Raw genomic sequence first — 56,135 nt, 5'->3', positions numbered from 1 at the left:
GCTTGATGAGCTCCACCGTCATCTGTTCGGTCTCCCGGCTGGCGGTGCCGTTGCCGATGGCGATATGGGCCACCCCGTGCTTACGGATGAGCCCGGCCAGTATTTCAATGGCCTCCTGCTTTTTCTTCTCGCTGAAGGTGGGATAGACCACCGCCGTGTCCAGCACCTTGCCGGTGCCGTCCACCACCGCCACTTTGCAGCCGTTGCGGTAGCCCGGGTCCAGGCCCATGGTGACAAAGCCCTTTACCGGCGGCTGCATCAGCAGGGGCTTGAGGTTGAGGCCGAACATCTTGATAGCCCCCTCGTCGGCCTGCTCGGTGAGGAGATTGCGCATTTCCCGCTCCACCGAGGGCCAGATCAGCCGGTCATAGGCATCCTCGGCGGCGGCGCGTACAAAGGCCATGGCGGGGGCGCCGGGGCGGAGCACCTGCCGCCGGACGGGGATCAGGGCGGCTTCCCGGTCCATATCCACCCCTACTTTCAGCACCTCTTCCCGCTCGCCCCGGTTGATGGCCAGCACCTGATGGCCCTGGACCCGGTTCAGAGGGGCTTTGAAGTCGTAATACAGCCGGTACACCGTGTCCTCCGGCTCCTTGGCCGCGGCGGCGGACACCAGACAGCCCTTTTTCCACACCAGCTCCCGCAGCAGCTTGCGGATATTGGCGTCGTCGGAGATCTGCTCGGCAATGATATCGCTGGCCCCCTGGAGGGCGGCTTCCGTCGTCTCCACCCCCTTCTCGGGGTCGATGTAGTCCTGGGCGGCCTGTTCCGGGGCGGGGTCGTCCATGGCCTGGGCAAAGAGCAGGTCGGCCAGGGGCTCCAGTCCCTTTTCCTTTGCCATGGTGGCCCGGGTGCGCCGCTTCTGCTTGTAAGGACGGTACAGGTCCTCCACCTCCGCCAGGGTGGCAGCTGCGTCAATGGCGGCGGACAGCTCCTCGGTCAGCTTGCCCTGGTTTTCAATGGCGGCCTTGACCTCCGCCCGCCGCTTGTCCAGGTTGCGCAGGTATTGCAGCCGGTCGGCCAGGGTGCGCAGGGTGGTGTCGTCCATGGCTCCGTGGAGCTCTTTGCGGTAGCGGGCGATAAAGGGAATGGTGTTGCCCTCGTCGATGAGCTCCACCACGTTTTGAATGTAGGTTTCCTTTTGGCCCAGTTCCCGGGCCAGTATCTGAATGATGGCGTCCATAGGCCTCTCCTTTGTAAAAGCGTTGTAACCCATATTTTACCCGGTTTTTACTGGCAAGTCCAGCGGTTTTCCTTGCCCAATGGAAGCGGTCTGTGTAAAATCAAGGGAGAAAGGGGAGGATAGAATGAGAGAGCGCCTACAGGAGATCGACCAGGCCATCGCGCGGCTTACCGCCGCCGAGGCCCGCCGGAAGCAGCTGGCCGCCCAGATTGAAGAGCTCTACCGCCAGCGGGGAGAGCGGCAGGCCAAGGTGGAGGAGACCGCCGCCATCTTCCGCAAGGAGCAGGACGATGTGGACAAGCTGGAAAAGGGAGGACTGCGGGCTCTGCTGCTCTCCCTCACCGGGGACAAGGAGGAGCGGCTGGACCAGGAGCGAAGGGAGGCCATGGCCGCCAAATGCCAGTATGAACAGGCCCGGTCTGATCTGGACTATCTGGAGCGCAAGTTAAGCGATCTGATCCGGGAGCGGGAGGGCCTGCTCTCCGCCCCCAGCCAGCTGGAGGACCTGTGGGAAGAGAAGGCTCAGCTGGTCAAATCCATGGGAGGCCCCCGGGGAGAGCGGCTGGTGGCGCTGGACCGGGAACAGACAGAGCTGCTCCACCAGCAAAAGGAGCTGAGGGAGGCCATCTCCGCCGGAGAAAACGCCAAGCGCCTGTTGGGCCATGTCCAGGACGATCTGGACAGCGCCCGGAGCTGGGGGACCTGGGATATGCTGGGGGGTGGGCTCGTCGCCACTATGGCCAAGCACGACCGGCTGGACAGCGCCCAGTCCAGCATCCGGGCCGCCCAGCGGGCTTTGTCCGACTTCCGTACTGAACTGGCCGACGTGGGCCGTCTGGAGGTGCCCAGCATCCAGATTGGGGAGTTCGCCACCTTTGCCGACTACTTTTTTGACGACATTTTCTCCGACTGGTATGTCCAGTCCAGCATCAAAAAGGCCCAGTATGGGATATCGGAGGCCCGGATGAAGCTGACCGCCGCCTTGCGCTCCCTCACCGCCGCCCGGCAGGATCTGGACGAGCGCTTGGCCCAGATGGACCGGGAGCGGGAGAACCTGCTGGACACCAATACTCTTTGAACAGAAAAAGCCTGACCTGCCGTGCGGCAGGTCAGGCTTTTGTGTAGGATAGGGCTGTTTAGCCGGACAGGGTGGCCAGCCGGTAAACGGTGGTGTGGCGGTACTCCTCGCCCGCCCGCAGGATGGGGCTGGGGAAGGCGCTGTGGTGGATGGCGTCGGGCCACCCCTGGGTCTCCAGGCAGAAGGCCGAACGAGGCCCATATACCGCCCCGTCCTTGCCGGGCTCTCCGTCCAGATAGTTGGCGGTGTAGAGCTGAAGACCGGGCTGGGTGGTGTAGCACTCCAGACACAGGCCGCCGCCGGTGACCCGGGCCGCCAGCCCCAGAGGGGACACCGGCTGGGTCCGCAGCACAAAATTGTGGTCGTAGCCGTTGCCCAGGGTGAGCTGGGGGTGCTCCATAGCCAGCCCCTGCAAAAACTCCCGGGGGATCCGCAGATCAAAGGGGGTGCCGTCCACCGCCAGCAGTGCGCCGGTGGGGGTGCTGTCGGGGTCATTCTCGGTGATGGCGCTGGCATAGACCTGTACCCGCTGGCCCTCCAGGGAGCCGTAGGCGTGGCCCATCAGGTTGAAATAGCTGTGGTTGGTCAGATTACACAGGGTATCCTGATCGCTTTTGGCCCAGTAATCCAGGGTAAGGGCCCCGTCAGCGGTCAGATCGTAGCTGACCTGTACCTGGAGGATACCGGGGAAGCCCTCCTCTCCGTCGGGACTGGTGAGAGAGAGCACCAGCTTGTCCTCCCGCACCTGTGCCTGCCACACCGCCTGGTGGAAGCCGTGGATGCCGCCGTGGAGGCAGTTGGGGCCGTTGTTGACCGCCAGCGGATAGTGGACCCCGTTCAGGTCGAAGGCCGCTCCGCCAATGCGATTGGCCACCCGGCCCACCAGAGCGCCGAAATACTTGTCCTGCTTCTCATAGGCCGCCAGAGTGTCGCATCCCAGCACCACGTCCCGGTCCTCCACCTGAAAGCTGCGGAGGATACCGCCGTAGGTGAGGACCTTGGCGGTGTAGTTACCTGCCTGGGCGGTCCACTGCTCCACTTCCTTTCCGCTGGCGGTGACGCCAAAGGGTTCTTTTGTCCACTTTGCCATGGGTCACACCTTTCTCAAGAACCGCAGGAAGGCTTCCTTCCCCTCCGGCGTGCGGGCATACACGCCGGCGTGCTCCAGCACCTTGGCAAAGACCAGGCCGGTCTCCTTATAGACCACATCCAGCGCGTTGTCTTTGGTGATGTCGTATTTGCCCTGGAACCCCTCGGCCCAATCGGCGTGGGCGGCGGTGAGAGGATCGGCCCGCAGGTCCGCTCCGGCGGACAGCTTGTCGGCCACCGCCGCCAGCTCGGTCTTGAGCCGGGCGGGGAGAACGGCCAGACCCATGACCTCGATGAGGCCAATGTTCTCCTTCTTGATGTGGTGGAGCTCGGCGTGGGGGTGATAGACGCCCAGGGGGTGCTCCTTGGTGGTGATATTGTTGCGCAGCACCAGGTCCAGCTCGTAGTCCTCCCCCCGGCGGCGGGCGATGGGGGTGATGGTGTTGTGGGGTTCGCCGTCGGTCTCGGCGTAGATGAAGGCGCTCTCGTCGGTATAACTCCGCCACAGGGTCAGGATATGGTCGGCCAGGTCAATGAGCCGCTGGGGGTCGGCGCAGGTGATACGCACCACCGACATGGGCCACTTGACGATGCCCGCCTGTACATCCTCATAGCCGGGGAAGGTGACGGGGGTCTCCACCGGGGCCTTTTCCATGGCGAAGGTGTACCGGCCGCCCTGGAAGTGGTCGTGGGCCAGGATGGAGCCGCCCACGATGGGCAGGTCAGCGTTGGAGCCCACAAAGTAGTGGGGGAACTGCCCCACAAAGTCCAGCAGCTTGCCGAAGCAGGCCTTGTCGATCTTCATGGGGGTGTGGACGCTGTTGAGACAGATGCAGTGCTCATTGTAGTAGACGTAGGGGGAGTACTGCAAGAACCAGGGGGAGTCGTTGATGGTGATGGGGACGATGCGGTGGTTCTGCCGGGCGGGGTGGTTGACCCGGCCGGCGTATCCCTCGTTCTCCGCGCACAGCTGGCACCGGGGATAGGCGGAGGCGGGCAGGTTGCGGGCGGCGGCAATGGCCTTGGGGTCCTTCTCCGGCTTGGACAGGTTGATGGTGATGTCCAGCTCGCCGTACTCGGTGGGGGCCTTCCACTGCACGTCCTTGGCGATCCGGTCCCGGCGGATGTAGTTGGTATCCTGGCTGAACTGATAGTACCAGTCGGTGGCCTTCTTGGGGTCCTCCTGCCGCAGGGCCTGGAATTGCGCAATGACCTGGGCGGGCCGGGGGGTGAGGGCCCCCATCAGGCCGGTGTCAAACAGATCCCGGTAGACGATGGAGTTTTCCTCCAGCACACCCCGGGCATAGGCGTCGTCGGTCAGGGCGTCCAACACAGCGGGCAGGTCGATGTCCGCCGGGGCTTCCCCCTCCGGCGGGGTATAGCTGTCCAGCTTCAAAGCGGCCAGCAGGGTGTTGACTGCCCAGAGCTCCTCACAGGGCTGAATCAATTCCTTGCGCAGGGCATAGGTTACCAGCTGAAAAATGGCTTCATTGCGTTCCATGATGTTTTCCTCCTTATCCCTTACGGCCAAACCACCGCGCCGCCCACCGGGCGGATGGACAGCACATGACAGGCCCCCTGGCCCAGCACGGCCTCTACCTGGCTGCGGAAGGCCTCCAGCCCGTCCAGGGGCACAAAAGCCTGAATGGTACCGGCAAAGCCGCCGCCGTGGACCCGGAAGGCCCCTCTGCCGTTCAGAGCCCGCTGGGCCGCCGCCAGGGCCACCGCCATGGCCTGCTCCCGTACCGCACCGGCGGGGGCGATGTTCTGTAAGTACATCCAGGAGGACTGGCCCGACTCCTTGACCAGGGCCAGGAAGGCGTCAAAGTCTCCCTGCTCCAGGGCGTCGGCCTCCTGCGCCACCCGCTTGTCGTCGGCATAGAAGTGGAGGGCCCGCAGCACCGCCCGGTCGCCCACTTCCTTGCGCAGGGCGGGGATATTGGCAAAGACCTCCTCTTCGGCCACCTCATGGAGTACCTCTTTGCCAAAGAAGGCGGCCACCGCCTTCATCTCCTGGGGAATGGCGGCATACTCGGCGGTCAGGTCGGCGTGGTCGGCCCCGGAGTCGATGATGCACAGAGCGTAGCCCTGAGCGTTCAGGTCCACCTTCATGGGGCGGATGAGCGGCTTGTCCGGGTCGCCGAAGTCGATGGCCACGGCGCCGCCCACCGAGGAGGCCATCTGGTCCATCAGACCGCTGGGCTTGCCGAAGTAGACGTTTTCGGCGTACTGGCCCATCTGGGCAATGGCCACCGGGTCCAGCTTGTCCTGACAGAACAGGTGGTTGAGGATGACCCCCAGCAGCACCTCACAGGCCGCCGAAGAGGACAGACCGGAACCGGGCAGCACGTCGGAGACGGCATAGGCGTCAAAGCCCCCCACCGAATAGCCCAGCTGGGCCACCCGGTCGGCCATGCCCCGCACCAGGGCATAGGTGCTCTCCTTTTCCCCGTCCCGGGGGCCGTCTCCGTCCAGGGTCACCTCCACCATAGGCCAGCCCTCCGACTGGAAGCGGATGGTGTTGGTGCCGTTGGGGGCGGCGCAGGCCAGAAAGTCCAGATTCACCGCCGCAGCCAGCACCCGGCCACGCTGGTGATCGGTGTGGTTGCCGCAGATCTCGGTGCGGCCCGGTGCGGACAAAATGGCGGCCTGGGCCTCCGCCCCCTTTCCAAACGCCTTGCGATAGCCCTCGGTCAACGCGGCCACTCTGGCCCGGGCGGCGGGCAGTCCCGCCTCCCCCCGGCAGCTCAGGGTGCTTAGCGTCTGGTCCAGCTTTCCTTCCTCCAGTGCCTGAAGCAGCGCGGATATCTCTGTCATGACGGTTCCCCTTTCCCTCATGGGCGCACCGCAATCTGTGGGCGGCGCCCCCAATTTTTTCTCAGTTTTCCACCGAGTACGATCCCCACCCCATGCGCGGCGGGCATTTTTTTAATCATACCACATTTCGTTTTTCCTGCCAATATAGCCGGGCCATCCCGGATAAATTTTACACCCCTTACCCTGGTCTTGTAGGAGGAAAAAACAGCAAGGGCCTGCTGCACACGTTTGCAGCAGACCCTTGTCATTGGTTGGATTTGGGCGGCTCATCAGCCGATGCCGCCCAGAGCGGCGCCGGCCACCAGGGCCACAATGCACAGCGGCACATAAACCCACTTGCCAAAGGGGTGGAACCAGCCGCCGATGGGCTTATGGGCGCCCTGATTGACGGCATCCAGGGCGGTCTGTTTCTTCATGACCCAGAAGAACATGATCCCGGCCAGGGCCGCCCCGAAGGGACAGATATAGATGGACACCATGTCCATCCACTGGGAGGTCCAGGGCTGGATGAGCAGAGCCACCACCAAACCGATGGCGTGGACCACCAGCACAGAGGGCAGGCGGCCCAGCTTCCCCTTCTCCTGCAAAAAGGCCACAGGGGTCTCGTACAGGTTGATGATGGAGGTGGTGCCCGCAAACAAAACGGCAACGAAGAAGAAGGCGCTGATGGCCCAGCCGATCCCTCCCATGCCGTTGAATACGCCGGGCAGAGCCACAAACATCAGGCCGGGGCCCTTGTCGGTCAGCTCGCTGCCCGTGGTGGCCATGGCGGGGATGATGACAAACATAGCCACCAGAGCGGCCAGGGTGTCAAATACCGCCACATTGCGGGCAGAGGAGGAGAGCTCCACCTTCTTGCTCAGGTAGGAGCCGTAGATGACCGAGCCGTTGCCCGCCACCGACAGGGAGAAAAAAGCCTGTCCAAAAGCGTAGATCCACAGCTTCCAGTCCAGCAGTCCCTGGGGTTCCAGAGTAAAGATGAAGCGGTAGCCTTCCCCCGCGCCGGGCAGGGTAGCGATATACACCGCCAGCAGCAGGAACAGAACGAACAGCAGGGGGATCATGACCCGGCAGGCCCGCTCGATGCCCCCGGCCACCCCCAGAGCCATGATAACGGCGGACACCAGAACGGCCACAATGATCCAAACGCCGTTGCCGATGCCGAAAATACCGTTTTGGAGCATCATCTGGACGGCCTCTCCCAGCGTTTTGGCCTCGGGGGCGGCCGCTCCAAAGGTGCCGCCGATGGCGGCCGGGTCCTGTCCCAGGGCAAACAGCTGGCCGGTGAGGCTCATTTTGGCATACTTGAAGATCCAGCCCATGACCACCGAGTAGCCGATAGCCAGGCCCATGGAGCCGATGACCGGCAGAACGCCGATGGCCTCTCCCACCGTCCGCTTGCCCATCCGCTCCTGGGTGGCCTTGCCGAAGGAGCCCACGGGGCCCGCGCCGCCCCAGCGGCCCAGGGCAAATTCCTCCATGACGCCGGAGGCGCCGATGAGGATTACAAACAAGAAGTACGGAAGCAAAAAGGTCATGCCGCCGTACGTGGCAACCATATAGGGGAAGCGCCAGATGTTGGCCATACCCACCGCGGAGCCGATACAGGCCAGGATAAAGCCCAGCTTGCTGCTGAATCCGTCCCTGGCATTGTTGAGCTCGGGGTCAAAACTTGACATGGCAGCCCCTCCTTCCTCTCAAAAGATTGAATGATTCAAGAAAAGGCGCCCAACGAACTGTCTGGTGAGCTCGTGGGCGCCTCCATTGCATTTACTCTGCATACTTCCCCGCGATGCAGCGGCGTCAAATTGAGTGCCGTTCAGGGTTTCAGAAAGGCGCGGAAGGAACGCAGAGCAAGGACACCTTCCGGGTCCCAATTACTTGACGGCAATGACCTCGATCTCCACCAGAGCGTCCTTGGGCAGACGGGCCACTTCTACGGCGGAACGGGCGGGATAGTTGCCCTCGCTGAAGAAGGTGGCGTACACCTCGTTCATGGCGCCAAAGTTGTTCATATCGCTGAGGAACACGGTGGTCTTGATGACCTGGTCCATGCTCACACCGGCCTCGGCCAGAATGGCCTTCACGTTGGTGAGGGACTGACGGGTCTGCTCGGCAATGCCCTCGGGGAACGCGCCGGTGGCGGGATTGATGGGCAGCTGGCCGGAGGTGATGATGAGCCCGTCAATGGCCACAGCCTGGGCGTAGGGGCCGATGGCGGCAGGAGCCTGATTGGTGTTGACAATGTTCTTCATGTGGGGTTGCCTCCCTTCAAATTCTGAGATAAATTTATCACCACAAATCCAAAATGTCAATCATTTTCCATCGCCATACCGTAATATCCGGTTTCATACCCCTTCTTCTTTAACATTGTGAGAAAAATTTATCATTTTGGTTTGCCAAACCGGTGGAAATCCGCTATACTGTCTCTATCCTCCGCGATACACTCAACCAGATGAGAGGTGAGCGTATGGGCAACCCGCTGCTTTCCCATTATATCAGACTGACTGAATTTTTGGGCCGGGTCCTGGGGCCGGATTATGAGGTAGCCCTCCACGATCTGACCAACAAGGACCATTCCATTATTGCCATTGCCAACAACCACATCAGCGGCCGGGAGGTGGGGGCCCCCCTGACCAATGTGGCGCTGAAGGTGCTGAAAGACCAAAGCTATGACCGCATGGAGTACATGCTCCACTATCCCGGCGTATCGGCTTCGGGAAAGGCCCTGCGCTCCTCCACCTTTTTTATCAAGGATGGTGAGGAGCTGGTGGGTATGCTGTGCGTCAATTTTGACGACAGCCGCTATGAGGCGGTCATCCAGCAGGTGCTCCAGCTCTGCCACCGGGACAGCATGGTGGAGACCAGCTTCCAGTTTGACGCGGGCCAGAGGACCCATGCCCGACAGGACGCCCCCTCTACTGAGCGGTTTCACAACTCCATCCGGGAGGTGGCGGGAGACGCTGTGGCCCGGGAGCTGAAGCGCATGGACCTGACCGCCGATCAGCTGGACGCCGACGAGCGGCTGGGAATCGTGGCCGCCCTGGAGCCTCAGGGCATCTTTTTACTGAAAGGGGCGGTCAAGGAGGTGGCGGACGCTCTGGGATGCTCCCAGGCCACCGTTTACCGCTACCTGGCCCAGGTACGGAAGGAGAGCGCGGGTCCTGCCGGGCTGGACGATTGAATAGAGAAAAAGCGCCGTGGAATCATTCTGGATTCCACGGCGCTTTTTGTTTGAGCGTCAGCCGCACAGGTCGATGATGGCCTGGGCGAAGATTTTGGCGGCGGTGAGCTGGTCGGCGATGCAGGTGTGCTCGTCGGCGCCGTGCATGTTGCCGTTGAAGCCGGGCATGGCGCAGCCGAAGGCCACGCCGCCGGGGATCTCATGGACATAGGTGCCGCCGCCGATGGCCAGACACTCCCCCTTGTTGCCGGTGTACTGCTCGTAGCACTTGAGCAGGGTCTTGACCAGGGGGGTGTCGGCGGGGGTGTGGTGGGGGGCCTGCATACCGCCCTGGGCGGTAAAGCCAAACTTGGCAAAGGAGGCCTCGGTCACGTCCTTGCAGTTGGCCTCGGTGGCGCACACCGGCACCCGGCTGTCAAACTGGCCGGACAGGCCGGTGTCGTTCAGCTCCAGCAGAGAGAAGGCCACGGTGAGGGGGCCGGACAGCTCATCGGCCTGGGCAATGCCCAGGGCCTTGCCGGTGCAGTCCCCGTGGGGGAAGAGGGCGTTCAGAGCGTGGAGGGCGGCGGTGGAGCCCACCTTGGCCAGGGGCAGGGTGCACAGCAGATGGATCAGGCCGGTGATGGCGTTGATGCCCTCCTCCGGGGTGGAGGCGTGGGCCCCCTTGCCCTTGCACAGGATATGCAGGTCGTCCCCCTGCTGGGTGAGCACATAGGTGACGCCGGTCTCAGCGGCGGCCTTGTCACAGTAGGGTTGGGCCGCCTCCGCCGACAGGCCTGCCACCACGCACTGAGCCTCGGGGGGCAGTACGTTGATGCGGAAGCCGCCGTGGAGCTCCTTCACCCGGGGGGTGGCGCTCTCCGTCGCCCAGGTCTTGGTGAACACCGGCTTATAGCTGCCCTTCTCCAGATTGATGACGGGGAATTCTCCGTCGGGGGAGAAGGTGCAGGGAGCGTAGGGCTCCTTGCTGTAGTAGTAGGCGATATCCTCCGAGCCGCTTTCCTCGTCGGTGCCCAGCAGCAGCCGGACGTTTTTCTTCAGGGGTACCCCCAGGTCCTTGACGGCCTGCATGGCCAGCAGTACGGCGGCCACCGGGCCCTTGTCGTCGTCGGTGCCCCGGCCGTACAGCATCCCGTCCACCTCGATGGGCTCATAGGGCTGGGTCACCGTCCAGCCGGTGCCCTCTCCCACCACGTCCAGGTGGCACAGGATATGGAGCTGGGTCTCCTGGTCGTTGAAGTCCACGGCTCCCACATAGTTGTCATAGTTTTTGGTGCTAAAACCCAGTTCCTGGGCCAGGCGCAGCCCTTCCGCCAGAGCAGCAGCAGGGCCGGGGCCGAAGGGCATACCGGGCTGGGCCTCCTCCCGGACGCTGCGGATGCGCACCAGCCGGGAAATGGCCTCCACCAGCTGCTGCCGGCGGGCCGGATCGTCAAAATAGGCGTTGATTTTATCCTGATACATGGGTTTCGTCCTCCTTTGGTTGTTCCTCCTCGCCGGCGGCGCCGGTCAGCTCCCCCAGGTATTTGTACACCGTGTACCGGGACACTTGGAGCCGCTTGGCCACAAAGGGCACCGACTTGCGGAAGGAAAAGGCGTTCTTCTGGTCCAGCAGGGCGATGATCTTCATCCGGTCCCGCTTGGTGAGGGCGTTCACCGGCTTGCCCACCGCCGCCAGACATTCCTCAAAGATCTGGGTGAGCTGGCCCTCCCCGCCGTGCCACATGGCGCTTTGCAGATCGGCCTCGGCGCTCATCAGATCCACCAGAATACGGTTGGCGTACACCAGAGAGCTGTAATCAAAATTGATGCCCAGGGCCAGATTGAAGTCCTCCCCGATGAGGTGGAAGGTGCTGCTCTTGATCTGCTGGCCCGAGGGGGTGGTGGCGTAGAGGTTGACAAAGTCGGTGACCAGAGCGTCCCGGTCCAGCTCCCTGGCGGTGCCCAGAATGTCCATGGTGGAGCCCACCGTCCGCCCGGAGACGTGGCCGTTGTAGATGGACAAAATGGGGTGCCGGGGGTCCCCCATGTCGTGGACCAGAGTTTCGCAGGTGGAGCCGAACATCTCCGCGATCCCCCGGGCGGTGCGGTCCAGAAATTCAAAGGCTTCCTCCCGATCCATTGGTTCACTTCCTCTTAAGTTTGGTTTCCAGTCCAGATTGTACTCTGAACAAAGGGAAAATGCAAGGCTTCTACGCCTGCCGGTAGCTCTGGAACTTGCCCAGCACCGCGTCCAGCTGCTCCGGCGTCAGCTGCACGCCGCCGCCGGCCAGCCTGGTGTGGTAATACACTTTGGCCAGAAACTCCAGCTGCTGGGCGGCGTCAAAGGCAAAGGACAGGCTGCCTCCCACCGACAACAGGCCGTGGTTGCCCAGCAGACAGGCGTTATAGTCGGTCTTCATCCCCTCCCAGGCCGCCTCGGCCAGCTCCAGAGAGCCGAAGGGGTAGTAGGGGATACAGGGCACCTGCCGTCCGGCGTAGGCCACCAGATAGTGGACCGGCTCAATAGACCAGCCCAGGCAGGCCAGCACAGTGGCAAAGGTGGAGTGGGTGTGGACCACCCCGTTGACGTCGGGGCGGCGCTGGTAAAACAGCCGGTGGAGGTCCAGCTCGCTGGAGGGCTTCCGGTCTCCCTCCACAATATTCCCCTCCAGATCGGTGACCACCACGTCGGCGGGGGTGGTGGCAAAATAGTCCATGCCGGAGGGGCTGATGGCCATCAGGCCGCTCTCCCGGTGAAAGACGCTGAGATTGCCGAAGGTACCATCGGTGAGGCCGGTGGTCACCAGCTTTTTGCCGTACTCCACCACCAGCTCCCGCTGCTCCCGCAACAGCATCTGCAACACATCCTTTCTCAAACAAAGCGATGCCTCAAGGATACGGAAAACCGGGGCGCAAGTCAAGCCTTTGGATTGACAGGCAGAGTTATAACATATACAATGAAACTATCAGTAAGGAGGATTATCCCATGTCCTTTGAAACCCTGCGCTTTGCCCTGGGTGGCGTTGCCGCTTACCGCCATATCACAGAAACAACGCAGTTACAAACCGTGCGCGCGCTGCTGGACAAGCTGTCCCAAAAGGACAGCGCCGGCGCCGCCGAGGAATATGCAAAACTTTTCTACACCCTGCGCTCCGGCGGGTACGCCGGACTGGGGGACTGGCTCCACGACCAGCTGCGCTATACCAAATCCCCCTATGCCCTGCTGGCCGAGCAGGGGGGCTCCGACCCCGCACTGGAGGAGGCTGCCCGCCGGGACACGGCCCTGTTTACCCTGCTGTGTGAGCTGGACTGCGGCCAGCTCATCTCCGCCATGGGGGAAGGGGCCCCTCCCGCCCTGCTGCCGGTGCTGGAGGGCCTGCCCCGCTGGCCCGCCGGATGCCCCTTCACCTTTGCATCCCTGACCCAGTTCTACCGCACCCACGGCTCCGGCCTCTTTGCCCGCAGCCGGGCCTTTTTGTGGGAGGACGGGGAGCTCTTCCCGGTGGAGGAGCCCGACTGTCCCGGCCCCGACGAGATGCTGGGCTATGAGCTCCAGCGGGACCAGGTCATTGCCAACACCCAGGCCCTGCTGGAGGGCCACCATGTCAACAATGTACTTCTCTTTGGAGACAGCGGCACCGGCAAGTCGGCCACGGTCAAGAGCCTGCTTTCCCGGCCCGGCTTTGAGGATTTGCGGCTCATCGAGGTACAAAAGGAGGGGCTGGCCGATATGCCCCGGCTGATCCGCACCCTAAGCGGGCGGCGGCTCAAGTTCATTCTGTTCATCGATGATCTGGCCTTCGATCAGGACGATACCACCTATTCCGTCATGAAAACTATCCTGGAGGGCGGCCTGGAGCGCCGCCCGGCCAACGTGGCCATCTATGCCACCTCCAACCGCCGCCATCTGGTGCGGCAGACCTTCTCTGACCGGGCGGGGGACGAGGTGGACGCCAGCGAGACCATCCAGGAAAAGACCTCTTTGGCCGAGCGGTTCGGCCTGCGCATTCCCTATCTGGCCCTCAACAAGGCGGACTTTTTGGACCTGGTGGAGCAAATGGCCGCCCAGTCCGGGATCACCATGGACCGGCAGGCCCTGCGTACCGGGGCCGACCGCTGGGAAATGCGGCACCCCGGAAGAACGCCCAGAACGGCCAAACAATACATAGCCAGCCTCAGCCTGGCATAAACGGTTCCCTGTCCCAGAAAGGAAAGGAGTTTTATTATGAAACTGCATCTTGTCAAAAAAATTCTGGCGGGTACGCTTTCCGCCGCCCTGCTCTCCCTGCCCGCCCTGGCGGCTCAGCCCCAGCAGCCAGCCCTCTGGGCGGTAGACCAGCTGGCTGACAGCTACGCCCTGGGCCTGGTGGACGATGACTATGCCTCCTACATCCAGGACCCGGTTACCTTGGAACAGCTGGAAGCCATGACCGATGTGGTAGCAAATAAGCTGGCCCTGCTGGAGCTGGACCAGCGGACGGCGGACACCGTGGGCCTGGTGGTGGACACCACCAGGGGCGGCGTGATGAACGCCCTTTACCAGGAGGCCGCGGCCTATGACCTGCCCGGGGTGGAGGAGGGAGCTCAGGCCTTTCTGACCAGCCTGGGAGTGGTCCAGGGAGGCTCCGGCAGCGCTCTGGCTCTGGACCGGACCTGTACCTATCAGGAGGCCATGGTCATGGCCAACCGGCTGATTCTGGCGGTCTATGATGAACAAGACGCCGGTTCCAAGGGCCTTTTATGGAAGGCCACCAACGGGGAGAATACCTTGTATCTGCTGGGTACCATCCATCTGGACCGGGACAATGTCTATCCCCTCCACAAGTCGGTGCGGGAGGCCCTTCAGGCTTCCGAGGAGGTCATCTTTGAGCTGGACCTGAACGATCAGGAGGGGATAGCCCTGCTCCAGAGCCTCCAGACCTACAGCGACGGCACTACCCTGGCCGACCACATCAGCCCCGAGCTCTATCAGCGGGTGCAGACCATGGCCGCCACCCTGGGCATGGGGTCCAACGATCTGGACCTCTACAAGCCCTGGGCTCTGGCCTCCACCTTCTCCACCCTCTCCCTCCAGAATGACACTACGGGGGCCAACGCCATGGCCATCGACAGCTACATCAACGCCGCAGCAGTCAACTCTGGCAAGGCTATCGGCGCGGTAGAGACCTACGCTTTCCAGGGCGGCATCTTTGACGGTCTGTCCACCGAATATCAGCAGGCCTATCTGAATTCTTCCCTCACCGTCTTGGAGGGGGTGCTGTCTGGCACCACCGCTGCTCCTGCCGACGAGGCCTATCTCCAGGCCCAGGAGGAGATGATCTCCGGCATGTTCGCCGCCTGGAAAGACCGGGACCCGGAGGCCTTTGGAAAAGTCTATAACAAGACGGCCATCATCAACAGCGACGACGAGCTCAACTCCAAGCTCTTTACCGAGCGGGACCCGGGCATGATCCAGGCTGCCGCCAACTATCTGGAGACTGAGGGCAGCCACACCTATTTTATGGCGGTGGGCGCAGGCCACATGGTGGACCCCGGCGGAATCGTCAGCGGTTTGCAGGAGTTGGGTTATACTGTAGAGTTGGTTCCCTGACCCCGGAAAGGAGCATCTTATGATCCTGAAAGGAACCTTTCTTCACACGCCCGCCCTGGGGGAACTGGAGATCCGCCCCAACGCCTATTTGGTCACCGAGGGCCGGCAGGTGGCGGGGCTGTATGATACGCTGCCCCCTCAGTATGAGAACCAGCCGGTGACCGACTGGGGGGACGCTCTCATTATTCCTGCCTTTACCGATTTGCACATCCACGCCCCACAGATCGTCAACCGGGGGATCGGCTACGACAAGCAGCTGCTGCCCTGGCTGGAGACCTACACCTTCCCGGCGGAGGCCCGCTTTGCCGACCCGGTCTTTGCCGACAGAGCCTGGAAAGCTTTCCTGAACAAGCTGTGGGCGGTGGGTACCATGCGCTTTTCCGCCTTTGCCACCATCCATAAGGAGGCGGCCTGGCGCCTGATGGAGCTGACCGAGCAGTCCGGCCTGCGGGGCTTGATCGGCAAGGTGAATATGGACCGCAATGCGCCCGACGACCTCCGGGAGGACACCGACGCCTCCCTGGCGGACACGGAGGAGCTGATTTGCCGCAGCCGGGAGGAGCTTAAGCATACCGGCTTTATCCTCACCCCACGGTTTGTCCCCTCCACCACGGCGCGGCTGATGGAAGGCCTGGGCGGGTTGGCAGAAAAATACGACCTGCCCGTTCAGTCTCATCTATCAGAAAATCCCAGTGAAGTAGCATGGGTATCCCAGCTTCACCCGGACATTCCCACCTATACTCAGGTATACGACTGCTTCGGCCTGCTGCGGCAGGACAAGACCATCATGGCCCACGCCATTTATCTCTCTGAGGGGGAGAAGGCCCTGCTGAAGGACAGGGGCACCATGCTGGCCCATTGCGCGCTGTCCAACGTCAATCTGTCCAGCGGCGTCATGCCTCTGCGGCAAAACCTGTCCCAGGGGCTTCGGTGCTGTGCCGCCAGCGATGTGGCGGGAGGCCACACCGCCGCCATGACCCGCACGGTCACCGCCACGGTACAGACCTCCAAGCTGAACTGGATGACCCACCCCGACCAGTCCCCCCTCTCTCTGGCGGAGGCCTTCTATCTGGCCACCCGGGGAGCAGGCGCGTTTTTCGGGGATGTGGGGGCCTTTTTGCCTGGCTACGAATTTGACGCCCTGGTGCTCCGTCCCACGGAATTGGACGCCCTGGTGGAGCGCACCCCCTTTGAACAGCTGGAGCAGTTCCTCTGCGATGGGGACGACCGGAGCATTGCCGCCCGTTACTGCGCTGGGGCGCTGGTTCCCCAGCCTTTCCCAAATAGCACCAGGGGGTGAGGGCCCTGTTCCGCCGCAAAAAAGAGGAGGCTCCGGTGGAGTATGACCGGGCCAACTGGACCCCTGCCGTCCGCCGCAGCATCTGCACCGGCGAGCGGGAGGGCGGCCTGCGCAACCTCCACACCGGCCAGTTTCGCTCTGAGTGCTGTATCCGCACACAAAAAGACCTGGAGGCCTTTCAGCGGAAATATGGTGTGGACCATCTGCCGGAATTTTATTAAAAAACAAAACGCTCTGTTTTATTTCACTGAGATAAAACAGAGCGTTTTATTATGCCAAACGTTAGCTATGCTGGGGCACTACCGCGAAAAAGAGCAAATCTTCCGTTCCGTCGTTCATCAGAGTGTGGGCATGGCCCTCCGGGCAGTAGTGACAGTCGCCGGGGCCAAGGTGCTCCTCCACGCCGTCACAGACAGCCTTCCCGCTGCCGGAGAGGATGTACAGAATCTCGCTGTTTCCGGTGTGGGTGTGCAGGCCGATGGTGGCGCCGGGCTCCAGCCGGTTGCGCATGATGCGGTTGTGGCCATCGGCCAGAAAACGGCTGTAGGTAATCTTTTCACCGCCCTTGAATTGGGGCATAGCGGTCTCTTCCATCTGATCGAAACAGAGTTTCATAACAGTGCTCCTCCTTATAAAATCACGCCGAAGCGCCCGGCCAGCTCCTGTAACCCCTCCTGGAGTTCCTCCCGGTCAAAGCCGGCCTCCTCCAGCTGCTGATCGGTCAGGCCGTTGAGGCGGGTATAGAAATCCACCGCCACCTCCAGATAGCGCAGGTCGGACCAGTCGCTCTCCTGAAAGAGCAGGTCCTCAGCGCCCCCCACGTCTCCAGCAGCGATCCGCTCCACCAGTTGGAAATGCAGGGCGTCCAGAGCTGAGTCCTCCGCCTCGCCGGTGGGCAGGTAGTCGGTGGAATCCTTGTTCAGCACCAGCTTGGCCAGAGAGCGGGCCAGACCATCGATCTGCCGCAGCATCCAATCGTCTGTCAGCATGTCAGATTCCTCCTTACAGCTCCCGTACCAGCTTGACTGCCACGCCGACGATACGGGCCAACCCCTGCTCAAAGTCCTGCAAGGGAATGATCTTAGGTTCATAATAGGGATTTTCCGGCTGAAGAATGACCATCCCCTTCTGACAGCGGAACCGCTTCAGGGTGGCGTCCTGCCCATCCACCAGGCAGGCCACGATCTGGCCGTTTTCCGCCGTGGATTGCCGCCGGATCAGCACCAGATCTCCGTCCCGGATGCCGGCGTTGATCATGCTGTCGCCGGTGACCCGGAGATAGAAGTGCTCTTCCGGGTCGGGCACGTTGGCCACGGCGTAGCCCTCGATTTGCTCGCTGGCCAGAATGGGCATTCCCGCCCGGATCACGCCCAAAATGGGGACCACCGGCTCCCGCCGGGCGGCGGAAGGGGGCTGGCGGGGCACGTTAAACCCCTGCAGCCACAGCGGGTCCACCCCCAGAGCGCGGGCGATGGCGGCAGCGGTACCGATTTTGGGCTCTCGCTGTCCCAATACATAGCGGTTCAGGGTCTGAGGATTCATATTCAGCCGGTCCCCAAGCTGTTCATAGCTGAAACCGGACTCTTCCATCAGGCTGCGCAGACGGGCGCCAAAGGTGCTCTCCTGCTCCATACCGTACTCCCTCCTGTCCCATTTGTGGGTCTATTCTACCACATTTTATCACCAAACGCAACATCATTCGACAAAAAATGATTGACTTCTATCTCCGTTTGGTGTTATTATAGCTGTGCGATAGAACGAAAGTTCCAAATGTGGATGAATTTATCACCGTTTGGAGATTTCAAAGAAGCACCGCCGCGGAAAGGAGGGAAGCGGACAGCGAGGGGGAGCGGTGGGATACAAAAACTGCCCCGCCTTTTGGCGGGACAGTGACGGCTGGAGGATGGGATGACAGTGGCAAAAAGGCATGACTTAAAATTACAAAAAATTACATATAACTCCAATAAAAAACGCCCCGCCTATCGGCAGGACGTTTTGGTGGAGGAGGGTGGATTCGAACCACCGAAGCGAATCGCAACAGATTTACAGTCTGCCCCCTTTGGCCACTCGGGAACTCCTCCATATGAACTTGTTGGAGCTGGTGGACGGACTCGAACCCCCGACCGGTTGATTACAAATCAACTGCTCTACCAACTGAGCTACACCAGCAAACCAGCTCGTCCACAGCGAATGTTATTCTAACAGACGAAGGGGGATTTGTCAAGGGAAAAAACGATTTTTTCAAAAATTTTTGGAGGGGGAATGGGTATCCGGCCACAGGTGTGGACAGACCCGCTGCGGGACGTGCAGCGGGTCCCTCCGGCAGGGTGGTGCAGCCAGTGCGGTCTGGAACTTTACGGTGAGGAGCGTGAGCTGTGCGCCCACTGCCGGGCAGAGTATATAGATAGAGAAAAGGGGAAGAGGCATGACACTACAGGAGTTATCAGTACAATACCGGGCAGGCGCGGAGACCCTGCGGCAGAGGGTGCGGCTGCTGGAGCACCAGCGGCTGGGAGAGACCGACGTCCACAGCCGGAGGCTGCTGGAGGAGCGCATCCGGCGGCTGGAGACCATTTGGCGGGAGTCCAGGGACCTGGCCGTGCTGTGTGAACGCTACTATGACAGGGGGTATCACTGCAATGTCCGGTACACGGTATAGAAGAGGCAGGGACTTTGCCGCCGATATGGCGGTCTATGTCCGGGACATGGCAGAGAGCAACTCCGAGCAGATGGGCAGGCTCCGCCGCAATGTGATGCTGGCGCTGCGGGAGGATGTGACCCCCCGGCAGCGGGAGTGTATGGAGCTCTACTATCATAAGCGGCTCAATATGCGCCAGATCGCCGAGCTGATGGGGGTGGATAAATCCACCGTTTCCCGCACCATCAAGCGGGGAGAGCGGCGTCTGTGCCGCTGCCTGCGCTATGGAGCCGAGCAGCTGCTGAAGCTCCCGGAGTGAGACGTTTTTCTATAGGGTGAACGGTTGAAATAGAGGGGGCGTCCATGGTATACTTTCTTCCGGGAAACCGCGAATATGGGCGAAGGGAGGAAGCTGCCTTGGAACTGAATCTGACGCAAAAGCAGACCCAGACCCTCTCTCCCCAGATGATGCAGTCTATGGAGATCCTGCAAATGGGGTCTCAGGAGCTGCTGGAGTATATAGAGGAGGCCGTACAGGAAAACCCGGTGCTGGAGCCGGAGGAGCGCTACGACCGGGCGGACGAGAGCGATCAGCTCCATCGGAAGCTGGAGTGGCTGGAGTCCACCGATCCCCAGAACCGCTATTACCACCAGCAGGATACCGAGGAGCAGGACGACCGGCTGGGCAACTACGGCACCCTGGAGGACCAAGAGGACAACCTTTATTATTATGTGCTCTCCCAGCTGAAGACGCTGGAGCTGCCCCCGGAGGTGGCGGAGGCGGGAGCCTTTCTGGTGGAGAGCCTCAATGCCAATGGCTGGCTGGACGAGCCTATGGAAATCCTGGCCGCCGACTACGGCTGTTCCATGGAGGTGCTGGAGCGGGCGCTGGCGGCGGTGCAGTCCTTGGAGCCCGCCGGAGTGGGAGCCCGGGACTTGTCCGAGTGCCTGCGCTTACAGCTGCTCCGCCGCGCTCCGGTGGACTGGCTGGCGGTCCGTATTGTGGACAGTCAGCTGGACGCTCTGTCCAAAAGCCGCTACGGCCTCATTGCCCGGGAGCTGAAGGCCGCGCCGGAGGAGGTGCGGGCCGCCTGTGAGCGCATCCGTAGCCTGAATCCCCGGCCGGGCACCGGCTTTGCCGCACGGGAAAATCTGACCTACATCAACCCGGATATCATTGTGGTCAGCTTTCCCGACCACTTTGAGCTGCTGACCAACGATTACTATTTTCCCCATCTGGGCATCAGCGGATATTATACCCGCTTACTAAAGGAGAGCGACGACCAGCAGGTCAAGGACTATCTGACCGGCAAGGTGAAACAGGCCAAGTGGATGGTCCACGCCATCGAACAGCGCCGCTCTACCCTCATGTCCTGCGCGGGCTGTATTCTGGAGTTGCAGGAGGCCTTTTTCCGGCAGGGGCCGGGCCATCTGGTGCCCATGTCCTTGGCCGACGTGGCGGGACGCATCGGCGTCCACGAGTCCACAGTGAGCCGGGCGGTAAAGGACAAGTATATTCAGTGCTCCATGGGGGTCTATCCCCTGAGCTATTTCTTTTCCCGCAGCCTGGGGACGGGAAGCGGGGGAGAGGAGGCCGCATCCCCGGACGCGGCCAAGGCGCTGTTGAAAAAGCTCATCGCCGGAGAGGACAAGAAAAAGCCCCTGTCCGACCAGAAGCTGTGTCAGATGATGACCGCCCAGGGCTGTCCTCTCTCCCGGCGTACCGTGGCCAAGTACCGGGACGAGCTGCACATCCCCAGCACCACGGGGCGAAAGCAATACGAATGAATTGGGAGGAAACATGGAGTTTCACGGGGTATTTTTTGATTTTGACTATACATTGGGGGATGCCACTGAGGCCATTGTCACCGGCTTCCGGTACGGCTTTGACAAAATGGGGCTGCCCCTGCCCCAGCGGGAGCAGGTGCGCCATACCGTAGGCCTGACCCTGGAGGACGGATACACCGCCCTTACCGGAGACGACCAGCCGGAGCGACGGGCGGAGTTCCGGCGGCTGTACACTGAAAAGGCCGCCCCGCTCCAGGTGGAGGTGACCAAGCTCTTTCCTGGGGCGGCGGAGCTGCTCTCCGCCCTGAAGGCGGCGGAAATCCCGGCGGGAGTGGTAAGCACCAAGCGCACCGACACGCTGCGGGCGGTGCTGGAGGCCAGAGGGGTGCTGCCCTATCTGGTGTCCCTCACCGGCGGTGATCTGGTGGACCGGCCCAAGCCGGACCCTCAGGGGCTGCTGGCGGCGGTGGCGGCCCAGGGGCTGAAGCCGGAGCAGGTGCTGTTCTGCGGCGATACCCTCATCGACTGTGAGACCGCCCACCGGGCGGGGACCCATTTCTGCGCCGTCCTCAACGGCACCACCACCCGGCAGGATTTTGCAGCCAGCGGCCTGCCGGTAGACTATATGGCGGAGGACCTGTGGGCGCTGAAGGCCTGGCTGGGGCTGAAATAAAAGAACAGATGTAAGAACAGAAGCGCCGGGGCGGTTGGCTATCAACCGCCCCGGCGTTTTGTGCTTCTTACATAGGAACAACGGGGCCCCCAGTCAGGGACCCCGTTGTCCTACAGAGAAAAAGAGGGGAAAAAGAGGAGAAAAGGAAAAATCAGAGGTTATTTGCCCAGACGGCGGACCATTTCCTTGGCGCAGAAGGTAGCCACGTCATCGGCGTAGGTACCGGCGCCAAAGCCGGCGTCATAGCCCAGCTCCTTGGCCAGGGCGTGGGTAATGCGGGCGCCGCCGCAGCAGAAGATGTATTTCTCACGGACGCCCTCGGCCTCGGCCAGCTCGATGAGCTCGGTCAGGTTCTGGATGTGGACGTCCTTCTGGGTAACGGTCTGAGAGACCAGCAACACATCGGCGTTGACCTCGGCAGCCTTGCGGAGGAACTCCTCATTGGGCACCTGAGAGCCAAGGTTATAGGCCTCAATCATCTCATAGCGCTCCAGGCCGTAGTGACCGGCAAAGCCCTTCCGGTTCATGATGGCGTCGATGCCCACGGTATGGGCGTCGGTGCCGGTGGAAGCGCCTACCACCACCAGCTTGCGGCCCAGCCGCTCCTTCAGGAACTCGTCGGTCTCGTCCATGCCCATGGCCTCATCGGCCACGGTCTGCACCACGATCTCGTTGTAGTTGATGGAGTGGGTCAGGGAGCCATACACCACATAGAAGGTAAAGCTCTCGTCCAGCTTCTGGCGGAGGGCCACATTGGGGTCGGCCAGACCCATCTTCTGAGCCATCAGCACGGCCGCCGCCGCGCCCTTGTCGTCGTCCTTGACAGGCAGGGTGAAGGAGAGCTGCACCTTGCCGTCGTTCATGGTGTCGCCGTAGGGTTTCAGCCGGGTCAGGTCCAGCGTGGTGTCCAAATCTTTGTCACGAATCTGATACAGTCCGGAACTCATTTGCCGACACCCCCTTTCATCATGGGCTCAAGGAAGGGGTTGAAGTACCCGGCGGCCTTGCTTACCACGCCGTCCAGGCCCTTGCCGCCGTCCCGGGGACGCTTGATGTCGGCAAAGATGCCCCGCTCCAGGGTCTCGAAAATGCCCAGCTGCTCGATCTGGCCCAGCAGATCGGTGGCCTTGTGGAGCACGTCGGCCGCCCGGTTCTGCATGATGCCGCCATCCTTGAAGACAATCTCGCTGCCCAGGTCGTGCATGGTGCGGAAGATATACTGGGCGTTCTGGATGGCCAGGAAACGGTCGGACAGGAAGGGGGTGTGGATGGCCTCGGTCATCATGCCCAGCAGGTGGATCTTCTGGTTGGTAAGGATGGTCACCATGTTGAACAGGGCGTCCTGTACCTGGCCCCGGAAGATGTTGCCCGTCATGAACTTGGTGGGGGGCATATACTTCAGGGGGGCGTTGGGGAAGATCTCACGGGCCATTTCGGCCTGGGCCAGCTCATAAAGGAAACCGTTCTCCACGTCGGGGTCGATCTCGAAGGCATGGCCAAGGCCCATCTGCTCCTCGGGTAGGCCGGCCCGCAAGGCAAAGGCCTCGTTAAGGAACTGGGAGGCCAGCACGGTGTGGGCTTCCTCCACCGCGTCGGCGGTGGTCAGATAGTTGTCCTCGCCGGTGTTGATGACCACGCCGGCATAGGCGTTGATAGCCCGGGAGAAGGACTGGTCCACCAGAGTGCGCTGCATATTGATGTCCCGGAAGAGGATGCCGTACAGAGCGTCGTTGAGCATCACGTCCAGACCCTCAAAAGCGCCCATAGCGGCAATTTCGGGCATACACAGGCCGGAGCAGTAGTTACACACCCGGATGTAGCGGCCCAGCTCCTCGCCCACCTTGTCCATGGCCTCACGCATCAGGCGGAAGTTCTCCTGGGTGGCGTAGGTGCCGCCGAAGCCCTCGGTGGTGGCGCCGTAGGGCACGTAGTCCAGCAGGGACTGGCCGGTGGTGCGGATAACGGCGATGACGTCGGCGCCCTGGCGGGCGGCGGCGGTGGCCTGCACCACGTCCTCATAGATGTTGCCGGTGGCCACGATCAGGTAGATCCAGGGGCCCTGCTTCTCACCGCCGTGGCTGGCGATGAAGTCCTCCCGGCGTTTGCGGCGGGCGCGGATCTTGGCCAGGCTCTCCTCCACGATGGGGTCCAGAGCCGCGTGGATCTCGGCCTCGCTGTGGGTGGGCAGAGCGGTCAGGTCCAGCTTGTCGCTGGCGATATCCTCGGCGATGGCCTGGGGAGTCTTACCGGTCTCCACCATGGCGTTGCCGATCCAGAAGGCGGCGCCCTGGGGCAGCGCGCCCTTGTCCATCAGGTGCTCTACCACCACGTTGGGCAGGGGGACATCGGCGCTGTCCACCCCGTCGATGCCCAGCAGGCGGCAGATGGTGCGCTCCACGGCCACGGTGGTGCAGCCGTCGATGAAACGCTGGGTGTCGTCCGCCACCCGGGAGGCGTGGGCGCGGGCCTGTTCGACCAGCTTAAAATCAAGGTTCAGCTTGGATTCCAACATAAATCACTTCCATTCTCTGTAACTTAAAACGGGGGGCAGCGGACCGCCCCAAATCTGCGGCGGTCCGCTGTGGATTTTGATTACTCCTCGTGGTGGGAGCGCTTATGCCGCTCCAGCCCGGCGGGCTCCATGGACAGAGCCTGACCCCGCTCCAGACCGGCCACGCCCATGAGCTCCTTCTTCTTCTTGCCGGTGCAGTAGTCGCACTGGCAGTCGGTGTAGTGCTCGGGCTCGGTGTAGGTGGTGATAACGCCCTCGTAGTTGCGGAGGATGACCTTCTTGGGGGTCTGGGAGATGACGTACTGGGGCATAACGGGGGTCTTGCCGCCGCCGCCGGGGGCGTCCACCACGAAGGTGGGCACGCAGTAGCCGGAGGTGTGGCCACGCAGGCCCTCAATGATCTCGATGCCCTTGCTGACGGGGGTACGGAAGTGCTCCAGGCCCATGGACAGGTCGCACTGATAGATGTAGTAGGGACGCACCCGGATCTTGACCAGCTCGTTGACCAGCTTCTTCATGGTGTAGACGCAGTCATTGATGCCGGCCAGCAGCACGGACTGGTTGCCCAGGGGGATACCGGCGTCGGCCAGACGGGCGCAGGCGGCGGCAGCCTCGGGGGTGATCTCGTTGGGGTGGTTGAAGTGGGTGTTCAGCCAAATGGGATGATACTTCTTCAGCATGTTGCACAGCTCGGGAGTGATGCGCTGGGGCAGCACCACCGGGGTGCGGGAGCCGATGCGGACGATCTCCACGTGGGGGATCTCACGCAGCTTGGCGATGATGTACTCCAGCCGCTCGTCGCTGACCAGCAGGGCGTCGCCGCCGGAGAGGAGCACGTCGCGGATCTGGGGGGTGTTGCGGATGTACTCGATGGCCTGATCCACCTGATCCACGGGCAGGCCGGCGTCGTTCTGGCCGGCGAAGCGGCGGCGGGTGCAGTGACGGCAGTACATGGAGCACTGGTCGGTGATGAGCAGCAGGCAGCGGTCGGGATAGCGGTGGGTCAGACCGGGAGCCGGGGAGTCCTCATCCTCGTGCAGGGGGTCCAGCAGATCGGCGGAAGACTGGTGCAGCTCCTTGGCGGTGGGAACGGCCTGGAGCCGGACGGGGTCATGGGGATCGCCGGGCTGGATCAGGGACAGGTAGTAGGGGGTGATGGCCATGCGGAGGGTGCCCAGACAGGCCTTGACGCCTTCCTCTTCCTCGGGGGTCAGGTCCACATATTTTTTCAGGTCCTCCAGGGTCTCAACGCGGTTTTTGACTTGCCAGTGCCAGTCGTTCCACTCTTCGTCGGTCACGTTGGGAAACAGGATCTTACGGCGGGACTCTACCATAACAAGGTCATCCTTTCTAAAACAGTGTGGGGACGCATCATCCGCAGGCGGGGGAAACCGGAGGGTCGGAACCGGGAGAAAGGGTTGGGGAGGAGGATTTCTCCCGCAGCACCGGGGACCGGAAACGCCGGCCGCGGAGGGAATGCGTCAATCAGCTCATCTGTCGATGGGGACAGGTAAGTTACAGGGTAGGTTGGGGATGGTCTGAAGGTTTTGTCAGGTGAAACGCTTACAGGTACTTCTTCTCGAAGTAAGCCTTGAGCTGGGGATTCTCTCTCAGCTCGGACAGGGTGATCTCGGCGTGGTCCTTGGTGTAGCCGTTGCCCACGATCATGGTGACGTCCTTGCCGCAGCCCTCGGCGCCCAGGGCGGCCTTGGCGAAATCGGTGGCCATGGAGAAGAAGTACACCACGCCGTTGTCATGGACGGGCAGAATGGCGGCCATCTCGCAGGCGGGCACGTTGACGATGAGGATGGACACGTCGTACTCCTTGCCGCCGTTGACGGCCAGGGACTTCTCCAGCACCTCCACGGGGTTGGTGGCGGAGCCCACGATGGCGTGGTGGCACAGGTTCATGCTCTTGAGCAGATCGGCGTCCTCCTGGCAGATGACCAGGGCGACCACGTTGCCGGTGGGGCCGACGCGCTTCATGGCCTCGTAGCAGCACATCATGCCGCCCTTGCCCGCGCCGCCCAGAATGAGGACGGAGTCGCCGGGACGGACCAGCTTGGCAGTCTGAGCGGGAGCGCCAGCCACGTCCAGAGCGGCCAGAGCCAGCTCCTCGCTCATGTCGTCGGGCAGCTTGGCGTACAGGCCGGACTCAAACAGGATGGCCTGAGCCTCCACGTCCACACGGTCGATCTCAGGATGGATGGCCTTGATCTTGTTGATCTTCAGGGGAGTCAGGGACAGGGATACCAGGGAGGCGATCTTGTCGCCCACCTTCAGGTCGATCTTGCCCTGCAGGTCCTCGCCGATCTCGCGGACGGTGCCGATGAACATACCGCCGGAGCCGGTGACGGGGTTCTGCATCTTGCCCCGCTCGTTGACGATGTCCAGAATCATCTGCTCGGTACGGGCCAGGTCCTTCTCACAGGCCTCATAGATCTGAGTGAAGGAGGCGGAGTCGATATTCAGCGCGGACACGTCGCACAGAATCTCATTGGAGTAGCACTCCATGGTATTGTCGATCTTCTTGGCGGCCTGGGTCAGCAGCCCCTGGGGCTCGATGACGCGGTGAGTGCCGTATTTATTGCCTTTTTTCTGCATAGAACGTTCCTCCTGTTTCATGTTGTTTGGTTGGGGAGATATATGGTTGGGGAGATAAGTAAAAACAAACGAATTACTTAGGCCAGGGAGAGGATCTTCCGGGCCTCGTCGGGGGTGGCGATCTCGCGGCCCAGCTCCTTGGCCAGGCGGACCACCTTGGCCACCAGCTCGCCGTTGGAGGCGGCCTTATGGCCCTTTTCCAGGTAGATGTTGTCCTCAAAGCCCACCCGGACATTGCCGCCCATCACGATACCGGCGGCCACCATGGGCCAGGCGCCCCGGCCGATGCCGGTGACGGTCCAGGTGGACCCGGCGGGGATCTGCTTGACCAGATAGTCCAGATTGCCCACAGTGGCGGGGGTGCAGCCCGACACGCCCAGCACGAAGTTGAACTGCATGGGAGCGCCGGGGACCAGGCCCTTGTTGGCCATGTTCACGATGGTGTCCAGGTGGCCGATCTCAAAGCACTCATACTCGGGCTTGATGTGGTTTTCCAGCATCCGCTGGCCGAAGGCACGCATGGTGGGCATGTCGTTGACGAAGATATCGTCGCCGAAGTTGCAGGTGCCGCAGTCCAAGGTGGCCATCTCAGGGCACAGCTCGGTGGGCTGGAGCCGCTCCTCCGGGGTCATGCCGGTGGCGCCGCCGGTGGAGGGGATGAGGATCACGCCGGGGCAAGCCTCCTTGATGGCGTCCAGAATCACCCGGAACCGCTCCCGGTCCTGGGTGGGGGTGCCGTCGTCCTCCCGGACGTGGACGTGGATGACGGCAGCGCCGGCGTCGAAGGCGCTCTTGGCCTCGCGGACCATTTCCTCCACGGTGTAGGGGACAGCGGGATTATGGGCCTTGGTGACCTCTGCGCCGCAGATGGCCGCGGTAATGATAAGCTTTTCCATGACACGCCTCCTCGAAAAAATAAGCTATCCCGCCGGTAGGAAATATACCTTCCGGCGGGATAGCGCTTCATGAACAAAAAAACACTACTCATGTCCGCGGGAGGGTTACTCTCGTTCAGACACAAATAGCGCTTCATGTGACTCATGACAATCCGTGAGCGCTGGGCCCGCGGCTCAGGGGGAGGGCTGTACGATTCACGTCCCCCTTCGGCGGAGCGGACATTCACAAAGCACATCGGACTCGCCTGCCCTTGTCATTGCTTTGCTACCTTGCGCTCCGCGCCTCTATCCATGCGTATTATTCACTTTTGACAAATTCACTATACCGCAGGCACTTTCGTTTGTCAACTATTTTTTAAAAATTTAGGCCGACAAAATTTTTCTCTGGGATAGGGACTTTTGTACACTACAGCGGGACAGTAATTACCGGACGGTAACCGGTATGGCGGGTGCAAAAGGGCCCGGCAGGTTTTGCCCTGCCGGGCCTCTGGGAGATCACAGATCGGCCTGGAACAGCTCCATGAGGGTGTCGTCCAGCTTGAGCAGGCGGCACACCCGCAGCGCGTCCCGGGGACAGGGGGCGCCGGGGGGCGCGGGCAGGAGCCGGTAGTCCATCCGCCGGGCGATGCGCTTGCGGGGATCGTCCCCCTCGTCTCCCTGGATGTCCCGTACCAGACCGGCCACCTGGTAGTGGGCCCCCGCCACGTCGGAGACCCCGTCGTAGTGGGTGGTCATGAGGGCCACGCAGTCCAGACCGCCCAGGTGGCGGACCAGGGCCCGGGCCAGAGCGGCCCCCTCCTGAGGATTGGTGCCCCGGGCAAACTCGTCCAGGGCCACAAAGAAGAACTGGTCCTGGGTCTCCCGCAGCAGGTTGTCCAGCAGGTGGACCTCCTTGCCGAAGGAGGACAGGCCGCCCGCCCCCGGTCCGCTGTCGGCCAGGATGAGGGCTACCCGGTGGAACAGGGGCAGGGCGGCGGACTGGGCAAAGACGAAAAAGCCGCACTGACAGAGCAGCAGGGAGAGCACCGTGGAGCGAAGGGACACCGTCTTGCCGCCCATGTTGGCCCCGGTGATGACGGTGCAGCCCGGTTTCAGTTCCAGGTCCAGGGGGGTGAACTGCTCTCCCCGCTGGGCCAGATCCTCCTCCACCTGGGGGTGGCGCACGTCGTGGAGGGTGATGGACTTGTCCGTGCTGAGGGTGGGGCGGACGCAGTGATAGCGCAGGGCCAGCTTGGCTTTGGCCACGATGAGGTCCAACCGGCCTAGGGCGTCCATGTTGTCCAGGAAGGCCTGCTTGAAGGCCATCAGCTTGCCGGTGAGCATCCGGCGGACTTCCAGCTCCAGCTTGTCCTCCTCCACCGCCAGCACCCGGCGCTTTTCCAGCAGGGGCCCCCGCTTTTCCTCCTGGGTCATGCGGATGGCCTTTTCCAGCTTGACCTTTTCCGCCCGCAGGGGGGCCAGGTCGTTGTGGTAGGAATTGACCACGGCAAAGGTGGGCAGGCGGCGGCCCTCTGGGTCCATCAGCTCCAAGGCCTCTGCCAGGGAGGGGAAGGACAGCCCGGCCATGGGGGGGAGGGCGTCATAGGCCTGGATCAGCTGCTCCAGGGTGACCAGAAAGTGCTTGATCTCAAAGAGCTCCACCAGGTCGAAGGGGGCGCCGGGGTCCCGGTCGAAGGAGCCCCGGATGTCGTGAAACAGGGGCAGGCACCGGGTCACGCCCCGCAGCGCGGCGGCGGCGTCCTTCCGCTGGGCCTCGGTGAGCCGCGCCGGGCCGCAGCCGCAGTCGTCCTTCTGGGGAGCGGTGGCTCCGGCGTTCCACAGCTCCATGGCCAGGGAGACATTGTCCAGCTCCTCCTCCAGGGCGGCCTCGTCTCCGGGGCCGTACCAGCGGAGGGACCGGGCGGCCCCCTTGCCAAAGGGAGACATGGGGCTCAGCCGGTTCAAGACCCACTGGAAGCCCGCGTGTTCCCGCAGTTCATGCGTCAGTTCCATGTTGATCCTCCTTCACGTTGACCACCGGCAGGTCGATGGCCTGCCGCAGGGCGGAGATGAATTTGTCCGGTTCAAAGTGCCAGCCATAGGCCGACCAGGGATTGGCGGCCACGGCGGCGATGGTCAGCTCCCGCCGGACGGCCAGGGTCCCGCCGCTGCGCAGGAACAGGTCCAGAGCAGAGCGGCCTGCCAGCACATGGGTGGCGTCCCCGGTGACCAGGGTGGTGGGGGCGCCCCGGCGGGCCAGAGTCTTGAGCAGGGGATCGGTGACCCCGCCCGCCGCCCATACCGCCAGGGGACGGCGGGGCAGCTTGTTCCACTTGGGGCCGCCGCCCTCGTCCAGGGGCAGCTCCAGGGGTGTGCCGTCCGGTTCAAAGAGGGCAAAACGGGCCTCCAGCCCCTCCAGCGCCCCCCGCAGGCCGGGGTGCTCCGGCACTTTTCGGGCGAACAGCCAGCAGGTGTGGGCGGTTTCGGCCACCACCAGATCCATGTCCCGGTCCAGAGAGGCCCCAGTACACAGCAGGGCCGCTCCCTCTACCCCGGCCCCCGCCAGGGATTTGCGCCCGGCGGCCCCGTCAATGAGCACCCGCTGGGCTCCCAGCTCCATGAAACGGGCGGTGAGCGGGGCCAGCTGCCCGGCGGCGGAGGGACCGGCCAGCTGGACGTACCCGTCGGACAGGGTACGGAAGATGGCCACCGGCCCCAGAGGGGTCATGACGTCGGTCAGGTCCACCACCTCCAGGGTGGCGTCGCACAGGGTGAGCATGGCCCGGGCGGTGGCAAACAGATCCCCGGCTTTCAGGTATAAATCAGGCTTTTCGGTGCCGGTGACCAGGTCGGTGCGTTCCCCGTCCCGGCCCACCGAGGTGAGTGCCAGCCGCTCCTCCCCCAGCTCGGCCATCAGGCGGCGCATGGCAGTGGTTTTACCCGCGTTTTTGCACAGGCCGATGACGGTCACGGGAGAGGCGTCCCCCACCAGCGGTGCTAACAGATGTTCCAAAATAGGGCCTCCCTTCCACGGAAAAATTGGGTCATTTTCTGCTTCGTCGAGGCCATTATAAGAGGGCTCCATTGGTTCTGTCAATGGGGAGAAAAACAAATCTCAGGGCGGGGTTGAACCGGGAAAATCCAGAAAATAATGCAAGATCATATATTTTTTCCTGTAAAAAAGAAAGCGGATTTGTCCCGGCCGGAAGGGCGGATGCCGGACAAATATGGAGTGACATTTTAATGTAAGGAAGCTCCGCGCAAAAGAGAAGGGGGGCAGACACGGTTTATTGCTTGAAATGAAAGAGCAGGAAAAGAAAGCTGCAAAAAAGAAAAGCCGCCTGACCGGCGGCATTGCCGTCGGTCAGGCGGAAGAGAGCGGGAAAAAACCTTACTGCTTGGAGAACTGGTCCTTGCCCACGCCGCACAGGGGGCACACCCAGTCGGCGGGAACCTGCTCCCAGGGGGTGCCGGGGGCCACGCCGTTGTCGGGATCGCCCTCAGCGGGATCGTAGATATAGCCGCAGAGATCGCAGACATACTTATCCATGTTGGAACGCTCCTTATCCATTGTCATTTCTGTCAAGCGATACAGACCGGACGGGGGAAAGCACCTTGCCGAAGCCCCTGTCCTGTGGTATGATACGCTTGTTACGCTACTATTTATAACACATCGGGGGACACTGTGAAAATTGGCAATATTACCATAAATTCGGCTCTGGTGCTGGCTCCTATGGCCGGAGTGACGGACCTGGGGTTCCGCACCATCTGCCGGGAGCTGGGGGCGGGCTATACCGTCACGGAAATGGTGAGCGCAAAGGCTCTGTGCTACCAGGATAAAAAATCCATTCCGCTTTTGAAACTGGGGGAGGACGAGCACCCGGCGGCGGCCCAGATCTTCGGCAGCGACCCGGCCTGTATGGAGCAGGCGGCGGGTATCGCGGCGGAGGTCTCCGGGGCCGATATTATCGACATCAACATGGGCTGTCCGGTGCCCAAGGTGGCCAACTCCGGGGACGGCTCGGGGCTGATGAAAAACCCGGACCTGGCGGTTAGGGTGGCCGAGGCGGTGATCCGGGGGGCCGGCGGAAAACCGGTGACGGTGAAGTTCCGGCTGGGCTGGGACAAGGGCTCCATCAACTGTGTGGAGTTTGCCAAGGCCATGGAGGAGGCCGGGGTGGCGGCGGTGGCCGTCCACGGCCGCACCAAAACCCAGATGTACTCCGGCACCGCCAACTGGGACTATATTCGGGCGGTAAAAGAGGCGGTGTCCATCCCGGTGATGGCCAACGGGGATGTGTTTGAGCCCCGGGACGCGGTACGTATCCTGAACTACACCGGGGCGGATATGGCCATGATCGGCCGGGGCTGCTTTGGAAACCCCTGGCTCTTTCAGCGGGCCAAGGCGGCTCTGGCGGGGGAGGAGATCCCGCCCCTGCCCCCCCTGGCCCAGCGGTGCGACACGGCGGTGCGGCAGTTTGAGCTGTCGGCCGTCCAGAAGGGGGAGCACATCGCCTGTCTGGAGGCCCGGAAGCACTATGCCTGGTACCTGAAGGGCGTGCCCCACGCCGGGTACTATAAAGAGCAGATCAGCCATGTGTCCACCCTGGAGGATATCTACAGGGTGACGGCGGGTATCAAACGGGATTTGAGGGACGAGCCGGTGCGGTAAATCCGCCGCCGGCATATCCGTCTGAGGAGAAAGTGGGTGAGAAAGGTATGAAACCGGAATGGGAGCTGGTCCAGCGGGCCCGGCAGGGGGATGAGTCCGCCTTTGCCGAGCTGGTGGAGCAGAATCAGGGACGGATCTATCATCTGGCCCTGCGGATGACGAATAACCCGGATGACGCCGCCGAGCTGTGTCAGGAGGCCTTTCTCAACGCCTGGAAGGGGCTGGGCAAGTTCCAGGGAGACAGCTCCTTTGCCACCTGGCTGTACCGGCTGACCAGCAACGTGTGTATCGACTTTCTTCGGAAGGAGAAGCGGCGCAATGCCCTGTCCATGACGGTATCCCTGGACGACGAGGAGGAGGCCAGGCAGGCCGAGCTGCCCGACGAGCGCTTTTCTCCCCATGTGGAGGCCGAGCGCCGGGAGCGGCAGGAGGCTCTGCGGGCAGGGCTGGCCGCCCTGTCGGCGGAGCACCGGCGGGTACTCATCCTGCGGGAGCTGGAGGGGCTGTCCTACAGCGAGATTGCCCAGGTGCTGGAGCTGGAGGAGGGCACGGTCAAGTCCCGCATTGCCCGGGCCCGGCTGGCCCTGCGGAACCATTTGAAAAAACAGGGGAACTTTTTCGATTCTCCCACGTCTATACCTTGAACAACGGGGAACACCCCGCAAGGAGAGGAGGGAACGATATGCTGAGCTGTGACCAGGCGCTGGAACTCATCAGCGCCCGGTTGGACGGCCCCCTGAGCCGGGAGGAGAGCAAAGAACTGGAGGAGCATCTGTCGGCATGCCCGGCGTGCCGGGCCCTCTCTGATGAGCTGGCGCTGCTCCACCGGGAGCTGCCCACCCTGGCGGCCCAGCCCCCCGCCGGGCTGAAGGAGGGGGTCATGGACCAGATCCGCGCCGCCAAGGTCACCCCCTTCCAGAGCAAAAAGAGCCGTTGGCGCTGGCGGAGCCTGGCCTCCCTGGCGGCGGTGGCTGTGCTGGCGCTGGTGGCGGCGGGGGCCATGGACCAGTGGCGGGAACACGGAATGTTGGGCAGCCAGCAGAATGCCGTTGCGCCTGCGGCGGAGGTTCTTACGGACCAGACCGGCGGCGGGAGCGGGCAGGCTGCCCCCAGCAGTATGCCCGCGGAGGAAAATCAGGCGGAGATTGCCGCCGTCTCGCCGGCCGACCAGGGGGCTGAAACCGAAAGCAAAAACGGGCAAAGCAGCCGGAGCGCGGCCGGGGCATCTCAGGAGGAGACCACCCCGGAGCCTGCCCCGTCTCAGCCCGCCGGAGGGGGTGGGGTCAGCGCCTACAGCGGTGATGCGCCGGACGACCGGAGCATGGACCCATCCCAGCCCACGGTGGATGCCTTTACCTCTGCCGCCGCCACCGAGCAGGGCCTGACCCAGAGCCAGGCGCTGCTGAAGCTGGCGGCCTGGCTGGGGTGGGATACCGGAACGCTGACAGTGGACGAAAGCGGGATGGTGGCCGGGCCGACAGCCGCCGACGGCACCACATCCCGGCTGATCTGCGCCGGGCTGAATGAGGCGGGAACCGGTTGGCTGTGCCAGCTGGAGCAGGTCACCCCCGGTCCCGACGGCACCGCCAGCTGCGTCACCTATACCGTGTCGCTGGACGGCAGTCACATAACCCAGCCGTAATTGGCTTGGAAAGAGCAGGGCCTTGCCATGTGTGGGGACCATGGCGGTTCATATCACCTCAAGTTTAAAGCTACAGCCGCCTGTTGGAAATCACTCCAACAGGCGGCTGTAGCTGTTTGTATACGGAAATTCTTATGCTTCTTGGGAGGCTATCTTTGACAGGAGCAGGACACACGAAACTTTTCTTCAATGCCCAGCTCCTGATCCATCTGTTCATAGATCAGGAACTGAGACAAAAAGATGATATACCACAGTCCCAGAATGGGGACCAAAAGCACGGTCCAGGGGGCCAAAAGTACATAGATCAGGCTGTAGCCCAGCTGCAAGAGGGCGATTCCCACCATCCGCCAGGCGTATTTGGCGGTAAACAGGATGATGTTTCTCATCCTGTTCCGGGCGGTCTGCCGGAACAGGACCAGCTGCGGCCAGTAAAGGGCATTAAGCAGAAGGAACAGCGCCCCGGAGAACAGATACAGGGCAACGGTGCCCGGCGTCTGGGGAGCCGGGGACCACCAGAAGAGGGCCGCCATAAAGGTGTACATACCAATCAGCAGACCCAGGACCGCCCCGGGAAGCAGGCTCTCCCGGCCATTCTGCCGCCAGCTTTTCCGCCAGGCTGCCCACCAGTGTTCCGGCGCGTCCCGAAGGCCCCGGAGGATTCCGTCATAGAGCCCCGCCAAAAACGGGCCCCAGATCATCCCGCCCAGAATGGACAACGGGATGAGAAGAAGAATACTGCTGGACAAAATAGCGTACCCGATGCCGGCCGCCAGAGGGAAGGCCCCCGCCACCGTGAGCAGATTCAGCTTGATCCAGGGGGCGGCGTACCGGGAGAGCAGCTGTTTATAGCGGTTGAATCCCACCTGACGCACGTCAGGATCATAATTCGGGTCCTCGTGTACAAACAAACCCACAAAACTTCCTCCTTCAGATTCCCTCGCTGCTGTAGTGGCATCCGTCCAAAAACTGGATCAGAATGTCCTGTTCCTGGCCGGTAAAATCCTCCCGGCAAGCCAGCTCGGCGCTGACCGCGTAGTTTCCGTAGACAGTAAAGGCGGATACCCCCCGGCTGTAGGGGTTGGTCTCCGAGCCGCATTCATAGGACAGCATGGTGTACTCCTGGCCGTTACAGGTCTGGGTCCAGGTCTCTGTCACGGTGTAGGTCTCCTGTTCCCTGGCGATCCATGTATCCAGATTTTGTTGGGCGTAGGTTTCATCTGCGCACCCTGCCAGGAGAAGGTAGATTTGGGCGTCATAGACCTCCACGTCCTCTCCGTCCTCGTTGGTGTAGGCGGAAGGTTCCCCGGCTACCCAGGCGGCATAATAGAGGTCTTCTCCCGTGAGGACCGAGTAATTGTCCAGCAGGGAAAAGCCGTTTCCCGGCTCCTCTGCTCCCAGTACGGACCCAAGCATGGTCCAGTTTGGGTCCCATGAAGTGCCGTCCACGGCCTGATCGGGATACTGCGCACATCCGCTCAGACCCAGCAGACCTGCCAGAAGCAGCACTGTGAGCCCATAGTTCCGCCGTTTCACTGGATACGCCCCCTTGTGATTTCATCCCAAAGCGCGTCACATTCCTGGGAATAGGAACAGGTGCGCTCGGTCCAAAAGCCCCGCCGTGCCACGAAGAGCGGGGCCAGAAGTTCCTGGCTGTCTCCACAGAGCTCCTGGTTCAGGATTTTTTCTGTGTATTCCCCCAGCGGCAGCGCCTGGAGAACGGGGCAATCCAACCAGCGCAGATAACAGCTTTCATAGTCCTGGTCTGTCTCCTCTGGGAGACTGCCGTCCAGACGGCGCAGGATCTGATAATTCTCCTGAAAGACCGCCGGGTCCTCCAGCAGGAAGAAGTAGCTGTCCCGGGCCTCCAGATCGGCCATCAGCCTGGTGCTGCCTGCGTAGGCATACACGGCCCCCTCGCCGGAGCTGTCTCCCATCACATATTGGTTCAGGCGGACCACCACCTGACTGTCCCCGTTACAGTCTGTCCCCAAGTCCGCCAGGGCGGCCTCTAAAGCCACTGCGGTATCCTCCGGCAGGGCGGCAGAGCCTACATAGGCCACCTGGTAATCCGGCGTTACCTGTCCAAATCCCAGGCCTCTGGCAATCAGATAGAGCGCGGCGGCAAGCAGCCCCAACCCCAGAAGCACATACCATTTGTGATAATACCACCAGTTGGCCCGTTTCTGCCGGGGAGTCAGCTCTATCGCCTGATCCGGCCGCACATCCCGGTATTTCCATTTGAGATACTCGCTGGCCATAGGCCCTCCTCCTCGGTAGTGCTACGCTTTGTCCCGGGTGGTGCCGCCGGGGGCATAGCTCACCGGCAGACAGATCAGACTGGGCAGGTCGCTTTTATCCTCGTTTAAGAGAATGTCCACACAGGTTTCCGCCAGAAGGGGGATGGGCTGAACGATGGTGGAGCACTCGGGCGCGCGGCCCATGTGGATGGCCGTGCCGTCAAAGCCGATGAGCTGCACATCCTCCGGCGCACGGACCCCCAGCTCCCCCAGCATTTTTTGAATCTCCAAGGTCAACACATCGGTACAGCAGAAAATGCCGTCATAGTCCAGCTTCCCCTGATGGATATGGGCCTGCAAAAAGGTCCGGAAGGGCTCATAGCCGTCGCTGTCGCACAGACAGAGGGTATCGTGCTCCACCTTTGCCACCCGGCAGAAGGACTTAAACCCGTTGCGCCGCTTGTCTGACTCGCCGGCCACGGTGGAGCCGATGCGCAGAAACAGCAGCCGCTCACAGCCCAGCTCCACCAGCTTTTTGGCCGCCAGCTGTCCGCCGCCAAAGTTGTCCGAGGCCACGCAGGGAACATCGGGGCTCACATAGCGGTCAAAGCTGACAAAGGGAATGTTGTCCGCCACCTGCAACTCTGGATTGTAGGTCAGCCCGATGATCCCATCCACTTGGTTCTGCTGTGCCATATGGATATACCGCTGTTCTGCCTCCGGGTCAAAATCTGTAATGGACAAAAACATCCGATACCCTCTCTTGGTCAGGGCCTGACAGAGATTTTGGGCCAAAACCGAGAAAAAGGAGTTGATGATATTGGGCAATACCACGGCCACCGCATAGGTCCGGTTGGTTTTCAGGCCACGGGCGTAGTTGTTGACCTGGTAGCCCAGCTGTTCTGCCGCGGCCAGGACCCTCTGGCGATATTCTTTGCCCACCGATCCGTTGTTGAACACCTTGGATACGGTTCCCAGCGCCACGCCCGCCTCCCGGGCTACATCTTTCATGGTTGGAGCGGAACCCCGTCTCATGTGCGTCACCGCCTTTGTTGTTGTGAAACGTATCATGCATAGTTCATCCAACGTTGAGAACACAACCTCATTATATCTGTGAAACGTTTTTTTGCAAGCTGTTTTTTGAAATTTTGCGCTGTTTTTTTATTTCTTTTCACATTGCACAAAAAATGGCACGCCTTTTTATCAAGAACAGAGAAGTGCAAAATTACCAATCCATTGCCTTGACAGAACAAGGAAATGTAGCGTATGATGAATTCAAATTTGAGTGTAACGTTTCGCCCTGCGTTTTCAGGGTGCTCTTTTTGCTGATTGCGTGAAACGTTACGCGCAGTATACCGGTATATGAAAGATGAAGCGGAAAAGAGGGGATAAGACAGCTGCGCGGATGAAATGCACTTATTTCAAAATAGGGAGTGAGACAATGTGAGTCAAATACGCGAACCTGCGGCAGGCGTGCTTGCCCCCCGTGGGAAACCCTTGAGCCGCCGGATCCTGAACAACTGGCAGCTTTACCTGCTTTTGCTGATCCCTGTGGTGCTGACCATCATTTATAAGTACGTACCCATGTACGGCATCCAGATCGCCTTCCGGGACTTCAAGGCCAGCCGGGGATATATGGGCAGCGAATGGGTGGGGCTATATTGGTTTGAACGGTTTTTCAGCTCTCCCACCTGTGTTCGGATGATCAAAAACACGGTCCTCATCAGCCTGTACAGTCTGCTGTGGACCTTTCCCATCCCCATTATCCTGTCCTTAATCATCAATCAGCTCCGGTTCCGGCGCTATAAACGGCTGGTCCAGACGGTGCTGTATGCCCCGCACTTTATCTCCATCATGGTGGTGTGCGGTATGCTGCGGATCTTCCTGAGTCCCTCGGGAGGACTGATCAACCTGATCTTTGGCACCAGCATTGATTTTCTGACGGAGTCCTCCGCCTTTCGCACCATTTACATTGCCTCGGGCATCTGGCAGGACGCGGGCTGGGGGTGTATCATCTATCTGGCCACCCTGGCCAATGTGGACCAGGGGCTCTACGAGGCGGCCAAGATGGACGGCGCCTCTGTGTTCCAGCGCATCAAGAACATCGACCTGCCTGAGCTGCTGCCCATGGCTATTTTGAACCTCATCATGGCGGCGGGCGGACTGATGAATGTGGGCTTTGAGAAGGTATGGCTCCTTCAGACAGACCTGAACAAAGCCACCAGCGACGTTATCGCCGTGTACGTCTATCAGCAGGGCATTGAAAACGCCAAGTACAGCTACTCCACGGCTGTGGGACTGTTCAACACGGCGGTCAATATCATTTTGCTGCTCATCGTCAACAAGATCGCGTCCAAGGTCTCGGACGTGGAATTTGTGTAAGGGAGGGAAGGACTATGAAAAAAGCGCGCGGACTGTCTGAGCGCGCCAGCGATATCGTTCTGGTGGCCATCACCGCGGTGGTACTTATCATTGTGGCCTATCCCCTCTATTATGTCCTGATCGCCTCGGTCTCCGATCCCTATGACGTATACGCGGGCAAGACATTCCTGTTTCCCAGCGGCTTCACGCTGGACGGATACGCGGCGGTATTCCAGGACCCCAATATTGTCTCCGGCTTTCTCAACTCGGTGAAATACACCGTGATCGGCACGGTGTTCTCTGTGACCATGCTCTATATCACCGCCTATCCCATGGCCCAGCGAGATCTGCCGGGACGAAAGTTTTTAAGCATCTTCTTCCTGATTACCATGTACTTCGGCGGCGGCCTGGTCCCCACTTATCTGGTGGTAAAGAGCACCGGACTGGTGGGCAGTATGTGGTCTTTGTTCCTGCCGGGCGGCGTGGCCGTGGGCAATATGATCCTTGTGCGCAACTATTTCCAAAACAACATCCCCAAGGATCTCATTGAGGCCGCCAGGGTGGACGGCTGCTCCAAGCTGGGGATCTTCCTACGGATCGTCATTCCCCTGTCCAAGCCCATTCTGGCCGTTATGGCGGTTTTTTCCATGGTAGCCTACTGGAACGACTGGTTTACCGCTCTCATTTATCTGGGCGGCAAGGGTTCTCCTTTGCCCCTGGTCATGCGGAATATTCTCATCAAGAGCTCCGCCTCCGCCTCCCAGGCCGCCACCATCTCTGGCGGCTACGCCGAGCTGAACAAGCTCACCGAGCTTTTGAAGTTCTGCTCCATGATCGTGGCGGCAGTGCCCATGCTGGTTGTCTATCCCTTTGTGCAGAAGCATTTTGAAAAGGGCTTTATGGCCGGCGCGGTGAAGGGCTGAGAAAGGAGATAGGACCATGAAACAACATTGGAAACGGGGACTTGCCGCCTCCCTGACGGCTGTTCTGCTGGTGTCGGGCTTGTCCGGGTGCTCCAGCGGTCTGGTAAACAACGTGAACACCGGAGAAATCAACCCCAACACCGAGCAGACGGAATTTAACATCATGGGGGGCATCTCCGCGCTGTCCAGCGGCTATGAAAACAACGAGGTACTCAACGCGCTGCAGGAGAATGTGGGCATCAAGATCAACTGGGAAACCATGTCCGATTCTCTGGCCGAGCAAGTGAACATCCGCATTACCGGCGGCCAGTACCCAGACGCCTTTATGGGCGTGGGCTTTTCCAACTATGATCTGGCCCGGTATGGGGATGACGGCACCTTCCTGGACCTGACTCCCTATCTGACCGAAGACATCATGCCCAACCTGTGCGCCATTCTGGAGGAGCACCCGGAGATTAGGGCCGCCATCACCCAGGAGGACGGCAAGATCTACGGGCTGCCATCCGGGGAGCAGATGACCACCGCCGGGATCGGCGCGGACCTGGACGACGCTTACTCCATCTATACCATCCCCCAGTTCAGCATGATTAACAAGGCGTGGCTGGACGAGCTGGGTCTGCCGGTACCCACCACGCTGGACGAGCTCCACGACGCCCTGAAAGCCTTCCAGGAAAACGATATGTCCCACACCTACTACGGCAATGCCGCAGGTTCCACCATTCCCATGTCCACCGGCTTTGACCAGTGGTGCTGGGGCCAGAATATCTTTTACTCCGGCTTTGGCTTTACCAACTGGCCCAACGACGTGTGCAATGACCTGCACCTGAAAAGCGATGGTACCGTGGAATTTGTCTGTGTCTCCGACGCCTACCGGGACTGTATGGACTACTTCCACACCTGGTTCAGCGAGGGCCTTATGGATGTAGAGATGTTCAGCCAGAGCGACAGCCAGCTCATGGCCAAGTGCCAGCAGGGCTATGTGGGGGTGTCCACCTGGTGGTACATCGACGAGCTGATGGGGGAGTATGCCGACGACTATGTGTTTCTGCCGCCCCTGTCCGGCCCGAAGGGCACCCAGTATGAGGATGTCTGCGAGATCACCATCCGCCCCGGCTCTCCCATCACCTCCGGCCAGCTGTGTATTACCGGCAAGTGCCAGAGTCCCATCAATCTGCTGAAGTTCTTTGACCAGTGGTACGACGGGGAGACGATGATGCAGCTGCACTATGGTCCCATCGGCGTCTACTTCACCGGTCAGGATGAAAACGACATGTGGATGTCCATCACAGATGAAGAGGCCAAAGAGAAATACGGCAAGAGCGCCGGAGAGCTGCGCAACCAGTATGAGACCTACGGCCCCAAACTGATTCTGGCGGAGTATTACCGGGACGTCTTTTATATGGAGCCCAACGCCATCAACCGTCTGACCTGGCTGGCCGAGGACTGGATGCCCTATGTGAAGGACACCAGCGTCTATCCGGTGGACTGTACCTTTACCAGCATGGAGATGGAGACCCTGGACTGGCATAAACCGGACTTTGAGACGGCTGTCCGGGAGCAGGAGGGCCTTTGGCTGAAAAACGGCGGCCAGGGGGGCGGCCCCATCACCGATGAAGAGTGGGAGGAATATAAGCAATTCCTGGTCCAAAAATGCGGCATGGACGACCTGCTTCAGGTCTATCAGGCCGCCTATGACCGCTATACCGGGGCGGAAAGCTAAGTTTTGCACTCAAATTACATCAAAGGATGAGATTCTATGGTTAGCACACAGCTGCAAAAGGCACGAGAGTTTGAAGCCCAGTATGGGCCCCACATCCCGGCGGCGGAGCGCCCCGCGTTCCACGCCACCCCCACCATCGGCTGGATGAACGACCCCAACGGCTTTTCCTTCTACCAAGGAAAGTGCCACCTGTTCTACCAGTACCACCCCTATTCCAATGAGTGGGGCCCCATGCACTGGGGACACCTGACCACAGAGGATTTCATCCACTGGGAGCGGCTGCCCGCCGCCCTGGCCCCCGACCAGCCCTTTGACGCTGCCGGCTGCTTTTCCGGCGGCGCGGTGGAGCTGCCCGACGGGCGGCAGCTGCTGATGTACACCGGCGTGCAGCGGGAGCGGGATGAAGAGGGGTTCCTCCGGGATATCCAGACCCAGTGCGTAGCCATTGGCGATGGATTAAACTACGAGAAGTACGCCCTCAACCCGGTGCTGACCAAAAATGACCTGCCGGAGGGGGGCAGCGCAATAGATTTCCGGGACCCCAAGGTGTGGCAAGCGGCGGACGGAACCTACTATGCCGTTATCGGCAACCGAACTCCCGATGACAGCGGGGCCATTCTCCTCTACCAAAGCAGGGATGCACTGAAGTGGGACTATGTCCGTACCCTGGACGCCTGCCACAATCAGTACGGGAAAATGTGGGAATGTCCTGATTTCTTCCCTCTGGACGGCGGGCAGATCCTTCTTACCAGCCCCCAGGATATGTACCCCATCGGTCTGGAGTTCCACGCGGGCAATAACGCCCTGTGCCTGATTGGAGATTGCGATCCCAAGAGCATGGAGTTTCACCGTCAGACGGTTCAGGCGGTGGATTATGGTCTGGACTTCTATGCACCCCAGACCCTCCTTACCCCGGATGGGCGGCGGGTCATGATCGCCTGGATGCAGAACTGGGCTACGGCGGGAGCCAAACCCGCCCACTGCCGCTGGTTTGGCCAGATGACCCTCCCCCGGGAGCTGTTCCTGCGGAACGGGCGGCTGTGCCAGCGTCCCGTCCGGGAGCTGGAGGCCTGCCGGGGACAGCGGGTGCTTCATCGTGACATTCCGGTCAGCGGGGAGGTCAACCTGCCGGGCATCCAGGGGCGGGTCGTGGATATGACCGTGACCGTCCGGCCCACCGGAGGCGAGATGTACCGCTGGTTCCGCATCCATGTGGCCAAGGACGGCGCCCACGATACCATTATCCGCTATAAGCCCAGCGAAAGCACCCTGAAAATTGACCGCACCCGCAGCGGTCTGCCCCACGATATCGTCCACACCCGCAGCTTCCTGGTGCGGCCTCAGAACGGGGAAGTGAAGCTGCGGATCATTCTGGACCGGTTTAGCGTGGAGGTATTTGTCAACGATGGCGAGCAGGCGGCCAGCTCTGTGATCTATACCCGACAGGAGGCCGACGCCATTACCTTTGAGGCGGACGGTCAGGTCCTGGTGGACGTGGAAAAGTATGACCTTATGGTTTGAGAAGGCGGTGGAAGTGTGAATAAAAACATTGATGTTGCTGCCCTGGGCGAGCTGCTGATTGACTTTACCCACAACGGAGCCAGCGCCCAAGGCAATCCCTTCTATGAAGCCAACCCCGGCGGCGCGCCCTGCAACGTGCTGGCTATGCTGGCCAAGCTGGGCAAGCGGACCGCGTTTATCGGGAAGGTGGGAGACGACCAGTTTGGGCATTTCCTGCGCCAGGTGGGCCTGGAGGCGGGGATCTCCATGGACGGCCTGGTGGTGGATACCCATAGCCATACCACGTTGGCCTTTGTCAAAACCGCGGAAAACGGGGACCGGGACTTCTCCTTTTACCGGGACCCCGGAGCGGACGCCCTCCTCACCCCGGACGAAGTGCCGGAGGATATCATTGCCGGAGCCAAGATCTTCCACTTTGGGTCTTTTTCCCTCACCGGCGAACCTGTGCGCAGCGCTACCCAAAAGGCGGTGGCGCTGGCCCGGTCTGAGGGCTGTATCCTCTCTTTTGACCCCAACCTCCGTCCGCCTCTGTGGGGCAGCCTGGAGCAGGCCAGAGAGCAGATCAACTGGGGGCTTGCACAGTGCGACGTGCTGAAGATCTCCGACGATGAGCTGCTCTTTCTCACCGGGGAGCGCGATTTTAACGCCGGAGCGGCCAAGCTGAACGCTCAATTTCCCAACCTTCAACTGGTCAATGTGACTGCGGGCGCGCAGGGAAGTATTTCCTACTATCAGGGGCTTCGGGTGTTTCAGCCCGGCCTGTCTCTGGGCGGCGTCATCGAGACCACCGGTGCGGGAGATACCTTCTGTGCCTGCGTTCTGAATTTCCTGTTGGAACATGGTCTGGAGCAGCTCACTTCTGAGGACCTTTCCCGGATGCTGCGCTTTGCCAACGCCGCGGCCTATCTGGTCACCACCCGCCGGGGCGCGATCCGCTCTATGCCGGAGCCGGAGCAGGTGCTGGCTTTGTTGTAAGCCCTTTACGTTGCTGCGTCCCCGGAAAGGACGGATTCTGATTGGATTTTACCGCCTGCCTGTGCCCGCAGGCGCGTTTCGGAGCATAGCTGCCGCAACGCCCCACCGCTTGTGCGGTGGGGCGTTGCACTGTTTTACTGGGGAGTTTGCGCGATTTTTCTAAAGTTTTTGTTGTAAGTGCCGGGCGCTTCGTGTATAATGGACAACAGCAGTATTTCTACTGCGGCTCGCGATTCCAAATGTAAGGAGAGGAAACAAACTATGAGCTATTCCGTACAAAATATCCGCAACGTATGTCTGCTGGGACACGGTGGCAACGGAAAGACCTCCCTGGCGGAAAGCATGCTGTATTTGACCGGTGGCACCCCCCGGCTGGGCAATCCCGCCGACGGCAACACCGTTTGTGATTATGATCCCGAAGAGACCCGCCGTCAGATTTCCATCTCCACCGCGGTGGCCCCCATTGAGTACAACGGCTGTAAGATCAATGTGCTGGACACCCCGGGTTATTTCGACTTCTCCGGTGAGGTGGTGGAGGCCCTTCAGGTGTCCGACGCCGCCATCATCGTCTGCTCCGCCAAGGGCGGTATGAGCGTGGGCGCTGAAAAGGCGTGGAAGCTGTGCCAGCAGCGCAAGCTGCCCCGGCTGCTCTACATCTCCAAGACCGACGAGGACAATTCCGACTACAACGCCGCCTTTGACACCCTGCGGGAGCGCTTCGGAAAGAACATCGCCCCCGTGGTGGCCCCTATCTGGGACGCCGACAAAAAGGTCATCGGCTTTATCGACGTACTCCATAAGCGTGCCTTTGAGGCCGGCCCCAAGGGCGAGCGCGTGGAGATCGACGTGCCCGAGGAGAAGCTGCCGGTGCTGGACGAGCTGTATGACGCGCTGAAGGAATCCGTGGCCGAGACCAGCGAGGAGCTGATGGACAAGTACTTCTCCGGCGAGGACTTCACCTATGCCGAGATGATCCAGGGCCTGCGCCAGGGCGTCAAGGACCTGTCCCTCTTCCCTGTGGTGTGTGGCTCCGCCATCACCGGCCTGGGCACCCGTATGCTGCTGGACATCATCGTGGAGCTGCTGCCCTCTCCCCTGGAGGGCCGCCCCCTTATGGGTGAGAATGAGAAGGGTGAGCTGGATGAGTTCGTGGCCTTCCCCGGCGCTCTGCCCTGCGCCCTGGTGTGGAAGACTGTTTCCGACCAGTACGGCAAGTATTCCTATGTGAAGGTGCTCTCCGGCAACTTGAAGCCCGATATGCAGATGGTCAACTCCCGTACCGGCGCCACTGAAAAGCTGGGCCGCCTGTACGTCATGAAGGGCAAGAAGGCCGAGGAGGTCAAGGAGCTGGAGTGCGGCGACATCGGCGCCATCGGCAAGATGGACAAGGTCAAGACCGGCGATACCCTGTCCGATCCCCGTAAGGTGGTCAAGATCGAGCCCATCCCCTTCCCCGAGCCCTGCTATTCCGTGGCCATCTCCCCCAAGACTAAGGGCCAGGAGGACAAGATTGCCGCCGGCCTCACCCGCCTCAACGAGGAGGATCTGACCTTCAACTGGGTAAACAACGCCGAGACCCATCAGATGGTGGTCTCCGGCACCGGCGATATGCAGATGGACGTTATCGTTTCCCGGCTGAAGAGCCGCTTCGGCGTGGATGCCGAGCTGTCCGAGCCCCGTGTGGCCTACCGGGAGAAGATCCGCAAGAAGGTGGAGGTCCAGGGCCGCCACAAGAAGCAGACCGGCGGCCACGGCCAGTTCGGCGACGTGTGGATGCGCTTTGAGCCCGGCGACACCGAGGAGCTCCAGTTCTGCGAGGAGGTCGTGGGCGGCGCTGTGCCCAAGAACTACTTCCCCGCAGTGGAAAAGGGTATGAGGGAGGCCGTGGTCCACGGCGTGCTGGCGGGCTATCCCGTGGTGTATCTGAAGGCCACCCTGTTTGACGGCTCCTACCATCCGGTGGACTCCTCCGAAATGGCCTTCAAGACTGCCGTGCAGCTGGCCTACAAGGCCGGTATGCCCCAGGCCAGCCCTGTGCTGCTGGAGCCCATCGGCGAGCTGAAGGTTACCATCCCCGACAGCTACATGGGCGACGTCATCGGCGATCTGAACAAGCGCCGTGGCCGGGTCATGGGTATGAATCCCGACGGCGACGGCAACCAGGTGGTGGAGGCCGAGGTGCCCATGGCGGAGATGAGCCGCTATGCCATTGACCTGCGGTCCATGACCCAGGGCAGAGGCTCCTTCACCTTCCACTTTGTCCGCTATGAGGACGCGCCCCCCGCCGCTCAGGAGAAGGCCATCGAGGCCGCCAAGGCGATGCAGGAAGAGGCAGACTAACAGAATACGCAAGGGCCGGGCTGATCTCAGCCCGGCTCGTTTTTTGTGGCGTGGGGGGCAGCGTCCTCGGCCAAGCGTTTTGGGCTTTGGCCCAAAACCTTGATGCCGGGGAGTTTTTTTCAGTGGAAGATAAACTTTTTTCTATTTCAGAAAACCTTCAGAAAAAACACAAGACAAATGATCGTTTGTATGGTAAACTTACGATACCTACCCCGCCGGTAGGAAACGGCGGGATGGAAGAAAGAAGGAGGTACATCCAATGAAATTTGGAAGAAGAGCAGCGGCCCTTACGCTGGGGGGACTTTTGGCCCTCTCCGTCACTGCCTGCGGCGGTACCACCAACAAAGGCAATTCCGCAGAGAAGATCCAGGCTGCCCTGGAAAAGATCAACGCCATACAGAGTATGGATGCCACCATGTTTATGGAAATGGATATGTCGGCCATGGGACAGAGTATCGAGACAGATACCACCATGAATATGTCCTGCTTCAACGACCCCATGAAGCTGAAGGCCGATATGACCGTGAGCATGGGAGAGCTGGGTGCTGTGTCTATGAGCGTTTACGCGCAGCAGGACGGGGAGCAGTGCAGCACCTATCTGTATGACGGCACCAGCTGGACGGTGCAGACCATGGAGATTGACGATTTGCAGCAGTATGACGCCCAGCAGAGCATGGACCTCTATCTGGAGAGCGGGGTTGACTATGCCTATGAGGGTACTGAGGAGATCAACGGTATGACCACCGACAAGTACTCCGGCGTCATCCGGGGAGATGCCATGGAGGAAGTGATGAAGGCCAGCGGCGCCACCTCCAACCTGGAGTCCAGCCTGGGCAGCTCTGTGGATCTGAGCGATCTGTACAGCGATATGGAGGATATGCCCATCACCGTGTGGATCGACCAGGAGACCGGCTATCCGGTGCGCTACTACATGGACATGACCGACGTGATGCAGGCCATGATGACCAAGATGTTCTCCAGCATGGGGGCAGGCAGCATTACCATTGGCAAGATGCAGATCACCATGGATTGCTTCAACTTTGACAATGTGGCTGACTTTGAGATCCCGGCGGAGGCGCTGGCAGCCTGAGACAGAGACGAAAAAATGGACGCGGCAAAAAAGGCCGCGTCCATTTTTTATGGTCAAATAAAATACAAAATGTAGTGAAAAAACTAAAAAATTACTTATGGTACAGCTTATTGGTCTCATACTGGGGCTCACAGGTAAGGCGGAGGCCCAGGCGGCTGTAAGTGCTCGAGTCCACCGGGGAGAGAATGACAGAGGAGTGGGCTTCGCATCCCCGCAGGGCGGAGAGCTGATCCAGGGCCTGCTTGGCCAGCGGATTGGTGGTGGCGGAGATGGCCAGGGCGATGAGGATCTCATCGGAATGGAGCCGGGGATTTACCGAGCCAAGGTGGTGGACCTTTACCTGCTGAATGGGCTCCAGGGCCTCCCGGGAGATCAAATGGTGTTCATGGTCGATGCCGGCCAGCCGCTTCAAAGCGTTGAGCAGGGTGGAGGAGGAGGCCCCCATCAGATCGGTGGTCTTGCCGGTGACCACCTCGCCGTCAGGCAGCTCGATGGCTCCGGCGGGATTGCCGGTCTCTTCGGCCACCTGGGCGGCGGCGGCCACCACAGACCGGATGGAGGTGTCCACATGGGCCTGCTGCATTACCAGCTCCAGCTTGTACACCAGTTCGTTGTCGGCAACCCCCACCCGGCGGTCACACAGGGCGGCATAGTACCGGCGGACGATCTCCTGCCGGGCAGCGGCACACACCGCCTCGTCGTCCACGATGCACTTGCCCGCCATATTCACCCCCATGTCGGTGGGAGACTTGTAGGGGCACTCTCCCATGATCTTTTCAAACATGGCGGACAGGACAGGGAAGATCTCCACATCCCGGTTGTAGTTCACCGTGGTCACATTGTAGGCGGCCAGGTGGAAGGGGTCGATCATGTTCACATCCCCCAGGTCGGCGGTGGCCGCCTCATAGGCCAGGTTCACCGGGTGCTGAAGGGGCAGATTCCAGATGGGGAAGGTCTCAAATTTGGCATAGCCCGCCTTGATTCCCCGCTTGTACTCGTGGTACAGCTGGGACAGACATACCGCCATCTTGCCGCTGCCGGGGCCGGGGGCGGTGACCACCACCAGGGGCCGGGTGGTCTCGATATAGTCGTTTTTGCCATAGCCCTCGTCGCTGACGATGAGGGTGGTGTTGTGGGGGTAGCCGGCGATGGGGTAGTGGAGGTAGGTTTTTACGCCTAAATGCTCCATACGACGCTGGAAGGCGTCGGCGGCGGGCTGACCGGCATACTGGGTGACTACCACGCTGCCCACCAGCAGGCCCTGGCTGCGGAAGGCGTCGATCAGCCGCAGCACGTCCACGTCGTAGGTGATGCCCAGGTCCCCACGGACCTTGTTTTTCTCAATATCGTTGGCGCAGATGGCAATCACCACCTCCACCGAGTCCCGCAGCTCCTTGAGCATACGGATCTTGCTGTCCGGCTCAAATCCCGGCAGCACCCGGGAGGCGTGGTAGTCGTCAAAGAGCTTGCCGCCAAACTCCAGGTAGAGCTTATTGTCGAACTGGCGGATCCGCTCCCGGATGTGCGCCGATTGGAGCTCCAGATATTGCTGATTGTCAAACCCGATTTTGTCCATGTCCGGTCTCCGTCCCTTCTCACGAATTGAATTCATTCAACGGCTATTGTACCACAATTCAGGGCGGGTCTGTAGGTCTTTTTCAGCTTTGCGGAAAATTTGGCGAAAGTGTTGACATTATTCTCCTACAGCTGTAGTATCTATGTGGATACTACAGCTGTAGGAGGGGTGGTTATGAAGCTGAGCGATAAGGAGTGGCGGGTGCTGGAGGCCCTGTGGAGCGCCCCGGAGGGGCTGACCCTGGGGGCGGCGGTGGAGGCCCTGCGTCCCGTCACCGGCTGGAGCCGCAATACAGTGCTTACCTACCTGACCCGGATGGAGGCCAAGGGGCTGGTGGCCATTGACAAGGCAGACACCCCCCACCGCTATCGGGCGGGGGTAGACCGGGAAGCCTGCGCCGCCGCCGAGCGGCGGGGCCTGCTGGAGCGGGTGTATCAGGGCTCGGCGGGCAAGCTGGTGGCCGCCTTTCTGAAAGAGGAGAAGCTCACCCCCCAGGAGCGGGCCGAGCTGAAACAGATGCTGGACGATATGGAGGTATGACCCGTGGACAACATCTGGGCCTTTTTGGAGCAGACTCTCACCGCCACAGTGGCGGCGGTTCTGCTGCTGGTCACCAAACGGCTTTTTCTGGATAAGCTGTCCCCCCGGTGGCAGTATGGGGTATGGGCCATTCTGGCTTTGCGGGTGCTGCTGCCCACCGGGCTGCTGGGGCGGGCGCTGATCCCCGGCGGCCAGGTGGTTTTGGAGGCGGCCAAAGCCTGGGTGGAGCGGGGGCTGTCCTCTGCTCTTACCGACCCCTACGGCATCACACAGGTGACGGCCCCCATTCCGCTGGTCCGCCTTGTGGGGCCAAACAGCGTCACCGACCTGCTTTTCTTGCTCTACGCCGCCGGGGTGGCGGCACTGCTGCTGTGGTTCGGGCTGGCCTATCTGGCCCTGCGGCGGCGGGTGGCCCGGGGCGGTATGCCCAGTCCGGCGGTGCTGGATCAGCTCCGGCGGGTAGCCGGTCAATATGGGCTGAACCTTCCCCGCCGGGTGGTGGTGCTGACTGAGGCGGAGAGCGCCTTTGTGTGCGGGCCGCTGTCCCCCGTGCTGGTGCTTCCGGACCGGGCGGTGGACGACAAGGTGCTCCTCCACGAGCTGCTCCACCTGAAATATGGCGATCTGTGGGCCGGGGTGGGGATGTGTGTGCTGCGGTGCCTCCACTGGTGCAATCCTGTGCTGTGGTATTGCTGGAACCTGGCCCAGAACGACTGCGAGGCCCTGTGTGACCAGCGGGTGCTGGAGCGGCTGGAGGGAGAGGACCGGCGGGCATACGGCGTGATTCTGCTGTCCATGGCGGACCACCGGTATGCCCGGGCTCCCGGTACCACCTCCATGGCCAACGGAGGGCGCAATATCAAGGCCCGCATTGGGGCCATTGCCCGCTTCAAGCGCTATCCCAAAGGGATGGCCCTGGCCTCTGGCTGTGTGGCGCTGGTGCTGGCGGCGGCCTGTCTGGTGGGGACCAGCGGGGCGGCTGCGGTGCCCGCCTATGACGAGCGGGGAGAGCTGGCCCTGGCCAAGGCCCAGCTGAACCGGCCCACCACCGTGGCTGGGGCGCTGGATACCTATGCCCAGGCGGTGCTGTGCGACAGCCCGGTGTATTATGCCATGGTGGCCCCGGAGGGGGACCGGCAGCAGGCACAGCAGCAGGCCACACAGCCCTTTGAAGAGGCCGATCTGTACAGCTCTCCCTTCTGGGAACTGGGTTTTACCTGGTCCCGTCCGGCCTGGCAGGCGGAGTGGTCGGTGATGAACCTGATGGCCGATGGAACGGGCGGCTATACTGGCACCCTGTTCTTCATACCTCTGAACGGACATGATACCATGGGGGTGGTGGTCCAGCAGGTAGCGGTACGGCCCGAAGGAATGTTCTGGACGGTGGAACGGCTTGGAAAGTTAGAGCCCTGGGTAAGGGATGACCTATGGCTCTGCCCCAGTTCCAAGGCCCCTTATACCACCTATGTGGCGGAGGCGGCTGGCCTACGGGTGGAGGTGGATTTTCAGTGCCGGCTGTGGGTGGAGCACCAGAAGGTGCAGGATGAGGGGATGTTCCAGCTATACAGCGGTGGCGTAGATTTTACACCCAATCCCCATGGGATATTTGCGGAGGTATGCACCGGGATCGGCGCCCGGGTCTGTTCGACTGAAACGGGGGATACTCTGGACTTGACGCTGAAAGCGGCTCTTATGGGGGAAACGGGAGACCCGGCCCAGGCTTTGGAGGAATCTCAGTACTGCTTTACCCTGAGTACCGGCGGCCTGGACGACGATGTGGTCCAGGTGTCCACCGGCACTTACAGTGGTGACGGCATGAGCCTGACCGCCATGCCCGCCGCTCTGGCGGTGCAGTTTGCCTATGAGGGCCAGACCCATACCTGTGTGGCCCTGCCAGAGGAGGTGAGTCCATGAGTAATGCCTATCGGGGCTTAACCAAAATTGCCTGGGGCTATGTGTTTCTCCACTTCAACCTGAACCTGGGAACCTTAAATGTGCTGCCCAACTGGGCGGGTTATCTGCTCTTTTTCTCTGCTATCCAACTGCTGGGGGAGGACTTGCGGGATTTGCCTCTGCTCAAGCCCTTCTGCATCCTGCTGGGGACGGCGGAGGTAATAGAATGGCTGGCGGTGCTGGTCACCGGGGAGACGGTGTTGGAGCGGTTTTTCCTGCTCCACATCCTGGTGACCTGTATCAATCTCTATTTCCACTTTCAACTGCTCACCGACCTGATCTTGCTGGCGGAGGGGCAGGGCGTCAGCGGGATGCACCTGCGGATGTGCCGCAATGTAAATGTGGTGCTGGGTACTCTGATGGCCCTGCCGCTGCCCTGGTCGGACTGGGGGGTGCCCGGTCTGGCGGCGGTGGTGCTGATGCTGGTGCTGTGGATCATTATTACAGTAATCCTCATCTGGCAGCTGTTCCAACTGCGGAAAGTATTTCCTTAAAAAGGCGACCCTAAATGGACGCCTCAGCTTGTCGAAAAACCTTCCTACAAAGAAGCTGTGCAGAGTTCTGCCACCATCTCCGCACTAAGAGCCGCCGCAATGCGGCGGTTGCGATCGGAAATGCGCCTGCGGGCGCAGGCAGGCGGCGGAATCAAATTGAAATCTGTTGTTTAAAAAACGGGGCTGCCGCATGATTGCGGCAGCCCCGTTCTGATTCCAAATTCAATCCAGTGTGATATGGCTGCGGATACGCCCGATAATCATCTCCATAGCCACCTGATTTTTGCCCCCCTCGGGCACAATCAAATCAGCGTACCGCTTGGAGGGTTCCACGAACTGCTCGTGCATGGGTTTCACTGTAGTGAGATATTGCTGCACCACCGAGTCCAGAGAGCGACCCCGCTTCTTTACGTCCCGGAGAATACGACGCAGGATACGCACATCGGCGTCGGTATCCACAAAGAGCTTGATGTCCATCCGCTCCCGCAGGGCGGGCTCCACAAAGATGAGGATACCCTCCACCAGAATTACCTTGGCGGGGCGCACCTCCACCGTCTCGGCAGCCCGGTTGTGCATAGTGTAATCATAGGTGGGGCTGTACACAGTCTCCCCCCGGCGCAGGGCATCCAGATCGTCCACCAGGCGCTGGGTGTCAAAGGCGTCCGGGTGGTCGTAGTTCAGCTTGCACCGCTCCTCATAGGGCATTTCGTCGTGCTGCTTGTAGTAGTTGTCGTGGTACAGGATGGAGACTGCGTCCCCAAAGCGTTCCTTCAGCCCCAGGGTCAGGGTGGTTTTGCCCGAGCCGGTACCCCCGGCAATGCCGATAATCATGGTGTCCATATCTGTCCGCCCCCCGTTTTTCTTCAGTATAGCATAATTCCCCCGGATGGTACAGGCCATCCGGGGGAATTATCAAGTTTCCTCGTTTTCAAAGAGCAGCTGGTAGGTCTCCCCCTCGCGGAGGTACACCCCGTCCAGGTCTTCGTCGGCCCAGGCTGGGTCAAAGGGCAGGAAAAACTTGACGCAGGTGCCGCAGGAGGCAGACAGCTTGCGGGGCACCGGCATCATCACTGCCCTGTCCCCCAGGGCCTTCAGCTTCTTGTGAAAGCTGAGGGCCCCGAAGTGGGTGTGGAAGGTGGCGATGTGCTCTTTACTTGGTGATGGTGAGCTCATAGTCCTCGCCTACCTCTTTCCAGGTCACCTGGTAACCGTTGTTGGCGGCAAACCGGCGCACATTCTGGAGCGGGGTCTCATTGTCCACCAGCACCACCAGGGGGGTGCCGTTTTTCAGGGCATTTTTGGTCATGAGCACCGGCTCGGGGCAGGAATACCCTCTGGCGTCCACTTGATTCATATCGTTCACCTCACGCTTTCTTGGTGTTGCCTACGCCGATGACGCAGACCAGGACCAGACCGATGATAACGGCTACCTTACCGGCAAAGCTGGGGCCGTCAGTGGAGGAGGCCAGGCCGAAGTTGTGGCAGAAGGCGGCGCCCACCACCATGCCCAGCACGGCTACGGAGGAGTCGCTGTTGCCGCTGCCGGAGAGAATGAGCTGGCGCAGGGGACAGCCGCCCAGCAGGACGGAGCCCAGACCCACCAGCACCATGCCCAGCAGGTTCCACAGCCCGTCGGTGTGGGCCACGGCCTGACCGGCAAAGCCGGGGGTAAAGCCGCCCTTGAGGCCCATGGCCCCCACGATGAGGTTGCCCACCAGCACTGCCACGAAGATGGCCACAAAGCCCATCAGCAGGTGGAAGTCGCGGAGCATCATGGCATCCCGGATACCGCCGGCCATGCACAGGCGGCTGCGCTGGGCGATGGCGCCCACCACCAAACCGACAACGAGGGCGGCGGCGATGGGGGCCCGCATGGAGCCGGGGCCCTCGGTGGAGAAGAAGATGAAGGCGGGGGCGGCGATCACCAGGGTCAGCAGGCCCACACCCACGGCAGGCATGAGTAAGCCCTCAATCTTGGGCTGGGGCTGGGACTTCTTGAGGGAGAAGCCCTTCTTCAAAAACAGGGTGCCCACGAAAATACCGATGATGAAGCCGATGAGACCCAGAATGGCGTTTCCATCGCCGCCGCCCAGGCGGATGACCATCCGCAGGGGGCAGCCCAGGAACATGAGGGCGCCCACCATGACGCAGAAACCCAGCACGAACCGGGTCATGGGGGAGGAGCCGCCCCGTACCTTGAATTCCTTGCCCGCCAGAGCCATAATCAGGGCGCCCAGTACCAGGCCGATGATCTCGGGACGGATATACTGCACGATAGGGGCCTGGTGCAGCCCCACGCCGCCAGCGATGTCCCGGAGGAAGCAGGCGATACAGAAGCCCATATTGACCGGGTTGCCCAGAGCGACCAGCACCACCGAGGCGATGCCTACCACCAACCCGGCCAGAATGACCGGCAGGTGCTCTCTCACTTTTGTCACACACAACACCTCTCAAAAAATTTTAGGAAAGCAAATAAATCTTTCTCTGCTCTGATTATAGTCCGGGTTGGTGAAAAACTGAAATATAGATTCTCTATACTTTTAATATATTTTATAGGAAAAATCAATAAAGTGTGGTATGCTGGAGGGGAAGAACGGCACAAAAAGGGGCGCGCCGCAGCTTGCGGCGCGCCCGTTGTCCGGTATCTTATGGCTTGATGTGGACCAACTTTTCTCTCCGGGAGACCACTGCGCCCACCGCGGCGGCGGGGACGCCGGCGTCGGTGAGGCGGGTCAGCAGCTCTTGTAGCTTGCCCTCGGGCACGCTGAGCAGCAGTCCGCCGGCGGTCTGGGGGTCATAGAGGCAGTCCAGCACTTCCCGGGGGACAGCGGAGTCCTCCAGGGTGTCATTGGCGGTAAAATCCATGTTTCGGTAGGCCCCGGCGGGGATAATGCCGTCCCGGGCCAGCTCCAGCGCCTTGGGCACAATGGGGATTTTGCCCGCCCACAGCTCTATGGTGCTGCCGCAGCCCTCCGCCATCTCCTTCACATGGCCCACCAGGCCAAAGCCGGTGACGTCGGTGCAGGCGCTGAGGGCGATGGGCCCCACGGCCTGGGCGGCGTACTTGTTGAGGGTGGTCATCAGCTCCACCATCTGCTTGTACGCCTTCTCTTCCAGCAGCTCCGCCTTGGCGGCGGTGGAGAGGATACCGGTGCCCAATGGCTTGGTGAGCACCAGAATGTCCCCCTCTTTGGCCCCGCTGTTGGTGAGGATGCGGCTGGGGTGGACCAGTCCGGTGACGCACAGGCCGTACTTGGGTTCCTGGTCCTCGATGCTGTGGCCACCCGCAATGACCGCCCCCGCCTCCACCACCTTGGAGGCACCGCCAGCCAGAATATCCCCCACCGCCTCCACCGGCAGGCAGGAGGGGAAGGCCAGCAGGTTCATGGCCAGCGTAGGCTGGCCGCCCATGGCGTATACGTCGGAAAGGGCGTTGGTGGCGGCGATCTGCCCAAAGGTATAGGGGTCGTCCACCACCGGCGGGAAAAAGTCTACCGTCTGGATCATAGCCACGTCGTCGCTGACCTTATAGACGGCGGCGTCGTCGCTGGAGTCATAGCCTACCAGCAGGTTGGGGTCTGCCGTCTTCGGCAGGCCGGACAATACATTCCTTAGGACGCCCGGTCCTATCTTGGCCCCTCACCCACCGGCCGTGGTCATGGCGGTCAGGCGCAGCTTTTCATACGGCATCTCATCACCCCCTGTTGGTTTGATACTGACAGTGTACCCCATTGAAAGAAAAAAAGCAATCGGAGGTCAGTCATGCAGCTGAAACAACTGGAGATTTTTGTCCAGGTGGCCCGTCTGCGCAGCTTTTCCAAGGCGGCGGAGGCCCTCTACCTCACCCAGCCCACCGTCAGCGCCCATGTAGCCGCCCTGGAGGACGAGCTGGGAACCCAGCTGGTGGTCCGCTCCACCAAGGAGCTGCGGCTCACCGCCGCCGGCCGGGTGCTGGGTCGATACGCCGCCGAGATTTTGGGGCTGTGCCAGCGGGCGGCTCAGGATGTGCGCACCGCCGCCTCCTCCATCTCGGGCACTCTGTCCATTGCCGCCTCTACGGTGCCCTCTCAGTATCTGCTGCCCCAGGTGCTCCCTCTGCTGCGGCAGCGATACCCGGAGGTGTTTTTCCAGATTCGCCAGGGGGACAGCAGCCAGGTGACCCAGTGGATGGCGGAAAATGGGGCGGAGCTGGGCCTGGCGGGGGCGCCGGTGCAGCGGACGGGGCTGCTGTGCGTCCCTTTCCTCACCGAGCAGCTGGTGATCGCCACCCCCAATACCCCGGAGTACCGGGCCTTAAACGGCCAGATGACCCCGGAGGCGCTCAGAAAATCCCCCTTTTTGGTACGGGAGCCGGGCTCAGGCACCCGCAAGCAGGCTGAACAGTACCTGAAGGGGATGGGTCTGGATCCTAAAAGCCTTACCCTGGCTGCCCAGCTGGAGAGCACCGAGAGCATCCTCCAGGGGGTGAAAAACGGACTGGGGGTGTCCATTCTGTCAGGCTGTGCCGCCCGGGAGGGGGCGGAGACGGGAAAAATCCTGATTTTTGCCCCGGAGAGCCCCCTGCTGGAGCGGCAGTTCTACCTGCTCTACCGCCGGTCCAGCCCCCTGTCCCCGGCGGCGGCCATGCTGGTGGAGGAATTGCTCTGTTTTTATCAGGACAGAATATAAGGGGACGGATATAAAAAAGAAACGCTGTGACTTGCCTCCTAATAAGAAAACATGAGATAGTCCAGTAAAATCAATGTTTTCAGAGGCAAGGAACACGATGTGAAGTCAAA

At 61.2% G+C, this 56,135-nt stretch carries 54 protein-coding genes, 2 tRNA genes and 1 riboswitch (1 of these 57 running past the window's edge); of the genes, 24 read left to right on the top strand and 32 right to left on the bottom strand.

The genetic code is table 11. The features are described from left to right. Positions 1-1,183 carry the 5' portion of a Tex family protein gene (locus Q0J75_RS02880; RefSeq protein ID WP_297196603.1) on the bottom strand. It extends 989 nt beyond the left edge of the window, so only the first 1,183 of its 2,172 coding nucleotides appear in the window; its start codon is at positions 1,181-1,183; its stop codon lies off the left edge, out of view. Positions 1,184-1,307: 124 nt separating this feature from the next. On the opposite strand from Q0J75_RS02880, the gene Q0J75_RS02875 reads away from it, so the two are divergent. Further along, complete coding sequence (locus Q0J75_RS02875) at positions 1,308-2,261, top strand: hypothetical protein (RefSeq protein WP_297196601.1); 954 nt, start codon at positions 1,308-1,310, stop codon at positions 2,259-2,261. Positions 2,262-2,319: 58 nt separating this feature from the next. Here Q0J75_RS02875 and Q0J75_RS02870 read toward each other — a convergent pair whose 3' ends face one another. From Q0J75_RS02870 to Q0J75_RS02850, 5 genes are all read right to left on the bottom strand, one after another. Next, positions 2,320-3,351: an aldose epimerase family protein gene (locus Q0J75_RS02870; protein ID WP_297196599.1), complete on the bottom strand. Its 1,032-nt coding sequence runs from the start codon at positions 3,349-3,351 to the stop codon at positions 2,320-2,322. 3 nt (positions 3,352-3,354) lie between these two features. After that, on the bottom strand, positions 3,355-4,851 hold the full coding sequence (gene galT, locus Q0J75_RS02865; RefSeq protein ID WP_297196597.1) for a UDP-glucose--hexose-1-phosphate uridylyltransferase: 1,497 nt from the start codon (positions 4,849-4,851) through the stop codon (positions 3,355-3,357). 20 nt (positions 4,852-4,871) lie between these two features. After that, complete coding sequence (locus Q0J75_RS02860) at positions 4,872-6,167, bottom strand: galactokinase (protein WP_297196595.1); 1,296 nt, start codon at positions 6,165-6,167, stop codon at positions 4,872-4,874. Positions 6,168-6,436: 269 nt separating this feature from the next. Further along, positions 6,437-7,846 carry a sodium-dependent transporter gene (locus Q0J75_RS02855; RefSeq protein ID WP_297196593.1) on the bottom strand — a complete coding sequence of 470 codons (1,410 nt, stop codon included), beginning with the start codon at positions 7,844-7,846 and terminating at the stop codon, positions 6,437-6,439. A gap of 198 nt (positions 7,847-8,044) precedes the next feature. Further along, a complete protein-coding gene (locus Q0J75_RS02850) occupies positions 8,045-8,422 on the bottom strand; it encodes a RidA family protein (protein ID WP_297196591.1) in 378 nt (125 codons plus the stop codon). A gap of 215 nt (positions 8,423-8,637) precedes the next feature. Here Q0J75_RS02850 and Q0J75_RS02845 point away from each other — a divergent pair, with 215 nt between their 5' ends. Beyond that, positions 8,638-9,351, top strand: a complete 714-nt coding sequence (locus tag Q0J75_RS02845) for a helix-turn-helix transcriptional regulator (protein WP_297196589.1) — start codon at positions 8,638-8,640, stop codon at positions 9,349-9,351. A gap of 57 nt (positions 9,352-9,408) precedes the next feature. On the opposite strand, the gene Q0J75_RS02840 is transcribed toward Q0J75_RS02845, so the two are convergent. The 3 genes from Q0J75_RS02840 to Q0J75_RS02830 form a co-directional block, all read right to left on the bottom strand. Then, on the bottom strand, positions 9,409-10,815 hold the full coding sequence (locus Q0J75_RS02840; protein WP_297196587.1) for a Sapep family Mn(2+)-dependent dipeptidase: 1,407 nt from the start codon (positions 10,813-10,815) through the stop codon (positions 9,409-9,411). Continuing rightward, positions 10,802-11,473: a helix-turn-helix transcriptional regulator gene (locus Q0J75_RS02835; RefSeq protein ID WP_297196586.1), complete on the bottom strand. Its 672-nt coding sequence runs from the start codon at positions 11,471-11,473 to the stop codon at positions 10,802-10,804. The genes Q0J75_RS02840 and Q0J75_RS02835 overlap by 14 nt, the downstream gene beginning before the upstream one ends. Positions 11,474-11,543: 70 nt before the next feature. Further along, entirely contained in the window at positions 11,544-12,188 is a 645-nt protein-coding gene (locus tag Q0J75_RS02830; protein ID WP_297196585.1) for an L-fuculose-phosphate aldolase, read from the bottom strand. A gap of 131 nt (positions 12,189-12,319) precedes the next feature. Here Q0J75_RS02830 and Q0J75_RS02825 point away from each other — a divergent pair, with 131 nt between their 5' ends. The 4 genes from Q0J75_RS02825 to Q0J75_RS02810 are packed head-to-tail and all read left to right on the top strand — an operon-like array spanning position 12,320 to position 16,444. Further along, a complete protein-coding gene (locus Q0J75_RS02825) occupies positions 12,320-13,522 on the top strand; it encodes an ATP-binding protein (protein WP_297196584.1) in 1,203 nt (400 codons plus the stop codon). 36 nt (positions 13,523-13,558) lie between these two features. Continuing rightward, complete coding sequence (locus tag Q0J75_RS02820) at positions 13,559-14,923, top strand: TraB/GumN family protein (RefSeq protein ID WP_297196583.1); 1,365 nt, start codon at positions 13,559-13,561, stop codon at positions 14,921-14,923. Positions 14,924-14,942: 19 nt separating this feature from the next. Further along, complete coding sequence (locus Q0J75_RS02815) at positions 14,943-16,223, top strand: amidohydrolase family protein (RefSeq protein WP_297196582.1); 1,281 nt, start codon at positions 14,943-14,945, stop codon at positions 16,221-16,223. Positions 16,224-16,258: 35 nt separating this feature from the next. Next, positions 16,259-16,444 (top strand): aspartate dehydrogenase, encoded by a 186-nt coding sequence (locus Q0J75_RS02810; RefSeq protein WP_297196581.1) that lies wholly within the window; start codon positions 16,259-16,261, stop codon positions 16,442-16,444. 61 nt (positions 16,445-16,505) lie between these two features. Here the strand turns inward: Q0J75_RS02810 and Q0J75_RS02805 are convergent, their stop codons facing one another. The 5 genes from Q0J75_RS02805 to Q0J75_RS02785 form a co-directional block, all read right to left on the bottom strand. After that, complete coding sequence (locus Q0J75_RS02805; protein WP_297196580.1) at positions 16,506-16,838, bottom strand: cupin domain-containing protein; 333 nt, start codon at positions 16,836-16,838, stop codon at positions 16,506-16,508. 14 nt (positions 16,839-16,852) lie between these two features. Then, entirely contained in the window at positions 16,853-17,212 is a 360-nt protein-coding gene (locus tag Q0J75_RS02800) for a DUF6483 family protein (protein WP_297196579.1), read from the bottom strand. Positions 17,213-17,225: 13 nt separating this feature from the next. Further along, on the bottom strand, positions 17,226-17,855 hold the full coding sequence (locus Q0J75_RS02795) for a LexA family protein (protein ID WP_297196577.1): 630 nt from the start codon (positions 17,853-17,855) through the stop codon (positions 17,226-17,228). 364 nt (positions 17,856-18,219) lie between these two features. Continuing rightward, positions 18,220-18,304, bottom strand: a tRNA-Tyr gene (locus Q0J75_RS02790). Positions 18,305-18,316: 12 nt separating this feature from the next. After that, positions 18,317-18,392: transfer RNA gene (locus Q0J75_RS02785), tRNA-Thr, on the bottom strand. A 256-nt stretch (positions 18,393-18,648) separates the two neighbouring features. Here Q0J75_RS02785 and Q0J75_RS02780 point away from each other — a divergent pair. From Q0J75_RS02780 to Q0J75_RS02765, 4 genes are all read left to right on the top strand, one after another. Continuing rightward, positions 18,649-18,882 (top strand): hypothetical protein, encoded by a 234-nt coding sequence (locus Q0J75_RS02780; protein ID WP_297196575.1) that lies wholly within the window; start codon positions 18,649-18,651, stop codon positions 18,880-18,882. Then, positions 18,863-19,180, top strand: a complete 318-nt coding sequence (locus Q0J75_RS02775; RefSeq protein ID WP_297196573.1) for a sigma-70 family RNA polymerase sigma factor — start codon at positions 18,863-18,865, stop codon at positions 19,178-19,180. Before Q0J75_RS02780 ends, Q0J75_RS02775 begins: the two co-directional genes overlap by 20 nt. A gap of 98 nt (positions 19,181-19,278) precedes the next feature. Beyond that, a complete protein-coding gene (gene rpoN, locus Q0J75_RS02770) occupies positions 19,279-20,649 on the top strand; it encodes an RNA polymerase factor sigma-54 (RefSeq protein ID WP_297196571.1) in 1,371 nt (456 codons plus the stop codon). Positions 20,650-20,662: 13 nt separating this feature from the next. Beyond that, the gene (locus Q0J75_RS02765) at positions 20,663-21,322 is read left to right on the top strand and encodes an HAD family hydrolase (protein ID WP_297196569.1); all 660 of its coding nucleotides are present in this window, start codon (positions 20,663-20,665) and stop codon (positions 21,320-21,322) included. Positions 21,323-21,480: 158 nt separating this feature from the next. Here Q0J75_RS02765 and Q0J75_RS02760 read toward each other — a convergent pair whose 3' ends face one another. The 8 genes from Q0J75_RS02760 to rd form a co-directional block, all read right to left on the bottom strand. Continuing rightward, entirely contained in the window at positions 21,481-22,269 is a 789-nt protein-coding gene (locus Q0J75_RS02760; protein WP_297196567.1) for an OAM dimerization domain-containing protein, read from the bottom strand. Beyond that, complete coding sequence (locus Q0J75_RS02755) at positions 22,266-23,834, bottom strand: lysine 5,6-aminomutase subunit alpha (protein ID WP_297196565.1); 1,569 nt, start codon at positions 23,832-23,834, stop codon at positions 22,266-22,268. Before Q0J75_RS02755 ends, Q0J75_RS02760 begins: the two co-directional genes overlap by 4 nt. An 80-nt stretch (positions 23,835-23,914) precedes the next feature. Continuing rightward, positions 23,915-25,168, bottom strand: coding sequence for a lysine 2,3-aminomutase (gene ablA, locus Q0J75_RS02750; protein ID WP_297196563.1), 1,254 nt, complete (start codon positions 25,166-25,168; stop codon positions 23,915-23,917). Positions 25,169-25,397: 229 nt separating this feature from the next. Next, on the bottom strand, positions 25,398-26,438 hold the full coding sequence (locus Q0J75_RS02745) for an L-erythro-3,5-diaminohexanoate dehydrogenase (protein WP_297196561.1): 1,041 nt from the start codon (positions 26,436-26,438) through the stop codon (positions 25,398-25,400). A 77-nt stretch (positions 26,439-26,515) separates the two neighbouring features. Continuing rightward, entirely contained in the window at positions 26,516-27,334 is an 819-nt protein-coding gene (locus Q0J75_RS02740) for a 3-keto-5-aminohexanoate cleavage protein (RefSeq protein ID WP_297196560.1), read from the bottom strand. A 118-nt stretch (positions 27,335-27,452) separates the two neighbouring features. Beyond that, positions 27,453-27,630, bottom strand: a riboswitch (Lysine riboswitch). A 199-nt stretch (positions 27,631-27,829) separates the two neighbouring features. Further along, positions 27,830-29,326 (bottom strand): MutS-related protein, encoded by a 1,497-nt coding sequence (locus tag Q0J75_RS02735; protein WP_297196558.1) that lies wholly within the window; start codon positions 29,324-29,326, stop codon positions 27,830-27,832. Then, entirely contained in the window at positions 29,310-30,326 is a 1,017-nt protein-coding gene (locus Q0J75_RS02730) for a hypothetical protein (protein WP_297196556.1), read from the bottom strand. Before Q0J75_RS02730 ends, Q0J75_RS02735 begins: the two co-directional genes overlap by 17 nt. A gap of 378 nt (positions 30,327-30,704) precedes the next feature. Beyond that, the gene (rd, locus tag Q0J75_RS02725; RefSeq protein ID WP_087335480.1) at positions 30,705-30,863 is read right to left on the bottom strand and encodes a rubredoxin; all 159 of its coding nucleotides are present in this window, start codon (positions 30,861-30,863) and stop codon (positions 30,705-30,707) included. A 135-nt stretch (positions 30,864-30,998) separates the two neighbouring features. Between rd and dusB the strand changes: the two genes are divergently transcribed. From dusB to Q0J75_RS02710, 3 genes are read left to right on the top strand one after another with little or no spacing between them, the layout of a single operon-like run. Next, on the top strand, positions 30,999-31,985 hold the full coding sequence (gene dusB / locus Q0J75_RS02720) for a tRNA dihydrouridine synthase DusB (protein WP_297196553.1): 987 nt from the start codon (positions 30,999-31,001) through the stop codon (positions 31,983-31,985). Positions 31,986-32,032: 47 nt separating this feature from the next. Continuing rightward, positions 32,033-32,629 (top strand): RNA polymerase sigma factor, encoded by a 597-nt coding sequence (locus tag Q0J75_RS02715; RefSeq protein WP_297196551.1) that lies wholly within the window; start codon positions 32,033-32,035, stop codon positions 32,627-32,629. A 38-nt stretch (positions 32,630-32,667) separates the two neighbouring features. Further along, positions 32,668-33,627, top strand: a complete 960-nt coding sequence (locus Q0J75_RS02710) for a zf-HC2 domain-containing protein (protein ID WP_297196549.1) — start codon at positions 32,668-32,670, stop codon at positions 33,625-33,627. A gap of 149 nt (positions 33,628-33,776) precedes the next feature. On the opposite strand, the gene Q0J75_RS02705 is transcribed toward Q0J75_RS02710, so the two are convergent. The 4 genes from Q0J75_RS02705 to Q0J75_RS02690 are packed head-to-tail and all read right to left on the bottom strand — an operon-like array spanning position 33,777 to position 36,899. Beyond that, entirely contained in the window at positions 33,777-34,541 is a 765-nt protein-coding gene (locus Q0J75_RS02705; protein WP_297196547.1) for a hypothetical protein, read from the bottom strand. 13 nt (positions 34,542-34,554) lie between these two features. Further along, complete coding sequence (locus tag Q0J75_RS02700) at positions 34,555-35,160, bottom strand: hypothetical protein (protein ID WP_297196545.1); 606 nt, start codon at positions 35,158-35,160, stop codon at positions 34,555-34,557. Then, complete coding sequence (locus Q0J75_RS02695) at positions 35,157-35,885, bottom strand: hypothetical protein (RefSeq protein ID WP_297196543.1); 729 nt, start codon at positions 35,883-35,885, stop codon at positions 35,157-35,159. The genes Q0J75_RS02700 and Q0J75_RS02695 overlap by 4 nt, the downstream gene beginning before the upstream one ends. Before the next feature lie 21 nt (positions 35,886-35,906). Next, positions 35,907-36,899 (bottom strand): LacI family DNA-binding transcriptional regulator, encoded by a 993-nt coding sequence (locus tag Q0J75_RS02690; protein ID WP_297196541.1) that lies wholly within the window; start codon positions 36,897-36,899, stop codon positions 35,907-35,909. Between the two features lie 408 nt (positions 36,900-37,307). Here Q0J75_RS02690 and Q0J75_RS02685 point away from each other — a divergent pair, with 408 nt between their 5' ends. The 7 genes from Q0J75_RS02685 (at position 37,308) to Q0J75_RS02655 (ending at position 46,794) form a co-directional block, all read left to right on the top strand. Further along, positions 37,308-38,246, top strand: coding sequence for an ABC transporter permease (locus Q0J75_RS02685; RefSeq protein ID WP_297196539.1), 939 nt, complete (start codon positions 37,308-37,310; stop codon positions 38,244-38,246). 14 nt (positions 38,247-38,260) lie between these two features. Beyond that, complete coding sequence (locus Q0J75_RS02680; RefSeq protein ID WP_297196537.1) at positions 38,261-39,148, top strand: carbohydrate ABC transporter permease; 888 nt, start codon at positions 38,261-38,263, stop codon at positions 39,146-39,148. 16 nt (positions 39,149-39,164) lie between these two features. Continuing rightward, entirely contained in the window at positions 39,165-40,868 is a 1,704-nt protein-coding gene (locus Q0J75_RS02675) for an extracellular solute-binding protein (RefSeq protein WP_297196535.1), read from the top strand. 36 nt (positions 40,869-40,904) lie between these two features. Continuing rightward, positions 40,905-42,389: a glycoside hydrolase family 32 protein gene (locus Q0J75_RS02670; RefSeq protein ID WP_297196533.1), complete on the top strand. Its 1,485-nt coding sequence runs from the start codon at positions 40,905-40,907 to the stop codon at positions 42,387-42,389. Positions 42,390-42,404: 15 nt separating this feature from the next. After that, complete coding sequence (locus Q0J75_RS02665) at positions 42,405-43,364, top strand: carbohydrate kinase family protein (RefSeq protein WP_297196531.1); 960 nt, start codon at positions 42,405-42,407, stop codon at positions 43,362-43,364. Between the two features lie 261 nt (positions 43,365-43,625). Further along, entirely contained in the window at positions 43,626-45,704 is a 2,079-nt protein-coding gene (locus Q0J75_RS02660; RefSeq protein WP_297196529.1) for an elongation factor G, read from the top strand. A 259-nt stretch (positions 45,705-45,963) separates the two neighbouring features. Then, positions 45,964-46,794 (top strand): DUF6612 family protein, encoded by an 831-nt coding sequence (locus Q0J75_RS02655; protein WP_297196527.1) that lies wholly within the window; start codon positions 45,964-45,966, stop codon positions 46,792-46,794. A 91-nt stretch (positions 46,795-46,885) separates the two neighbouring features. On the opposite strand, the gene Q0J75_RS02650 is transcribed toward Q0J75_RS02655, so the two are convergent. Then, complete coding sequence (locus Q0J75_RS02650) at positions 46,886-48,370, bottom strand: DUF1846 domain-containing protein (protein ID WP_297196525.1); 1,485 nt, start codon at positions 48,368-48,370, stop codon at positions 46,886-46,888. Positions 48,371-48,544: 174 nt separating this feature from the next. Here Q0J75_RS02650 and Q0J75_RS02645 point away from each other — a divergent pair, with 174 nt between their 5' ends. From Q0J75_RS02645 to Q0J75_RS02635, 3 genes are read left to right on the top strand one after another with little or no spacing between them, the layout of a single operon-like run. Beyond that, complete coding sequence (locus tag Q0J75_RS02645) at positions 48,545-48,910, top strand: BlaI/MecI/CopY family transcriptional regulator (protein ID WP_297196523.1); 366 nt, start codon at positions 48,545-48,547, stop codon at positions 48,908-48,910. 3 nt (positions 48,911-48,913) lie between these two features. Beyond that, entirely contained in the window at positions 48,914-50,824 is a 1,911-nt protein-coding gene (locus Q0J75_RS02640; RefSeq protein ID WP_297196521.1) for a M56 family metallopeptidase, read from the top strand. Next, entirely contained in the window at positions 50,821-51,357 is a 537-nt protein-coding gene (locus tag Q0J75_RS02635; RefSeq protein ID WP_297196519.1) for a hypothetical protein, read from the top strand. Before Q0J75_RS02640 ends, Q0J75_RS02635 begins: the two co-directional genes overlap by 4 nt. 222 nt (positions 51,358-51,579) lie before the next feature. On the opposite strand, the gene udk is transcribed toward Q0J75_RS02635, so the two are convergent. The 5 genes from udk to selD form a co-directional block, all read right to left on the bottom strand. Next, positions 51,580-52,197 (bottom strand): uridine kinase, encoded by a 618-nt coding sequence (udk, locus tag Q0J75_RS02630; protein WP_297196517.1) that lies wholly within the window; start codon positions 52,195-52,197, stop codon positions 51,580-51,582. Positions 52,198-52,269: 72 nt separating this feature from the next. After that, positions 52,270-52,530: a DUF3343 domain-containing protein gene (locus tag Q0J75_RS02625; protein ID WP_297196514.1), complete on the bottom strand. Its 261-nt coding sequence runs from the start codon at positions 52,528-52,530 to the stop codon at positions 52,270-52,272. Then, positions 52,508-52,711, bottom strand: coding sequence for a sulfurtransferase TusA family protein (locus Q0J75_RS02620; protein ID WP_087335613.1), 204 nt, complete (start codon positions 52,709-52,711; stop codon positions 52,508-52,510). The genes Q0J75_RS02625 and Q0J75_RS02620 overlap by 23 nt, the downstream gene beginning before the upstream one ends. Before the next feature lie 10 nt (positions 52,712-52,721). After that, entirely contained in the window at positions 52,722-53,786 is a 1,065-nt protein-coding gene (gene yedE / locus Q0J75_RS02615; RefSeq protein WP_297196644.1) for a YedE family putative selenium transporter, read from the bottom strand. A 217-nt stretch (positions 53,787-54,003) separates the two neighbouring features. Further along, positions 54,004-55,047: a selenide, water dikinase SelD gene (gene selD, locus Q0J75_RS02610; protein ID WP_297196511.1), complete on the bottom strand. Its 1,044-nt coding sequence runs from the start codon at positions 55,045-55,047 to the stop codon at positions 54,004-54,006. 72 nt (positions 55,048-55,119) lie between these two features. On the opposite strand from selD, the gene Q0J75_RS02605 reads away from it, so the two are divergent. Next, the gene (locus Q0J75_RS02605) at positions 55,120-56,025 is read left to right on the top strand and encodes a selenium metabolism-associated LysR family transcriptional regulator (RefSeq protein WP_297196509.1); all 906 of its coding nucleotides are present in this window, start codon (positions 55,120-55,122) and stop codon (positions 56,023-56,025) included. Positions 56,026-56,135: the final 110 nt, after the last annotated feature.

The sequence above is a fragment of the uncultured Flavonifractor sp. genome, from assembly GCF_944385615.1.
GTDB lineage: Bacteria > Bacillota > Clostridia > Oscillospirales > Oscillospiraceae > Flavonifractor.
Note: the sequence above shows the minus strand (reverse complement) of the source record. Positions and strands in the feature narration are given on the sequence as shown.

Coding starts and splice junctions, on each gene's coding strand:
- Q0J75_RS02760 (WP_297196567.1), bottom strand. CDS start 22,269: ATGAGTTCCGGACTGTATCAGATTCGTGACAAAGATTTGGACACCACG.
- galT (WP_297196597.1), bottom strand. CDS start 4,851: ATGGAACGCAATGAAGCCATTTTTCAGCTGGTAACCTATGCCCTGCGC.
- Q0J75_RS02855 (WP_297196593.1), bottom strand. CDS start 7,846: ATGTCAAGTTTTGACCCCGAGCTCAACAATGCCAGGGACGGATTCAGC.
- Q0J75_RS02660 (WP_297196529.1), top strand. CDS start 43,626: ATGAGCTATTCCGTACAAAATATCCGCAACGTATGTCTGCTGGGACAC.
- Q0J75_RS02650 (WP_297196525.1), bottom strand. CDS start 48,370: ATGGACAAAATCGGGTTTGACAATCAGCAATATCTGGAGCTCCAATCG.
- Q0J75_RS02710 (WP_297196549.1), top strand. CDS start 32,668: ATGCTGAGCTGTGACCAGGCGCTGGAACTCATCAGCGCCCGGTTGGAC.
- Q0J75_RS02695 (WP_297196543.1), bottom strand. CDS start 35,885: ATGGCCAGCGAGTATCTCAAATGGAAATACCGGGATGTGCGGCCGGAT.
- Q0J75_RS02805 (WP_297196580.1), bottom strand. CDS start 16,838: ATGAAACTCTGTTTCGATCAGATGGAAGAGACCGCTATGCCCCAATTC.
- Q0J75_RS02755 (WP_297196565.1), bottom strand. CDS start 23,834: ATGTTGGAATCCAAGCTGAACCTTGATTTTAAGCTGGTCGAACAGGCC.
- Q0J75_RS02775 (WP_297196573.1), top strand. CDS start 18,863: ATGTCCGGTACACGGTATAGAAGAGGCAGGGACTTTGCCGCCGATATG.
- Q0J75_RS02840 (WP_297196587.1), bottom strand. CDS start 10,815: ATGTATCAGGATAAAATCAACGCCTATTTTGACGATCCGGCCCGCCGG.
- Q0J75_RS02670 (WP_297196533.1), top strand. CDS start 40,905: ATGGTTAGCACACAGCTGCAAAAGGCACGAGAGTTTGAAGCCCAGTAT.
- Q0J75_RS02800 (WP_297196579.1), bottom strand. CDS start 17,212: ATGCTGACAGACGATTGGATGCTGCGGCAGATCGATGGTCTGGCCCGC.
- Q0J75_RS02795 (WP_297196577.1), bottom strand. CDS start 17,855: ATGGAGCAGGAGAGCACCTTTGGCGCCCGTCTGCGCAGCCTGATGGAA.
- Q0J75_RS02870 (WP_297196599.1), bottom strand. CDS start 3,351: ATGGCAAAGTGGACAAAAGAACCCTTTGGCGTCACCGCCAGCGGAAAG.
- Q0J75_RS02635 (WP_297196519.1), top strand. CDS start 50,821: ATGAGTAATGCCTATCGGGGCTTAACCAAAATTGCCTGGGGCTATGTG.
- Q0J75_RS02645 (WP_297196523.1), top strand. CDS start 48,545: ATGAAGCTGAGCGATAAGGAGTGGCGGGTGCTGGAGGCCCTGTGGAGC.
- Q0J75_RS02605 (WP_297196509.1), top strand. CDS start 55,120: ATGCAGCTGAAACAACTGGAGATTTTTGTCCAGGTGGCCCGTCTGCGC.
- Q0J75_RS02655 (WP_297196527.1), top strand. CDS start 45,964: ATGAAATTTGGAAGAAGAGCAGCGGCCCTTACGCTGGGGGGACTTTTG.
- Q0J75_RS02815 (WP_297196582.1), top strand. CDS start 14,943: ATGATCCTGAAAGGAACCTTTCTTCACACGCCCGCCCTGGGGGAACTG.
- Q0J75_RS02835 (WP_297196586.1), bottom strand. CDS start 11,473: ATGGATCGGGAGGAAGCCTTTGAATTTCTGGACCGCACCGCCCGGGGG.
- Q0J75_RS02745 (WP_297196561.1), bottom strand. CDS start 26,438: ATGCAGAAAAAAGGCAATAAATACGGCACTCACCGCGTCATCGAGCCC.
- Q0J75_RS02845 (WP_297196589.1), top strand. CDS start 8,638: ATGGGCAACCCGCTGCTTTCCCATTATATCAGACTGACTGAATTTTTG.
- Q0J75_RS02620 (WP_087335613.1), bottom strand. CDS start 52,711: ATGAATCAAGTGGACGCCAGAGGGTATTCCTGCCCCGAGCCGGTGCTC.
- Q0J75_RS02690 (WP_297196541.1), bottom strand. CDS start 36,899: ATGAGACGGGGTTCCGCTCCAACCATGAAAGATGTAGCCCGGGAGGCG.
- rd (WP_087335480.1), bottom strand. CDS start 30,863: ATGGATAAGTATGTCTGCGATCTCTGCGGCTATATCTACGATCCCGCT.
- udk (WP_297196517.1), bottom strand. CDS start 52,197: ATGGACACCATGATTATCGGCATTGCCGGGGGTACCGGCTCGGGCAAA.
- Q0J75_RS02680 (WP_297196537.1), top strand. CDS start 38,261: ATGAAAAAAGCGCGCGGACTGTCTGAGCGCGCCAGCGATATCGTTCTG.
- Q0J75_RS02735 (WP_297196558.1), bottom strand. CDS start 29,326: ATGGAACTGACGCATGAACTGCGGGAACACGCGGGCTTCCAGTGGGTC.
- Q0J75_RS02830 (WP_297196585.1), bottom strand. CDS start 12,188: ATGCTGTTGCGGGAGCAGCGGGAGCTGGTGGTGGAGTACGGCAAAAAG.
- Q0J75_RS02780 (WP_297196575.1), top strand. CDS start 18,649: ATGACACTACAGGAGTTATCAGTACAATACCGGGCAGGCGCGGAGACC.
- Q0J75_RS02825 (WP_297196584.1), top strand. CDS start 12,320: ATGTCCTTTGAAACCCTGCGCTTTGCCCTGGGTGGCGTTGCCGCTTAC.
- ablA (WP_297196563.1), bottom strand. CDS start 25,168: ATGGTAGAGTCCCGCCGTAAGATCCTGTTTCCCAACGTGACCGACGAA.
- Q0J75_RS02860 (WP_297196595.1), bottom strand. CDS start 6,167: ATGACAGAGATATCCGCGCTGCTTCAGGCACTGGAGGAAGGAAAGCTG.
- Q0J75_RS02820 (WP_297196583.1), top strand. CDS start 13,559: ATGAAACTGCATCTTGTCAAAAAAATTCTGGCGGGTACGCTTTCCGCC.
- Q0J75_RS02675 (WP_297196535.1), top strand. CDS start 39,165: ATGAAACAACATTGGAAACGGGGACTTGCCGCCTCCCTGACGGCTGTT.
- Q0J75_RS02875 (WP_297196601.1), top strand. CDS start 1,308: ATGAGAGAGCGCCTACAGGAGATCGACCAGGCCATCGCGCGGCTTACC.
- Q0J75_RS02765 (WP_297196569.1), top strand. CDS start 20,663: ATGGAGTTTCACGGGGTATTTTTTGATTTTGACTATACATTGGGGGAT.
- Q0J75_RS02715 (WP_297196551.1), top strand. CDS start 32,033: ATGAAACCGGAATGGGAGCTGGTCCAGCGGGCCCGGCAGGGGGATGAG.
- Q0J75_RS02740 (WP_297196560.1), bottom strand. CDS start 27,334: ATGGAAAAGCTTATCATTACCGCGGCCATCTGCGGCGCAGAGGTCACC.
- Q0J75_RS02625 (WP_297196514.1), bottom strand. CDS start 52,530: ATGAGCTCACCATCACCAAGTAAAGAGCACATCGCCACCTTCCACACC.
- Q0J75_RS02850 (WP_297196591.1), bottom strand. CDS start 8,422: ATGAAGAACATTGTCAACACCAATCAGGCTCCTGCCGCCATCGGCCCC.